The sequence below is a fragment of the Mycobacterium nebraskense genome (genome assembly GCF_002102255.1).
GTDB lineage: Bacteria > Actinomycetota > Actinomycetes > Mycobacteriales > Mycobacteriaceae > Mycobacterium > Mycobacterium nebraskense.
In genome coordinates, this window is the sequence record NZ_LQPH01000008.1 from 1 (window position 1) to 57,671 (window position 57,671).

46 protein-coding genes, 1 tRNA gene and 2 pseudogenes (1 of these 49 running past the window's edge) are annotated in these 57,671 nt (G+C 67.7%); 14 read left to right on the plus strand and 35 right to left on the minus strand.

Features of this window, described 5'->3' with window-relative positions:
• The 6 genes from AWC17_RS00755 to AWC17_RS00780 form a co-directional block, all read right to left on the minus strand.
• On the minus strand, nucleotides 1-1,216 hold a 1,216-nt coding region (locus AWC17_RS00755), incomplete at its 3' end, for an MCE family protein (protein ID WP_141224382.1).
• Complete coding sequence (locus AWC17_RS00760; RefSeq protein ID WP_046183073.1) at nucleotides 1,213-2,382, minus strand: MCE family protein; 1,170 nt, start codon at nucleotides 2,380-2,382, stop codon at nucleotides 1,213-1,215. The genes AWC17_RS00755 and AWC17_RS00760, both read right to left, overlap by 4 nt.
• Entirely contained in the window at nucleotides 2,379-3,401 is a 1,023-nt protein-coding gene (locus AWC17_RS00765) for an MCE family protein (RefSeq protein WP_046183064.1), read from the minus strand. The genes AWC17_RS00760 and AWC17_RS00765 overlap by 4 nt, the downstream gene beginning before the upstream one ends.
• Nucleotides 3,402-3,406: 5 nt before the next feature.
• Nucleotides 3,407-4,675 carry an MCE family protein gene (locus AWC17_RS00770; protein ID WP_052742738.1) on the minus strand — a complete coding sequence of 423 codons (1,269 nt, stop codon included), beginning with the start codon at nucleotides 4,673-4,675 and terminating at the stop codon, nucleotides 3,407-3,409.
• A gap of 4 nt (nucleotides 4,676-4,679) precedes the next feature.
• Nucleotides 4,680-5,528, minus strand: a complete 849-nt coding sequence (locus tag AWC17_RS00775; protein ID WP_046183063.1) for an ABC transporter permease — start codon at nucleotides 5,526-5,528, stop codon at nucleotides 4,680-4,682.
• Nucleotides 5,525-6,292, minus strand: a complete 768-nt coding sequence (locus tag AWC17_RS00780) for an MlaE family ABC transporter permease (RefSeq protein ID WP_046183062.1) — start codon at nucleotides 6,290-6,292, stop codon at nucleotides 5,525-5,527. The genes AWC17_RS00775 and AWC17_RS00780 overlap by 4 nt, the downstream gene beginning before the upstream one ends.
• 566 nt (nucleotides 6,293-6,858) lie before the next feature.
• Here AWC17_RS00780 and stf0 point away from each other — a divergent pair.
• The 5 genes from stf0 (at nucleotide 6,859) to AWC17_RS00805 (ending at nucleotide 11,921) form a co-directional block, all read left to right on the plus strand.
• Nucleotides 6,859-7,662, plus strand: a complete 804-nt coding sequence (gene stf0 / locus AWC17_RS00785) for a trehalose 2-sulfotransferase (protein ID WP_046183061.1) — start codon at nucleotides 6,859-6,861, stop codon at nucleotides 7,660-7,662.
• A 461-nt stretch (nucleotides 7,663-8,123) separates the two neighbouring features.
• Nucleotides 8,124-9,056: a cysteine synthase A gene (cysK, locus tag AWC17_RS00790; RefSeq protein WP_046183060.1), complete on the plus strand. Its 933-nt coding sequence runs from the start codon at nucleotides 8,124-8,126 to the stop codon at nucleotides 9,054-9,056.
• A 2-nt stretch (nucleotides 9,057-9,058) separates the two neighbouring features.
• The gene (cysE, locus tag AWC17_RS00795) at nucleotides 9,059-9,742 is read left to right on the plus strand and encodes a serine O-acetyltransferase (RefSeq protein ID WP_046183059.1); all 684 of its coding nucleotides are present in this window, start codon (nucleotides 9,059-9,061) and stop codon (nucleotides 9,740-9,742) included.
• 6 nt (nucleotides 9,743-9,748) lie between these two features.
• Nucleotides 9,749-10,168: a thioredoxin family protein gene (locus tag AWC17_RS00800; RefSeq protein WP_046183058.1), complete on the plus strand. Its 420-nt coding sequence runs from the start codon at nucleotides 9,749-9,751 to the stop codon at nucleotides 10,166-10,168.
• Between the two features lie 97 nt (nucleotides 10,169-10,265).
• Nucleotides 10,266-11,921 (plus strand): NAD-dependent malic enzyme, encoded by a 1,656-nt coding sequence (locus AWC17_RS00805; protein ID WP_046183057.1) that lies wholly within the window; start codon nucleotides 10,266-10,268, stop codon nucleotides 11,919-11,921.
• 23 nt (nucleotides 11,922-11,944) lie between these two features.
• Here AWC17_RS00805 and AWC17_RS00810 read toward each other — a convergent pair.
• Nucleotides 11,945-12,226: pseudogene (locus AWC17_RS00810) on the minus strand (muconolactone Delta-isomerase family protein); the annotation flags it as partial.
• 14 nt (nucleotides 12,227-12,240) lie between these two features.
• Nucleotides 12,241-12,313 (minus strand) — tRNA-Asn (locus AWC17_RS00815).
• A 163-nt stretch (nucleotides 12,314-12,476) separates the two neighbouring features.
• Between AWC17_RS00815 and AWC17_RS00820 the strand changes: the two genes are divergently transcribed.
• Nucleotides 12,477-12,755 carry a hypothetical protein gene (locus tag AWC17_RS00820; RefSeq protein ID WP_046187374.1) on the plus strand — a complete coding sequence of 93 codons (279 nt, stop codon included), beginning with the start codon at nucleotides 12,477-12,479 and terminating at the stop codon, nucleotides 12,753-12,755.
• Here the strand turns inward: AWC17_RS00820 and dnaG are convergent.
• The 3 genes from dnaG to AWC17_RS00835 form a co-directional block, all read right to left on the minus strand.
• Nucleotides 12,730-14,712: a DNA primase gene (gene dnaG / locus AWC17_RS00825; RefSeq protein WP_085164138.1), complete on the minus strand. Its 1,983-nt coding sequence runs from the start codon at nucleotides 14,710-14,712 to the stop codon at nucleotides 12,730-12,732. The genes AWC17_RS00820 and dnaG overlap by 26 nt on opposite strands.
• Nucleotides 14,713-14,742: 30 nt before the next feature.
• A complete protein-coding gene (gene sodC / locus AWC17_RS00830; protein WP_046186799.1) occupies nucleotides 14,743-15,351 on the minus strand; it encodes a superoxide dismutase[Cu-Zn] in 609 nt (202 codons plus the stop codon).
• 64 nt (nucleotides 15,352-15,415) lie between these two features.
• A complete protein-coding gene (locus AWC17_RS00835) occupies nucleotides 15,416-16,696 on the minus strand; it encodes a deoxyguanosinetriphosphate triphosphohydrolase (RefSeq protein WP_046186798.1) in 1,281 nt (426 codons plus the stop codon).
• A 95-nt stretch (nucleotides 16,697-16,791) separates the two neighbouring features.
• Between AWC17_RS00835 and AWC17_RS00840 the strand changes: the two genes are divergently transcribed.
• The gene (locus AWC17_RS00840; protein ID WP_047322349.1) at nucleotides 16,792-18,783 is read left to right on the plus strand and encodes a TPM domain-containing protein; all 1,992 of its coding nucleotides are present in this window, start codon (nucleotides 16,792-16,794) and stop codon (nucleotides 18,781-18,783) included.
• A 24-nt stretch (nucleotides 18,784-18,807) separates the two neighbouring features.
• Here AWC17_RS00840 and AWC17_RS00845 read toward each other — a convergent pair whose 3' ends face one another.
• The 3 genes from AWC17_RS00845 to AWC17_RS00855 form a co-directional block, all read right to left on the minus strand.
• Complete coding sequence (locus tag AWC17_RS00845; protein ID WP_372517423.1) at nucleotides 18,808-19,140, minus strand: hypothetical protein; 333 nt, start codon at nucleotides 19,138-19,140, stop codon at nucleotides 18,808-18,810.
• A gap of 163 nt (nucleotides 19,141-19,303) precedes the next feature.
• Nucleotides 19,304-20,515 carry a PPE family protein gene (locus AWC17_RS00850; protein WP_046185867.1) on the minus strand — a complete coding sequence of 404 codons (1,212 nt, stop codon included), beginning with the start codon at nucleotides 20,513-20,515 and terminating at the stop codon, nucleotides 19,304-19,306.
• A 220-nt stretch (nucleotides 20,516-20,735) separates the two neighbouring features.
• Complete coding sequence (locus tag AWC17_RS00855) at nucleotides 20,736-22,133, minus strand: glycine--tRNA ligase (protein WP_082123147.1); 1,398 nt, start codon at nucleotides 22,131-22,133, stop codon at nucleotides 20,736-20,738.
• 189 nt (nucleotides 22,134-22,322) lie between these two features.
• On the opposite strand from AWC17_RS00855, the gene AWC17_RS00860 reads away from it, so the two are divergent.
• The 3 genes from AWC17_RS00860 (at nucleotide 22,323) to AWC17_RS00870 (ending at nucleotide 24,259) form a co-directional block, all read left to right on the plus strand.
• Nucleotides 22,323-22,733: an ArsR/SmtB family transcription factor gene (locus tag AWC17_RS00860; RefSeq protein WP_046185866.1), complete on the plus strand. Its 411-nt coding sequence runs from the start codon at nucleotides 22,323-22,325 to the stop codon at nucleotides 22,731-22,733.
• Entirely contained in the window at nucleotides 22,730-23,122 is a 393-nt protein-coding gene (locus tag AWC17_RS00865; protein ID WP_046185865.1) for a Fur family transcriptional regulator, read from the plus strand. Before AWC17_RS00860 ends, AWC17_RS00865 begins: the two co-directional genes overlap by 4 nt.
• A 138-nt stretch (nucleotides 23,123-23,260) precedes the next feature.
• Nucleotides 23,261-24,259, plus strand: coding sequence for an alpha/beta fold hydrolase (locus AWC17_RS00870; RefSeq protein WP_046185864.1), 999 nt, complete (start codon nucleotides 23,261-23,263; stop codon nucleotides 24,257-24,259).
• A 4-nt stretch (nucleotides 24,260-24,263) separates the two neighbouring features.
• Here AWC17_RS00870 and AWC17_RS00875 read toward each other — a convergent pair whose 3' ends face one another.
• From AWC17_RS00875 to recO, 3 genes are read right to left on the minus strand one after another with little or no spacing between them, the layout of a single operon-like run.
• Complete coding sequence (locus AWC17_RS00875) at nucleotides 24,264-24,692, minus strand: hypothetical protein (protein WP_046185863.1); 429 nt, start codon at nucleotides 24,690-24,692, stop codon at nucleotides 24,264-24,266.
• On the minus strand, nucleotides 24,692-25,609 hold the full coding sequence (locus tag AWC17_RS00880; protein ID WP_082123146.1) for a decaprenyl diphosphate synthase: 918 nt from the start codon (nucleotides 25,607-25,609) through the stop codon (nucleotides 24,692-24,694). The genes AWC17_RS00875 and AWC17_RS00880 overlap by 1 nt, the downstream gene beginning before the upstream one ends.
• The gene (gene recO / locus AWC17_RS00885) at nucleotides 25,602-26,399 is read right to left on the minus strand and encodes a DNA repair protein RecO (RefSeq protein WP_085164140.1); all 798 of its coding nucleotides are present in this window, start codon (nucleotides 26,397-26,399) and stop codon (nucleotides 25,602-25,604) included. Before recO ends, AWC17_RS00880 begins: the two co-directional genes overlap by 8 nt.
• 62 nt (nucleotides 26,400-26,461) lie before the next feature.
• Between recO and AWC17_RS00890 the strand changes: the two genes are divergently transcribed.
• The gene (locus tag AWC17_RS00890) at nucleotides 26,462-27,958 is read left to right on the plus strand and encodes an amidase (protein WP_047322289.1); all 1,497 of its coding nucleotides are present in this window, start codon (nucleotides 26,462-26,464) and stop codon (nucleotides 27,956-27,958) included.
• Between the two features lie 171 nt (nucleotides 27,959-28,129).
• Here AWC17_RS00890 and era read toward each other — a convergent pair whose 3' ends face one another.
• The 8 genes from era to hrcA form a co-directional block, all read right to left on the minus strand.
• Nucleotides 28,130-29,029: a GTPase Era gene (era, locus tag AWC17_RS00895; RefSeq protein WP_046186167.1), complete on the minus strand. Its 900-nt coding sequence runs from the start codon at nucleotides 29,027-29,029 to the stop codon at nucleotides 28,130-28,132.
• A 37-nt stretch (nucleotides 29,030-29,066) separates the two neighbouring features.
• A complete protein-coding gene (locus tag AWC17_RS00900; protein ID WP_046186168.1) occupies nucleotides 29,067-30,371 on the minus strand; it encodes a hemolysin family protein in 1,305 nt (434 codons plus the stop codon).
• On the minus strand, nucleotides 30,368-31,657 hold the full coding sequence (locus AWC17_RS00905; protein ID WP_046186169.1) for a hypothetical protein: 1,290 nt from the start codon (nucleotides 31,655-31,657) through the stop codon (nucleotides 30,368-30,370). The genes AWC17_RS00900 and AWC17_RS00905 overlap by 4 nt, the downstream gene beginning before the upstream one ends.
• Nucleotides 31,654-32,187: an rRNA maturation RNase YbeY gene (gene ybeY / locus AWC17_RS00910; protein ID WP_046186170.1), complete on the minus strand. Its 534-nt coding sequence runs from the start codon at nucleotides 32,185-32,187 to the stop codon at nucleotides 31,654-31,656. Before ybeY ends, AWC17_RS00905 begins: the two co-directional genes overlap by 4 nt.
• A 17-nt stretch (nucleotides 32,188-32,204) precedes the next feature.
• Nucleotides 32,205-33,263: a PhoH family protein gene (locus AWC17_RS00915; protein ID WP_046186171.1), complete on the minus strand. Its 1,059-nt coding sequence runs from the start codon at nucleotides 33,261-33,263 to the stop codon at nucleotides 32,205-32,207.
• A 184-nt stretch (nucleotides 33,264-33,447) separates the two neighbouring features.
• Nucleotides 33,448-34,209, minus strand: a complete 762-nt coding sequence (locus tag AWC17_RS00920; protein ID WP_047322285.1) for a 16S rRNA (uracil(1498)-N(3))-methyltransferase — start codon at nucleotides 34,207-34,209, stop codon at nucleotides 33,448-33,450.
• Nucleotides 34,210-34,234: 25 nt separating this feature from the next.
• Nucleotides 34,235-35,383 carry a molecular chaperone DnaJ gene (gene dnaJ, locus AWC17_RS00925; RefSeq protein ID WP_046185706.1) on the minus strand — a complete coding sequence of 383 codons (1,149 nt, stop codon included), beginning with the start codon at nucleotides 35,381-35,383 and terminating at the stop codon, nucleotides 34,235-34,237.
• Between the two features lie 58 nt (nucleotides 35,384-35,441).
• Nucleotides 35,442-36,473: a heat-inducible transcriptional repressor HrcA gene (hrcA, locus tag AWC17_RS00930; protein ID WP_046185707.1), complete on the minus strand. Its 1,032-nt coding sequence runs from the start codon at nucleotides 36,471-36,473 to the stop codon at nucleotides 35,442-35,444.
• A 219-nt stretch (nucleotides 36,474-36,692) separates the two neighbouring features.
• On the opposite strand from hrcA, the gene AWC17_RS00935 reads away from it, so the two are divergent.
• The 3 genes from AWC17_RS00935 to AWC17_RS00945 all read left to right on the plus strand — a co-directional run bounded on the left by AWC17_RS00935 (nucleotide 36,693) and on the right by AWC17_RS00945 (nucleotide 38,567).
• A complete protein-coding gene (locus tag AWC17_RS00935; RefSeq protein ID WP_046185708.1) occupies nucleotides 36,693-37,007 on the plus strand; it encodes a type II toxin-antitoxin system VapB family antitoxin in 315 nt (104 codons plus the stop codon).
• Nucleotides 37,008-37,086: 79 nt separating this feature from the next.
• Nucleotides 37,087-37,686 (plus strand): carboxymuconolactone decarboxylase family protein, encoded by a 600-nt coding sequence (locus AWC17_RS00940; protein WP_046185709.1) that lies wholly within the window; start codon nucleotides 37,087-37,089, stop codon nucleotides 37,684-37,686.
• Nucleotides 37,683-38,567, plus strand: a complete 885-nt coding sequence (locus AWC17_RS00945; protein WP_046185710.1) for a sigma-70 family RNA polymerase sigma factor — start codon at nucleotides 37,683-37,685, stop codon at nucleotides 38,565-38,567. The genes AWC17_RS00940 and AWC17_RS00945 overlap by 4 nt, the downstream gene beginning before the upstream one ends.
• Here AWC17_RS00945 and AWC17_RS00950 read toward each other — a convergent pair.
• From AWC17_RS00950 to AWC17_RS00995, 10 genes and pseudogenes are all read right to left on the minus strand, one after another.
• A complete protein-coding gene (locus AWC17_RS00950) occupies nucleotides 38,561-39,064 on the minus strand; it encodes an MTB12 family secreted protein (protein WP_046185714.1) in 504 nt (167 codons plus the stop codon). The two genes, AWC17_RS00945 and AWC17_RS00950, sit on opposite strands and share 7 nt — an antisense overlap.
• A 174-nt stretch (nucleotides 39,065-39,238) precedes the next feature.
• Nucleotides 39,239-39,769 carry an MTB12 family secreted protein gene (locus AWC17_RS00955; RefSeq protein WP_276038903.1) on the minus strand — a complete coding sequence of 177 codons (531 nt, stop codon included), beginning with the start codon at nucleotides 39,767-39,769 and terminating at the stop codon, nucleotides 39,239-39,241.
• A 184-nt stretch (nucleotides 39,770-39,953) separates the two neighbouring features.
• Entirely contained in the window at nucleotides 39,954-40,169 is a 216-nt protein-coding gene (locus tag AWC17_RS00960; protein ID WP_046185711.1) for an MbtH family protein, read from the minus strand.
• On the minus strand, nucleotides 40,147-41,442 hold the full coding sequence (gene mbtG / locus AWC17_RS00965; RefSeq protein ID WP_046185712.1) for an NADPH-dependent L-lysine N(6)-monooxygenase MbtG: 1,296 nt from the start codon (nucleotides 41,440-41,442) through the stop codon (nucleotides 40,147-40,149). Before mbtG ends, AWC17_RS00960 begins: the two co-directional genes overlap by 23 nt.
• Nucleotides 41,439-45,845, minus strand: coding sequence for a non-ribosomal peptide synthetase (locus AWC17_RS00970; protein ID WP_085164148.1), 4,407 nt, complete (start codon nucleotides 45,843-45,845; stop codon nucleotides 41,439-41,441). Before AWC17_RS00970 ends, mbtG begins: the two co-directional genes overlap by 4 nt.
• A complete protein-coding gene (locus AWC17_RS00975) occupies nucleotides 45,842-52,402 on the minus strand; it encodes a non-ribosomal peptide synthetase (protein ID WP_085164142.1) in 6,561 nt (2,186 codons plus the stop codon). The genes AWC17_RS00970 and AWC17_RS00975 overlap by 4 nt, the downstream gene beginning before the upstream one ends.
• Nucleotides 52,362-55,410 (minus strand): annotated as a pseudogene (gene mbtD / locus AWC17_RS00980) (mycobactin polyketide synthase MbtD). The gene AWC17_RS00975 and the pseudogene mbtD overlap by 41 nt, the downstream one beginning before the upstream one ends.
• Complete coding sequence (locus tag AWC17_RS00985) at nucleotides 55,410-56,729, minus strand: beta-ketoacyl [acyl carrier protein] synthase domain-containing protein (protein ID WP_141224384.1); 1,320 nt, start codon at nucleotides 56,727-56,729, stop codon at nucleotides 55,410-55,412. Before AWC17_RS00985 ends, mbtD begins: the two are co-directional and overlap by 1 nt.
• Nucleotides 56,716-57,456 (minus strand): thioesterase II family protein, encoded by a 741-nt coding sequence (locus AWC17_RS00990; RefSeq protein ID WP_372517424.1) that lies wholly within the window; start codon nucleotides 57,454-57,456, stop codon nucleotides 56,716-56,718. Before AWC17_RS00990 ends, AWC17_RS00985 begins: the two co-directional genes overlap by 14 nt.
• Nucleotides 57,457-57,476: 20 nt before the next feature.
• On the minus strand, nucleotides 57,477-57,671 hold the 3' end of the coding sequence (locus AWC17_RS00995; RefSeq protein WP_085164144.1) for a non-ribosomal peptide synthetase. It continues 3,315 nt past the right edge of the window; 195 of the gene's 3,510 nt are visible here — the last part of the coding sequence; its start codon lies beyond the right edge, outside the window; its stop codon occupies nucleotides 57,477-57,479.

The following is a 57,671-nucleotide window of genomic DNA, read 5'->3' on the forward strand; positions in this document are numbered from 1 at the left end:
CGTCGGGCGGGGGCGCGTCGGGCGGTGGCGCCGGAGGCGCATACCCGGGCCGGAGCCAATCCTCGCTGTAGGTGATCTCGCTGGGCCGCGCCTGAGTGCCGACGAATGGGTTGAGGCCCGCCGGGATGTAGTTGTACAAGCGGTTTTTGATGATCGGGTTGATGTACTGCAAGCACAGCTTCGATACCCGGTCCAGGCGGGCCCGCGCTGCCGCCTCGATCGAACTGCAAATCCACTGCGGAATGTCGGCGAAGTTGTTCAGCGCAATGATGCCGGTCATCGCGCTTTGCGCCGGCTGGTAGATGTTCAGGAAGTTCTGCAACACCGTTGGGGCGACGTGCAGGATCTGCTTGATGTCCATGCGGCTGTCGTTCAGAGCAGTCGTGACGGAACTCAGCCGATCGAACGTGACACCCATCGCTTCCCGGTTTTCGGCGAGGAAGTCGCGCAAGTCGGTCAGCGCCCCGTCGAGGCCTTTGACCGCGTTGGCGACTTCGTTGGGGGTGTTCGTCAGCAGCGTCGTTATGCTGGCCAGGTTTTGGTTGAACGAGGCCAGCAGGTCACTACTGGAATACAGCGCAGACACCAGCAACTGCAGATTGCGCACCGTGCTGAAGATGTCGTCGGCGTGATCGCCGAGCGCTGAAATCGCTGCGGACAGCTTGATCACGGTGTCCCGGGCAGTGTCGCCCTGACCGCGTACGTTGTCGGCGGCCGAGTTGATGAACTCGCCGACCGAATTCACCCCGTCCTGGCCGGTGGGCTGTAACGCATCGGTCAACTTTTCCAGCTGCTTGCGGAAGTCGTCCCATTCGACGGGAACCGCGGTGCGGCTGAGCGGAATCGACGCGCCGGGGCTCAACCTAGGGCCGCCCGAGTACGCGGGAACGAGCTGGATGGCCCGTGGGGTCACCAGGGACGGGGACAGGATCGCGGCGCGGGCATTGGCCGGGACCGCGTACTGCTTGTCGACGGAGAAGGTCACCTTGGAACTCGTGGGCTGCGGCTCTATCTTGTCGACCACCCCGACCGCCACGCCGAGGATCCGTATCTCGTCGCCGACGAACAGGCCATTGGCTTCGGTGAAATACGCGGTGTAGGTGTTCTTTTCGGCCTCTTTCCATACCTTCGAACCGACAAGGAACGAAGCCACGGCAAGTGTGGCGACCAGGCTGATGGCGGTCAGTCGTTGCAGCGCGCGCCGGCTTATGTTCACTGTCCCCCCAGTTGGACGTTCGCGGGCGCCGGTTCGGGCTCAGGCGGTGGGCCCGGCGACGGAGGCTGGGACCAAATCGGTTGCGGCGCTTGGTCCGGCGGCACGGGCGGCGTTCCGGTTGGCGGGTCCACCGACTCCGAGGGCAGCTTCTGGTCGGGGTCCAAGAAGCGGTTATACATGCGCGCATCGATCGTCGGACCGCTGAGCTGACCGGGAATAAGGTTGGCCACGTAGGCCTTGAAAAACGGTCCCGAGCCCAGGCATTCGCCGAATGACATGGCATACCGCTTGAACTTGGGCAGCGCCGCCTGGATGTCCTGTTTACGGTTGTCGAGGACCTCGAGTACCCCGTTGAGCTTGTCCAGGGCGGGCTTGAGCTGCGTCCGGTTGTCGTCGACCAGTCCCGACACCTGATGTGACACCGCGGTGAGGTTGTTCATCAGCGCGTCGATGGAATCGCGTTCGTCCAGCAGCGCCGCGAGCAGCGCGTTCGAGTCCGCCACCAGAGCGGCGATCTGTTGGCTGCGCCGGCCCAGTACCCCCGAGACCTTGTTGGCGTTGCCCAGCAGGCTGCGCAGTTGGGCGTCGCGGTTGTTCAGCGTGTCGGAGAAGCGGGCCACGCCTTCCAGCGCGGGCTTGACCTCCGAGGGTGTTTCCTTGAAGGTGTTCGCCAACGTTGATAAAGCCGAGGACAATTGGGCCGTATCCAGCCCGCTGATCTCGGTTGTCAGGTCCCCGAGCGCATCGGGAAGATCGTATGGCGAATGGGTCCGTTCCAGTGGAATGGTGCCCGAAAGCTTCCCCTCGCCGCGCGGGGTGAGCTCGAGCATTTTGGCGCCCAGTATGGTTTCGGTCTTGATCGCGGCTTCGGTTCGGTCGCCCAGTGAGATGAAGTCGCGGACGGTGAAGCCGACGCGAACCTTGGTGCCCTCCAACTTGATGTCGGTGACCCTGCCGATACCCATGCCGGACACCCGGACGGAGTTGCCCTTTCGGATGCCGCCGGCCTCAGAGAAGTAGGCCGCGTAATCGTTGGTGTTCTTGATGAAGGGCAGCCTGTCGTACTTGAAGGCGGCCACGGTTACACAGGCCAAGATGACCAGGCCCATCGCTCCGATCGTCCACGGGCTTCGCCGGCGGCCGGCTTTGATCCGGGGCAGCTTCATTGCGGCGTGCACCGCCCACTCGGCTGGCCGACCAGTTTGACGAAGATCGGGTTTCCCCCTTTTCCGTTGACCTTCAGCAGCACTTCGCAGAAGTAGAAACCGAAGTAGTCGCCGTTCAGGCCTTGTCGGGCCAGCACCTGATAGATGTCGGGAAGCTGCTTGAGCAGGTTGTCGACATAGTCACGGTCGGAGAGCACCTGTGCGGACATGCGATCCGTCTCGTGCACGACCTCCCTGATCGGCTGGCGAGCCTGGACAAGGAGGTTGGTGACCGACCCGGCCGCCGCATCGATGTAGGCCAGCCCGGTGGAGATGTCATCCTTGCGTTGCGCCAACCCATTTACGAACTGCGACAACTTGTCCAAACCGTCGGAAAACTCGCGGTCGCGCGTGGCGAAGGTGTGCAACACGGTGTTCAAGTTCGTGATCAGCTCGCTGATCAACTCGCTGCGTCCGGCCAAAGTCGACGTCAGCACCGAGGTCTGCGCCAGCACCGAGGCGAGGGTGCCGCCCTGTCCCTGGAAGATTCGGAGCAATTGACCGGACAGGGCGTTGACCTGATCGGGGTTCAACGCCCGGAACAACGGCCGAAACCCGCCAATCAGCGCATCGATGTCCAAGGCGGGCGACGTGCGTGCCAACGGAATCGTCGCGCCCGGCGGTAGCCGGCGCGGGGAGCCCGGTCCCTCTTCGAGTGCGAGATAGCGGTCGCCGATTAAATTCTCATAACGCACAACGGCTTTGGTGCCCTCGGTGAGGCGCACACCTTTGTCGACCGAGAAGCCGATGGCGACCGTGCCGTCGCGCTGCAGATGCAGGTCCCCGACCTTGCCGACCTCCACCCCGGCGATACGGACGAAGTTTCCGGACTTCAGGCCGGAAATGTTGGTGAAAACCGCCTGATAGCCGGTGCGGTCCTCGAAGCGAAATTGGCCGAATACGGCGATCAGTGTGAACGTGAACAACGCGCACACCGTCGTGAACAGCACGACCCGCAGGATGATGGCGGACATCTTCATTCTTTTCACGGCGGCGGCTGTCCCCCACGGTAGAAGTAGCGCGGCGGTTCCGGGGGGTTCTTCGTGGTCGGGAACCAGTTGGCCCACCAGGGATTGCCGGTGGCCATGTTGGTGCGAATTTCGTTCGGCGCAGCACCCCAGCCGGTGTCGGTGACCAGCGCACGCACCGGGAAGTTCGCACTCGGGTCGGGCAGGGACCCGCAGCTGGGCCTGCCCCCGGGACCGCCGGTGGCATTGGTCTTCGGCAGGTGTTTCGGGTACCGGTACGGGTCGTCGCCGAAAAGCAGCCCGGCGTCCAGGATCACGGAGTAACCGTTGCCGCCCAACGCGTCTCGGCCCCCATGGTCGACGTACCACTGCGCGCCCTGGAACAAGCAGGTGAACGTCGGCGAGTACTTGTTCAGCAGCGCCGTAGTCGGATCGAGCAGGTTGATGGAACGCACGATGTTGGATTCGTTCCGGCCGATGACGTTGATGCCGGTCTGGCTCAGGCCCACTGCCGACAACAACAGCGTGTCGAGTGATCGCTGGTGGTCGGTGAGCGTGGTGCTGGTGGTCGCCGCGGAGTCGAGGATCGACAAGATGTTCTGGGCGGCATCCGAATAGATCGCCGTCGTCTTGCCGAACAGCCGCCAGTCCTTGTCGATGGTGTCCATGCGGGGGTTGACGGTCAGCAGCAGGTCGTTCGCATCGGTGATCGCTTCGCCGAGCCGTTCCCCCTTGCCGCGCAGCGATTCCGAGAAGGCTGACAAGATCGCGTTCAGCTTCGCCGGGTCAATCGCATGGACCACGGATTGGAGGTTCTCGAAAACGGTGTTGACCTCAACCGTGACGTTGCGGGAGTGCAGCACCGCGCCGGGCTTCAGCGGCGTCGGGCTGGGGTGTTCCGGCACGATCAGGTCGACGTACTTGGACCCGAAGGCGGTTGTCGATTTGATCTCGGCCTCGAGGTTGCTCGGCAGGTATTTGAACGGGCCCGGTTGCATCTTGAGCTGCAGCTGCGCCGCTTTCACGTCGGTGCCGATCGAACCGACCTGGCCGACCTGCACGCCGCGCAGCTTGACCTTGGCGCCCTGCTCCATCACCAGCCCCGCCCGGTCCGAGACCAGCGTGATCGGGATGGTCTCCTGGAACTTGCCCGAGAACGCGCCCGCGGTCAATGCGATGATCCCCGCGACGAGGATGAAGAGAGTCGGCGCCCACCAGATTGGGTCGACTCTGCTGCGGCGGGCCCGATTCCTGTTGCGTGTCCCGCTGTCCCTGTGGTTGCTCATCCGGTCATCCCGACAGGTTGAAGTTGCCGGACTGCCCATAGACGGACAGCGAAATCGCCAGGCAGACAAACGCCGTGACGATCATCGATGACCGCACTGACCGACCGACAGCCTCCCCCACACCGGCGGGACCGCCTGTCGCGGTGAAGCCGTAGTAGGTGTGCACGACCATCACGCCCGTCGCCATCGCCAACGCCGCCAAGAACGACCAGAAGAGGTCGGTGGGACGCAGGAACGTGGAGAAGTAATGTTCGTACACGCCGCGTGACTGGCCGTAGATGTAGATGGTGCCGAACTTCGCGGCGATGAACGACATCAGCACCGCAACCGCGTACAGCGGGATGACGACCAGGATGCCGGCGATGATCCGTGTCGACGACAGATAGGTGATCGCGCGGATGCCCATCACTTCCAGTGCGTCGATTTCCTCGTTGATCCGCATGGCGCCCAGCTGCGCCGTGGTACCGGCGCCGATGGTGGCGGCCAGGGCTACCCCGGCCGTGCAAGGCGCGATCATCCGGACGTTGAAGAACGCCGACAGGAAGCCGGTCAACGCCTCCACCCCGATGTTCGACAAGGTGTCGTAACCCTGCACCGCGACAAGCGCTCCGGTGGTCAGCGTCAGAAAGCCGATGATGCCGACCGTTCCCCCGATCACCGCCAAAGCCCCAGTGCCCAAGCCCATCTCGGCGATGAGTCGCAGCAGCTCATTGGGGTAGCGACGTACCGCGTCGACCGTCGACGCCAGAGATTTCCCGTAGAACTCGGTCTGCTCACCCAGCTTGCGGGCGTAATCGGTCACCCTCGGGCCAAGGGTGACGAACCGCGAGGGTTCCCGCGCCGCGTCGGTCATTTGGCGGTCACCTTCACTCCGAGCGCGGTGAGCACGATGTTGATGAAGAACAAGGCCATGAAGGAGAACACCACGGTCTCGTTCACGGCATTGCCGACGCCGGTGGGGCCGCCGCCGACCGACAGGCCCTTGTAGCAGGCGATCAGACCGGCGGACAACCCGAACAACGTTGCCTTGATGAGCGAAATGACGACCTGCGGTAGCCCGGTAACCAATGTCATGCCGGTGATGAAAGCGCCCGGAGTGACGTGCTGAACGAAGACCACGAAGATGTAGCTACCGGTCAACCCGGTGACCGCGACGACCGAATAAAGCAGCATCGCAACGAAAGTGGCCGCGATGATGCGCGGGACCACCAGAGCCTGAATGGGATTGACGCCGATCACCTTCATCGCGTCGATCTCTTCCCGGATGGTGCGGGCGCCCAGATCGGCGCACATCGCGGTCGATCCGGCACCGGCAACCGCCATCGCGGTCACGACCGGCCCGACTTGGCCCACCGAAGCCAACGCCGCACCCGCACCGGACAAGTCACCGGCACCAATCTCGACGAGCAAGATGTTGAGGACGAACACGATCAGCACCGTGTACGGAATCGACAGCATGATCGTCGGGAATATCGAAACCCGGGCGACGAACCAGATCTGCTCGAGCAACTCTCGCCACGCCCACGGTCCTCTCACCGCGGCAATCAGGGCTTCGGCGCTGAGCAGGAAAAATTCGCCCAACGCGTTCATGGGCTTCGCGACGGTCGTGCCGTTCATAGGGCTCGCTCGGCCCGAACGCCGTCCATATGACTCAACCCCGTTTTTCCATTCTCTTAACGCAATTAATCTGCTCGTAATTAGCTGGCTCAAGCAGCTTTTCTCACACGCCGAACCGCAATGTCACGTTGTGCGCATAGACCACGCGAGGAATTTACGGGCAAGACTATGACCGCGTCAGGGTTGCAATCACCAAGAAGAAATTGGGCCAGCGGCGGCTAGGACTCAAGCCGCGTGCATGCCTCTGCGCGCACCCGGCACGCGATAGCGCGCATAAGACCTGGATATGGCCGCCGCGCAACGGTCGTGCGGCGACCGCGTTCAGACCATGGGGGGCTCCGCCGGTGGGGCGCGGGGACCACCGAGACCGCGCGGAGTAGGAACTCGTCGCTCGATGAGTTTCCCTCTTCTAACAATTTCGTTGAGCACCCACGGCCACCGTCCCGGACGGCTATCGCCGCCCAACGACACCGTTCGGAGAATTGTTGTTCACAGCAATGGTTACATTCAGTGTGAGCGTAAACGCACCACCTGCGCGAACAATTTCGTGCGGATAGGCTGGCACGGTGACAGACACCCCGTCCTCCTACTTGGTGCTGGCATCCCAACGGAGCGGCAGCACACTGCTGGTGGAGTCGCTACGAGCTACCGGTGTTGCCGGTGAGCCGCAGGAGTTCTTCCAATACCTGCCGGCCACCAGCCAGGCGCCACAGCCCCGCGAGTGGTTCGGCGGCGTGGAGGACGAGTCGATCCTGCGCCTGCTTGACCCGCTTGATGTCGGGACGCCGGACCTCGCTCGGCCCGAGATCTGGCGTGACTACATCCGCACGGTCGGGAGGACGCCGAACGGGATCTGGGGCGGCAAGCTGATGTGGAACCAGACCCCGCTGTTATTGCACCGCGCGAAGAATCTGCCTAATCGCAGCGGGGACGGTCTGCTGGCCGCGATCACCGACGTGGTGGGTGAGGAGCCACTTTTCATCTATGTTCACCGGCCCGACGTGATTTCGCAGGCGGTGTCGTTCTGGCGGGCGGTGCAAACGCGGGTGTGGCGAGGCCGGCCCGAACCCGCTCGCGATGCGCGCGCCACCTATCACGCCGGCGCGATCGCGCACGTCGTCACGATGCTGCGCGCGCAGAATGAGGGCTGGCGGAATTGGTTCGCCGACGAAGACGTCAAGCCCATGGAGGTTCCGTATCCGGTGTTGTGGCGCAAACTGACTCAGGTGGTGGCCTCCATCCTGGAGTCGCTTGGGCTCGACCCACACCTGGCGCCCGAGCCGGTGTTGGAACGTCAGGCCGACCAGCGCTCCGATGAGTGGGTGGACCGGTACCGTGCGGATGCTGAGAAGTACGGCCTGCCAACCTGACCGTGAACCGCGACAGGTTTTTCTGCGCCCCGAGCCAACTGCGGTTTTGGTCGCGATCCGCTCTGATTGACCGCGGTTCACCCGGGGCAGAGGCGGTCCAGTGTGTGACAGCCGAAGGGGAACTCGGCAAAAGATGAGCTCAACCAGCGAAATCCTTGGATGTCCTATAGTGGGCCTTATGCAACAGGCCACGCAGCCGTGCCTCGTCCTTACGTGCCGCCCCGCCGCGCACTGTTGTTGTCGTTGTTGTTGATTCTCTGACGCCGCAGAACCTCGCGCTTCCCCGGTTTGCGGGCGCTGGCAGAGATAACACCCAGTGGCCGCGTCCACGCGTTAGTCAATCTTGGAGAAAGATCAACCCGCCGATGACCACATTTTCCATACGCACCCGCGTCGCCATCGAATTCGACATCACCTGGGAGGCCGAGAAAGCTTGTACCGACATCGCCTGAGGAAGACAGATGAGCATCGCAGATAACGTCACACAACTGATCGGGAACACTCCGCTGGTCCGGCTGAACCGCGTCACCGACGGGGCGGTCGCCGAGGTCGTCGCCAAGCTGGAGTTCTTCAACCCGGGGAACAGCGTGAAGGACCGCATCGGGGTCGCGATGATCGATGCGGCCGAGCAGGCGGGCCTGATCAAGCCGGACACGATCATCCTCGAGCCCACGAGCGGGAACACGGGCATCGCCCTGGCGCTGGTGGCCGCGGCGCGCGGCTACCGCTGCGTGTTGACCATGCCGGAGACGATGAGCATGGAGCGGCGGATGCTACTGCGCGCCTTGGGCGCCGAGATCGTCCTGACGCCGGGCTCCGAGGGGATGCAGGGCGCGATCGCGAAGGCCGAGGAACTGGCCAAGAGCGACCAGCGGTACTGGGTACCCCAGCAATTCGAGAACCCGGCGAACCCGGAGATTCACCGCAAGACCACCGCCGAGGAGGTCTGGCGCGACACCGACGGCAAGGTCGACATCTTCGTCGCCGGGGTGGGCACCGGCGGCACCATCACCGGTGTCGCCGAGGTCATCAAGGAGCGCAAGCCGTCCGCGCAGTTCGTCGCCGTGGAGCCCGCCGGGTCGCCGGTGCTCTCGGGCGGCCAAAAGGGTCCCCACCCGATCCAGGGCCTCGGCGCCGGATTCGTCCCGCCGGTGCTCGAGATGGACCTGGTCGACGAGGTCATCACCGTCGGCAACGAGGAGTCGCTGGAATTGGCCCGTCGGCTGGCCCGAGAGGAGGGCCTGCTGGTCGGCATCTCGTCGGGAGCGGCGGTGGTCGCCGCGCTGCAGGTGGCCCGCCGGCCGGAGAACGCCGGGAAGCTTGTCGTCGTCGTGCTGCCCGATTTCGGCGAGCGGTATCTGAGCACGCCGCTGTTCGCCGATCTGGCCGGTTAGCCATGCTCGACGCCATACGCCGGGATATACGGGCCGCCAGGGAGCGCGATCCCGCCGCCCCGACCACGCTGCAGGTGATCTTCGCCTACCCGGGCGTGCACGCAATTTGGGGTCACCGGATCAGCCACTGGTTGTGGAACCGCGGCGCCCGGCTGGCCGCCCGGATACTCAACGAAGTCACCCGCATCCTGACCGGAGTCGACATCCACCCGGGTGCCGTGCTCGGCCCCGGCCTCTTCATCGACCACGCGACCGGGGTGGTGATCGGCGAGACGGCGGAAGTGGGCGAGGACGTGACGCTCTACCATGGCGTCACGCTCGGCGGCAGCGGACGGGACACCGGGAAACGCCACCCGACCATCGGTGACCGGGTGACCATCGGCGCCGGCGCGAAGGTGCTCGGTGCGATCAAGATCGGTGACGACAGCCGGATCGGCGCCAACGCTGTCGTAGTCAAAGAGGTGCCCTCGAGCGCCGTGGTCATCGGTGTTCCCGGGCAGGTCATCAGTCGCCACGGTCGAAGCAGCCCAGACGACTCGATGATGCCCGACCTGGTGGGCGTCAGCCTCCAATCCCTCCTCACCCGGGTCGCCAAGCTGGAGGCTTCCAACGACGGGCAGCAATCCGGGCGTGTCATCCGGCCACCGGAAGCCGGGGTGTGGCACGGCGAAGATTTCTCGATCTGAGGACCAATGAGCACTGTTGTCATCGCGGGAACGGCGCTGATCGCGGCACTGGGTGCCGCCACTGCCGCAGGCGCGCTGGTCAATCGACGGTCGGGGGTACTGCGCGAAACGAACCCCGGACTCCGGCAGGACGCAGCGGACCTCGGTTTGTCCGAGATGGGGCCGACGGTCGTCCATTTCACCGCGGCGTGGTGTGGCCCGTGCGCTTCGGTGCGTCGCGTGGTCGCGCAAGTGTGCAGCGATCTCGCCGACGTGTCGCATGTCGAGATCGACATTGACGCCAATCCTGCCGCCGCCAAGCGGCTTTCGGTGTTGTCACTGCCAACTACGTTCATCTTCGACGCCGACGGTCGGCAGCGGTACCGCAGCGCGGGCGTGCCGAAGGCTGCTGACCTGCGACAGGCACTGCAACCGCTGTTGGCTTGACCGGCCCCGTGCCGGCGCTTCAAACGCTCTTCAAGATGCGTTCACCGCAATCGACGCTACGGTGGCCTAAGTTGCCACGTCACGGACGGAGGTTGCGATGTACGACGCGCACGCGCCGCGGATCCCGCCGGCACTGTCCGCGCCGAGCCTGAACCGCGGAGTCGGCTTCACGCACGAGCAACGGCGGCAGCTGGGGCTGACCGGGCGGCTTCCGTCGGCGGTGCTCACGCTCGACGAACAGGCCGACCGGGTGTGGCATCAATTACAAAGCCTGGCAACGGATCTGGGTCGCAACCTGCTGCTGGAGCAGTTGCATTACCGCCACGAGCTGCTCTACTACAAAGTGCTGGAAGACCATCTGCCCGAACTGATGCCGGTGGTCTACACACCCACCGTCGGAGAGGCCATTCAACGGTTCTCCGACGAATACCGCGGGCAGCGGGGGCTCTTCCTGAGCATCGACGAGCCTGACGAGATCGAGGCGGCCTTCGCAACTTTCGCGTTGGAACCAGACGACGTCGACCTGATCGTGTGCACCGACGCCGAAGCGATCCTGGGCATCGGCGACTGGGGCGTCGGCGGCATCCAGATCGCGGTGGGCAAGTTGGCGCTGTACACCGCCGGCGCCGGCATCGATCCCCGCCGCTGCATCGCGGTCTCCCTTGACGTGGGCACCAATAACGAACAACTGCTTCAGGATCCGTTCTACTTGGGTAACCGTCACGCCCGGCGCTGCGGCGAGGAATACGAGGAATTCGTCAATCGCTACATCGAAACCGCTCACCGGCTGTTTCCGAAGGCGATCCTGCATTTCGAGGACTTCGGGCCCCTGAACGCCCGGCGGATCCTGCGCACATACGGCGAGAAGTACTGCGTATTCAACGACGACATCCAGGGAACCGGCGCCGTGGTCGTCGCGGCCGTGTACGGCGGATGCCACCTCACCGGTGTGCCGATGCGCGACCAAAGGGTGGTCGTCTTCGGGGCCGGGACCGCCGGGATCGGCGTGGCCGATCAGATTCGCGACGCAATGATGTCCGACGGCGCCACCATCGAGCAGGCCACGGAGCAGATCTGGCCGATCGACAAGCAGGGCCTGCTGTTCGACGACATGGAGGACCTTCGCGATTTCCAGGTGCCCTACGCCAAGAACCGCGCCCGACTGGGCTTGGGAGTGGGAACAGCCGCCGATCGGGTGGGGTTGGTGGACGCCATCAAGCTCGCCTCCCCCACCATTCTGCTGGGCTCCTCGGCCGTGTTCGGCGCCTTCACCGAGAAGGTCGTGCAGGCCATGACCGCCTCGTGCGAGCGGCCGATGATCTTCCCGCTGTCCAACCCGACCTCGCGCATGGAAGCCATGCCGGACGACGTGCTGCAGTGGTCCGACGGCAAGGCGCTGATCACCACCGGCACCCCCGTCGCCCCAATCGAATACGACGGCACGACCTACACCATCGGCCAGGCCAACAACGTGCTGGTGTTCCCCGGAATCGGGCTGGGCATCATCGTCGCCGGGGCTCGGCTACTGACTAGCGGAATGCTGCAGGCGGCCGCGAAAGCCGTTGTGCGACAGGCTAGCCCGTCAGTTACCGGAGATTCGCTGCTACCCGATGTCAAGGAGTTGCGCGCCATCTCGACGGCGGTTGCCGAAGCCGTCTACCATGCCGCCGTCGCCGATGGGGTGGCCACGCGGACGCATGCCGACCCGCGGCAAGCCGTCCTCGACACCGTGTGGACCCCGGCGTACGACTAACGGGTTTCCGATGAGGCCGCCGCCGGGTCGTTGGGGTGCGGCGCCAGCGGCGTCACCTCGTCGGTACGCCACACGCGCAGCGGCATCGAGGCCAGCACCTCCTCGAGTCGGTCCGCGTCGGCAGCGGCGAACAGGCCGAGCGTGCGCCATTCGCCCGGCTGCAGCGGCGGCCGCCACAAGCGCAGCAGGTGCCCCTGCGCGGCGAGCTCGCTGGAATGGGCGGCCTCCCGGGCCCGGACGTCGTCGACCGCCTCCGGCGGGGTGCCAGCCGGAACGTGCGTCGTCATCGTGACCAGGAACTCCATGAGTCTCAACCTTGCTCCCCCGCCTGGACTCGAACCAGGAACCTATCGGTTAACAGCCGAACGCTCTGCCAATTGAGCTACAGGGGATCAACACGATCGCGGGACGACTCTAGCGTACTGGCATAACCGCACCCAACTGCACAGGGACCGGCCCCGCCACGCCTCCGGCTCGCGGACCGGAACCCATCGGGCGCGCACGCACCGGGCCGGGTGAGGCAGGATGGAACGGTCGATAGTCGGGAGGAACGCTTTGATCCGGTATGTCGTGGTGCTGGGACTGGGTTACGTGCTGGGCTCAAAGGCCGGGCGTCGCCGATACGAGCAGATCGTCGGCACCTATCGCGCGCTGACCAGCAGTCCCGTGGCCAAGTCGGTGATCGAAGGGGGGCGCCGCAAGATCGCGAATCGGATCTCCCCGGACGCCGGATTCGTGACCGTCGCCGAGATCGACGATCAGACGGCCATCATGGAGCGCGGTGCCGAGCGACCGGCCGATGAGGCCCTCACATCGTCAGATCGTCGCCGCTAGCCTGCTCAAGGAGGCTGCGCCGGTAGGCCTCCATCGCGACCAGGTCACCGAATAACGCGTGGTACTCGTCGCCCTGGTCGATCGGCGACATGCGCTGCAGCTTGGACTTCACCTCGGCGATCTGCCGGCCCATCCACACTTCCTGCAGCCGGGCCAGCACGCCGGCGATGTAGCGCGGCAGCCTTTCGTCGTCCACCTGGACGGCCTCCACGCCGAGCTCATTGACCAGCCCCGCGGTCAGGTCCGACCCGGCCCGCTGGCGCACCGCATCGATCCACTGCCCCCCGGTGACGCCACCTGACGTACCGCCCGCGGCCTCGATGGCCCCGCGCACGGCTGCGTAACCGGGATGGGTGAAGCTTTCGACCGTCAGCGTGTCGAATACCGGTCCGGCCAGCGCCGGGTACTGCAATGCCGACTTGAGCGCCTCGCGCTGGGGCCACAGCGTCGGATCGCGCGGGTCTGGGCGCGCGGCCGCGGGATGGGCCGGAGCCGCGGCGCGGGGCTCCTGCGCGGCGCGGCGGGGGGAGTTCGCACTGGAACGCGCCGGGGCCGGCGACTTCTTCGCCTGGCTGCGCACCCGGTCGATGACCTGCGCCACGTCGTCCCAGCCGACCCAGCCGGCGAGCTGGCGGGCGTACTCGTCGCGCAGCGTGGGGTCTTTGATCTGGCCCACCATGGGCACGCAGCGACGCAGCGCCGCGACCCTGCCCTCGGCGCTGTCCAGGTCCATCTCCGCAATAGCCGTGCGAATCGCGAACTCGAACAACGGGGTGCGCCGCGCCACCAGGTCGCGCAGCGCGCCGTCGCCGGACCGCAAGCGTAGGTCGCACGGATCCATGCCGTCCGGGGCCACCGCGACGAAGGACTGGCCCGCCAGATTCTGCTCGCCGCCGAAGGCCTTGAGCGCGGCCGCGCGCCCGGCCGCATCACCGTCGAAAACGTAGATCAGCTCGCCGCGGAAGAAACTGTCGTCCATCATCAGTCGGCGCAGCATCGACAGGTGTTCGTCGCCGAACGCTGTGCCGCACGACGCCACGGCGGTGTTGACACCGGCCAGATGCATCGCCATCACGTCGGTGTAGCCCTCGACGACGACCGCCTGGTGCCCCTTGGCGATGTCGCGTTTGGCCAGATCGATGCCAAACATCACCGACGACTTCTTGTACAGCAGCGTCTCGGGCGTATTGATGTACTTGGCTTCCATCGGATCGTCGTCGAACAGCCGGCGGGCGCCGAACCCGATCACCTCGCCGGCCGCGGTGCGGATGGGCCACAGCAGCCGCCGGTGAAAGCGGTCGATCGGCCCGCGACGCCCCTGCCGCGACAGGCCGGCCGCTTCCAGCTCCTTGAACTCGAAACCCTTGCGCGCCAAATGTTTTGTCAATGAATCCCACCCGGACGGCGCGAACCCACAACCGAAACGACGGGCCGCCTCGGCGTCGAAATTCCGTTCCGTCAGGTACTCGCGGGCCGGTGCGGCCTCGTCGGATTCCAGCGCCGCCGCGTAGAACTCCGCCGCGGCGGCGTTGGCCGCGACGAGCCGGCTGCGACTGCCGCGGTCGCGCTGCACGCTGGTCGCCGGGCCGGTGTAGCTGATGGTGTGGCCGATCCGGTCGGCGAGCAGCTCGACGGCCTCGACGAAGGTGACGTGCTCGATCTTCTGGATGAACGCGTAGACGTCGCCGCCTTCCCCGCAGCCGAAGCAGTGGAAGTGGCCGTGGTTGGGACGAACGTGAAATGACGGCGACTTCTCGTCGTGAAACGGGCACAGCCCCTTGAGGGAATCGGCTCCGGCGCGCCGCAATTGGACGTAATCGCCGACGACCTCTTCGATGCGGACCCGCTCACGGATTGCGGCGATATCACGGTCGGGAATCCGGCCCCGGCCCTTGGGCCGGGCGTCATCCTCCCCCGCGCGCGGGCGGTGCCCCCACGAACCTGCCGGGCTGGACATCGGCTCAGTCTAGAGCGCCGAACCGGCCGGCTATCCCGTTCCGATGACGCCGCATGCCACCCGATCCATCGCTTGGTCGCTGCCTTCGGCGCCGTGCAGCATCAATGCTTTCCCGTCGCCCGCCACCAGCTCGTTCCTGTTGAACGCGTCGGTGGTGGTGACCAGGTAGGCCGAGCCATCCGAACGCACCTCGAGCGACGTCAGGTCGCCGCTTTCGGGTTTCCCGGTGTGGCCGGGCGCCTGATAGTGGCCGCCGGCGGACAGGAAGTCTCCAGGCGGACCGCCCGTCGGGGCGACGGAGTTGGGCTCGCACTTGCCGACTTGGTGGACGTGCATCCCGTGGAAGCCCGGTGACAGGATGCCGCTGGCCACCGTCTTCACGGTGACGGTCACGTACCCGCCGGTGAAGTCGAACGTCGCCGTGGCGACGGACCGCCCGTCGGGCGTCTTCAGTTGCGCGCTGAGCGATTCGCCATTGGGCGCTGGGGTCGTCGTCTCACCCGGCGACGCCGGTGGGGCGCTCTTCACCGCAGGGGTGGTGCCGGGCTGGGTGCTTGCATGTTGAGGTGAGCTGCAGGCGGTCATGGCGACGACGGGAAGCCCCACCGCGAGGGTGGCGATACCGCAGAATTTGGTCATGTCGGGCAGCCTAGCCCGCGACGGCGACGGCACTGCCGTGGGATGACCCGCGCCCAAATAGCTGCTAACCGGTGGCCTGGCGCGCGTCGACACGCTCCAGCCGACCCTCGGTATACGAGGCGATCTGATCGACGATGACCCGTAACCGGGCGCGGACGTCGGCCGCGGTGGTGAACGCCGCGGCGAAGACCGGGTCAAGCGTCTGGGGCGCCCCGGCATACAGCCACTGGGCCACCCGGTGGATCCGCTCGCGCTGCAGGGCTTGAGTGTTGAGATGCCGCGGATCCGACATGATGAACTGCAGCGCCAGGATTTTCAGCAGGGCGACCTCGGCCCGCACCAGATCCGGTACCAGCAAGTCGGCCCGATAGCGCACCAGCGGCCCGGGACCGGCCGCGGCGCGCGTGGTGGCGATGGCGGCCGAGGCGAATCGGCCGACCAGTTCACTGGTCAGTCGCTTGAGCGCGACCGACGCCGCCAGCGTGGCGTCGTACTTGCCGACCGCGGCGACCACCGGCAGCCCCGAGAGCCGCGCCGCGGCCGCCATGAAGTCGTCGGCGCTGACCCGGGAGAATTCGCTCTCGCCCAGTTTCGCCAGCGCGGCCGCCTCGTCGTCGTCGGCGAGCACGCGCAGGTCGATGCGCTGGGAGACGACGCCGTCCTCGACGTCGTGGACGGAATAGGCGATATCGTCGGCCCAGTCCATCACCTGCGCTTCCAGGCACATCCTGCCCTCCGGCGCGCGGGCGCGAACCCAGGCCGCCGGCTCGCGGTCCTCCTCGTAGAACCCGAACTTCCTTCTTCCTTCTGCAAGCCCGCTGCCGCGGTACCACGGATACTTGGTGACCGCGTCCAGGGATGCGCGGGTCAGGTTCAGCCCCGCGCTATTGCCTTGGTCGTCAAGCACTTTGGGCTCGAGGCTGGTCAGGATGCGGAAGTTCTGCGCATTCCCTTCGAAACCGCCGTAGTCGGCCGCGACCTCATCCAGGGCGCGCTCGCCGTTGTGCCCATAAGGCGGGTGGCCGATGTCGTGGGCCAGGCCGGCCAGCTCGACCAGGTCGAGGTCGCAGCCCAAGCCGACCGCCATCCCCCGCCCGATCTGGGCGACCTCCAGCGAGTGCGTCAGTCGGGTGCGCGGTGTGTCACCTTCGCGAGGCCCGACAACCTGGGTCTTGTCGGCCAGGCGGCGCAGCGCGGCGCTATGCAATACCCGGGCCCGGTCGCGGGCGAAGTCGGTGCGGTGCTGGCCTTCCGCCGTACCCGGCAGACCCGCAGTCTTCGGCGCTTCGGATACCCGTCGTTGACGGTCGAAGTCGTCGTAGGGATCGTGCCGATTCGTTGTCACCGACGCACAGTCTGCCAGGGAATGCCGGACGGGGGACCGCCCCGCCGCACGGCTATTTGCCCGCATCGTCGCCGGGCTAAATTGGCGTAATGCGCATGCGCTGTGCTCGCCTGCTGAGTGTGATCGGGACGATCCTCGCGGTCGGTTTCGGCGGCGGGCTGCTCGTGGCACCCGCGGCCGGCGCGCAACCCCCGTTCCGGCTGGCCGAATACGTCACCGACAACGCGGGCGTCCTGTCGGACTCCGGCCGCGCGGCGGTCACGTCGGCGGTAAGCAAGCTGTACACGGATCGGCACATCCGGCTGTGGGTGGTCTACGTCGACACCTTCTCCGGCCAGAGCGCGGTGAACTGGGCACAGGGCACGATGCGTTCCAGCGATTTGGGCGACTATGACGCCCTGTTGGCCGTCGCCACCAACAGCCGCGCGTACGCCTTCCTGGTGCCATTGACCGTCAAGAGCGTCAACGCGCGCCAGGTCGATGACTTGCGGCACAACAAAATCGAACCCGCCTTGCACAACGGCGACTGGAGCGGCGCCGCGGTTGCGGCGGCCAGCGGGCTCAACACGTCGCCGGGTTCGTCGGGCCGGGTCGTCCTGTTGGTCACGCTGGCGATCATTCTCGTCGCGGTGGCGGCCCTGCTGTTGATCATGCGCTATCGCGGCCGGCGGCGGCGTGCGGCGGAATTCGCCGCGGCCCGGCGGATCGACCCCAGCGACGTCAATGCGCTTGCAGCCGTGCCGCTGCAAGCCCTCGACGATCTATCCCGCGCGCTGGTGGTGGACGTCGACAACGCCGTGCGAACCAGCTCCAACGAACTCGACCTGGCGATCGCCGAGTTCGGCGAAGAGCGGACCCAACCGTTCACCCAGGCCGTGAACACCGCCAAAGCCGCTCTGTCCCAAGCGTTCACGGTGCGACAGCAGCTGGACGACAACACACCCGAGACGCCCGAGCAGCGCCGCGAGCTGCTCACCCGGGTAGTCGTGTCGGCGGCGCGCGCCGACCGCGAACTGGAGTCGCAGACCGAGGCCTTCGAGAACCTGCGCGATCTGGTGATCAACGCCCCGTCGCGGCTGGACGCGCTGACCCAGCAGTACGTTGAGCTCACCACCCGCATAGCCCCGTCAGAACAGCGACTGGCTGAGCTGCACGACCAATTCGACGCTGCCGCACTGACTTCGGTGTCCGGCAATGTCGCGGCCGCCAAGGAGCGTCTGGTGTTCGCCGACCGCAACATCGGCACCGCACGGGGTTTGGCCACCGAAGCTGTCAGCGGCCGGCAGGCCGGTCTGGTGGATGCCGTGCGTGCCGCGGAGTCCGCGCTCGGGCAGGCGCGTGCGCTACTCGACTCGGTGGACAACGCGGCCACCGACATCCAGCACGCCATCGACCAGCTGCCGTCGGCCATGGCCGACATTCAGGCGGACATCAAGCGCGCGGGCGAGCTGCTGCAGAAAGCGCAGACGACCAAGTCTGCTCACACCGGCGATCTGATCGCGGCCCGCGATGCGGCCGCGCGGGCCGTCGACGGCGCGCGCGCCGGAGCCTCGACCGATCCGCTGGGCGCATTCGCGCAGTTAGCCAAGGCGGATGCCGATCTCAACGGGCTGCTGGTCACCCTGGCCCAGGAGCAGGCGACCGCTGAGCAGCTCAACCGGTCATTCGAGCAGGCATTGTTCACCGCCGAGTCCCGGGTGCGAGCGGTCTCCGACTACATCGACACGCGCCGCGGCAGCATTGGTCCGGAGGCCCGCACCCGGCTCGCCGAGGCCAGACGGCACGTGCAAGCCGCCCGGGACAAGAGGGCGACGAACCCGACGGAAGCGATCTCCCACGCCAACGCGGCGTCGACGCTGGCCGCCCAGGCGCAATCGTCGGCCAATGCCGATGTGCAATCGGCTCAGCGCGCCTATGCCCGAGGCGGGGGCAGCGACATGGGCGCAATGCTGGGCGGAATCATCATCGGCAACTTACTCAGTGGGGGCATGCGGGGCGGATTCGGCGGCTGGAGTCCGACATCATTCGGCGGCTCGTCGGGTGGCTCTTCCGGCGGCGGCTTCATGGGTGGCGGCGGCCGATTCTGAGCCATTCGCCCTAAGAACCGGCAGTCAACCGGCGGCCGGTGAATGCGGTATCACGCCTCCGCTGCGCGGCATTTCGAAATGGGGTTCGGTTTCGCCGTCCCACCGCTTCCATTCGTTCCACTCATCGAATTGTTTGGCGTCCGCGACCACGGCCGGGGCCGGGGCGTCGGCCGCCGCGTCGCCGGAGTCGGCGGAGTCGGCGCTCACTTCTGGCTTCGGGGCCCAATGGTCATAGTCATCCGGCGGCACGGCCACACCCCATTTGAGCGGAACCGAGAGGCCGCCGAGCATCCCCGACTCACCCCGAACCGCCGATACCGAGTCATCTGGTAACGGCGGAGCAAGAGGCAAAAGCATGTTGCCCCCTTCCACAGCCGATCTTCGGACGCTGTGGCCGAACCTAATAACAGCAAGCAGGCACATCGTAAGCCAAACTTCAGACAAAATACCCGAAAAACGTGGATTTGCTTTTGCAGAGAGTGCGCCCGCGGCCTTACCTGGGTTCAGCGCCTGTGAGCGCCTATCCGCCTTTGGTCCGCGGCACCACCTTGGGCCGAGTCTGCACCACGTGCGGGTTCTCCCCTCCGCGGCGCCCCCTCCGGTCGGTCTTGTCGTCCTCGGCGTCCCGACCGTCCATCGCCATGGCCATCGCCGGCGTTGAACCGGCGGGTGCGGACGACGATCCCCCGGTCGCGATCGGCGTCGGGAGTTGGGCGCCCAACGCCGGCACCGCCAGACTCGTCAGGACTGCCGGCACCGGCATCGACCCCTCCCAGGTCGGTGGCACCGTAATCGCTCCCACGAACCGCGCGGTGCCCAACCCGGCCGTTGCGACGCCCAGCCCGCCCAGCGATTGCGGCCCGGGGACGCCGCCGCCGGCGGCGTGCGGGACCTCGGCAGACACGGTGGTGACGCCGGTCGCGGCGGGTGCCACAGGCCCTGTGCTATGGGCGAGCACCATCATCGGCGACATCAGCGCGGTCGCGGGATACATACCAAGCGGCGCAACGGCGGTCAGCGTGGTCACCGGCATCGACGAAAGTAACGACGTCACCGACGAGAGCGCGGGCGAGAACACCCCAAACGAGACCCCGAACACCGACTGCAGTTCCGAAAAGAATGAGGCCCCTACCGACGAGACCGCTCCGAGCGCCTGGGACGCCAGGTTCAGGGGCGCTGTCACCACCCCCGCCAATCCACTCAGACCGGCCGGCGGGGCGCTGAACGCCGGCAGCGTCGACGCCACCGTCTGCGCCCCGGCGTGATAGCCCACCATCGCGGCCACATCCTGGGCCCACATCTCCATGTACTCGAGTTCGGTCATCGCTATCGCCGGGCTGTTCTGACCGAAGAAGTTCGTCGCGATCAGCGCGAGCAACCGGATGCGGTTCGCAAGCACCGCCGGGGTGGGCACCGTCGCCATGAACGCCGCCTCGTACGCCGTCGCCGCCGCCGTCGCCTGGGCGGCCGCCATCTCGGCTTGTCCCGCGGCCGAGATCAACCACTGCAGATATGGCGTTGCCGCCGCCACCATCGCCTCCGACGACGGCCCGGTCCACGGACCAGCGGCCACTCCCGTCACAACCGATTCAAACGATGCCGCAGCGGCGGCCAAATCCGCCGCAAGTGCCTCCCAGGCCGAGGCCGCCGTCAACAACGGGCCGGGCCCGGCGCCGCCATACATCAGCGCAGAGTTGATCTCGGGGGGGAAGAAAATAAAAGCTGGAATCATCACATCCCCAACCCACCGACCGCGTCAACGGCTCCTACATCCTCACGAAGCGACAGCTACCCCCGGCGACTAGACACGTGAGCAACATCGCTTAAAGAGCCTAGGCCAAACGGCTACCCAGGAACGGATTTTTACGAAACGTTTAATTACGTGGCGGCGGGGTGTCGACGCCGATCAACGGGCAAGTCGGGACGTCCGGACAGGGCGGTGCCGGTGCCGGTCAGCAACCCTTGAGCCGCGCGGCCAGGTAGTCGGCCACGGCGTTCATCGCGACGCGCTCCTGCGTCATGTCATCGCGCTGGCGCACCGTGACGGCGTTGTCTTCGAGTGAATCGAAATCCACCGTCACACAGAACGGCGTCCCCACCTCGTCCTGGCGCCGGTAGCGTCGCCCGATCGCTCCGGCATCGTCGAACTCGATGTTCCACCAGGTGCGCAGCTCGGCGGCCAAGTCGCGAGCCTTGGGACTCAAGTCGGCGTGCCGGGACAGCGGCAGCACCGCGGCCTTGACCGGCGCCAAGCGCGGGTCCAGCCGCAGCAGCGTGCGCTTTTCCATCACACCCTTGGCGTTGGGGGCCTGGTCCTCGGTGTAGGCGTCGATCAGAAACGCCATGAACGAGCGTGTCAGACCGGCTGCCGGTTCGATGACGTACGGCGTGTACCGTGTGTCGGTGACTTGGTCGTAGTACGACAGGTCGGCACCGGAATGTTTTGCGTGGGTGGATAAGTCGAAATCGGTTCGGTTGGCGACGCCTTCCAGTTCGCCCCACGGGTTGCCGGCGAAGCCGAACTTGTACTCGATGTCGACAGTGCGGTCGGAGTAGTGCGAAAGCTTCTCGGCGGGGTGCTCGAATAACCGCAGATTCTCCGGGTTGATACCCAGCTCGACATACCATTGCAGCCGGGTGTCAATCCAATACTGGTGCCATTCCTTCGCGGTCGACGGCTCCACGAAGAACTCCATTTCCATTTGCTCGAACTCGCGGGTTCGGAAAATGAAGTTGCCCGGCGTGATCTCGTTGCGGAAACTCTTGCCGATCTGGCCGATACCGAACGGCGGCTTCTTGCGGGCGGTCGTGACCACGTTGGCGAAGTTGACGAAGATGCCCTGCGCGGTCTCCGGACGCAGATAGTGCAAGCCCTCCTCGGTCTCGATCGGCCCGAGGTAGGTCTTGAGCATCATGTTGAACTCGCGCGGCTCCGTCCACTGCCCCTTGGTGCCGCAATCCGGGCAGACGATCTCGGTCATCGGCACCGAGTCGGGGTCGTCGATCCCCTTCTTGGCCGCGTAGGCCTCCTGCATGTGGTCTTGACGATGCCGGTGGTGGCAGTTCAGGCACTCGACCAGGGGGTCGTGGAAGACCTCGACGTGGCCGGAGGCCACCCAGACCTGGCGCGGCAGGATGATCGATGAATCGATTCCCACGACGTCGTCGCGCCCTATGACCACCGAGCGCCACCACTGCCGTTTGATGTTCTCCTTGAGTTCCACACCCAGCGGGCCGTAGTCCCACGCCGACCGGGTGCCGCCATAAATCTCACCCGAGGGAAAGACAAAGCCGCGCCGTTTGGCCAGGTTGACTACGGTGTCGATGACGGACGCCACGGGGTGGTGCACTCCCTTTCCGGGTTTGACGGGCACGTGCGGTGCTCGACCGCGGTGCGCAGAGCATCAGTCATGGTAACGATCAGTGCCGCGGTCTTTGACATGCGTCATCATGCATGTGACAGTGGAAGTCGACCGCTCGCTCTCCTCGCGGCGGGTTTCCCCACTGCCTGGCACTTCTCGAGGTGATGACTCTCTCCCATGGCGATGTCCCCCGCAACCGCCGATAGCGACATGGGATCGGCCATGAGCGTGGTTGCCCACGAGCACGACGAAGCCGGGTCCGGCGGGCACCCCGCGCTGGCGGATTACCCCGTTCCACCGCAGCGGGAGATTCTCGACGCGGCCGGCGAGCTGCTGCGAGCGCTCGCCGCTCCCGTGCGGATCGCCATTGTGTTGCAGCTGCGTGAATCCCACCGCTGCGTGCACGAGCTGGTCGACGCGCTCGGCGTGCCGCAGCCCCTGGTCAGCCAGCATCTGAAGATCCTCAAGGCCGCCGGCGTCGTCACCGGGGAGCGCTCCGGCCGCGAGGTGCTGTACCGGCTTGCCGACCATCACCTGGCGCACATCGTCGTGGACGCCGTCGCCCACGCCAGCGAGGACACCGCATGACAGGCGCGAGCGTCCGGTCGACCCGTCAGCGGGCGGCGATTTCCACCCTGATGGACACGCTCGACGACTTCCGCTCGGCGCAAGAGTTGCACGACGAGCTGCGCCGCCGCGGCGAGAACATCGGGCTGACCACCGTCTACCGAACACTGCAATCGATGGCGGCGGCGGGAATGGTCGACACGCTGCGCACCGACACCGGCGAGTCGGTCTACCGCAGGTGCTCCGAGCACCATCATCACCACCTGGTCTGTCGCAGCTGTGGTTCCACCATCGAAGTCGGCGACCACGAGGTCGAAGAGTGGGCGGCGCAAGTCGCGGCCAAGCACGGCTATTCCGACGTCAGCCACACCATCGAGATCTTCGGCAGGTGTTCACAGTGCGGGTCCTAGATTGACCCGAGCCGGCCGAACGCGGCACGGCGGAAAAAAGTTCTGAAAAAAGTGTCCGACACGCGCCCGCCGCGTGCTCCTACCCATGAGTGGCCCACGGGCCGAGACCAGCAGGAACTCTAGGGAAGTGAGAGCACCATGCGGAACCACCGATCGCCCCATCTGCGGCCCGTACGCAAAGACGAGGCTCCGTCACTGCAATTTCGCACCATCCATGGCTACCGGCGTGCGTTCCGGGTCGCCGGGTCGGGCCCGGCTCTGCTGCTGATCCACGGCGTCGGCGACAAGTCCACGGCATGGGAACCTGTCCACGCCAAACTTGCGCGGCGGTTCACCGTCATCGCGCCGGATCTGCTGGGCCACGGGGAGTCGGAGAAACCACGTGCCGACTACTCATTGGCGGCCTTCGCGAACGGCATGCGCGACCTGCTTGCCGCGCTTGACATTGACCGTGTCACCCTGGTCGGGCATTCGTTCGGTGGCGGTGTCGCAATGCAATTCGCCTATCAGTACCCCCAGCTGGTAGAGCGCATCGTGCTGGTCAGCAGCGGCGGCGTGGCCCAAGAGGTAAGCATGGCCCTGCGGTTAGCGGCGATGCCGTTGGGCAGCGAGACCTTGGCCATGCTGCGCATGCCGGGCGTGATGCCGGCGATCCGACTGTTCGGGCGGGCCATGGCTAACGTGCTGGGCCCCAGCAACCTCGGGCACGACGTCGCCGATGTGATAAATCTGCTCGAGGGCTTCCGGGACGCGCGCGCATTGTCGGCGTTCGCGCGCACCTTGCGTTCGGTGGTGGACAGGCGCGGCCAATTCGTCACGATGCTGGACCGAAGCTATCTCGCGCAACCCATTCCGGTGCAAGTGATCTGGGGCGAGGACGACTTCGTGATCCCGGTAGACCATGCCCGGATAGCCCACGAGGCGCTGCCCGGGTCACGCTTAGAGATCTTCGAAAACTCCGGGCACATGCCGTTCAAAGACGACCCGGATCGCTTCGTCGAAGTCATCGAGCGGTTCGTCGGCTCGACGCGACCGGCTCAGCACGACCAAGACCTCCTACACTCGTTGCTGCAGACCCGCGTCGGGGAAAACGGCCGATCGGTAGCCGTCGCGCCGACCGAAGCGGCGGTGTCCTAGAGCCCTACCCCGTCAACGTGCGACGTATCGCTGCGCCGGTATCCAGCACCAGCAGAATCAGGGTGCGCAGGGCGTCGTCGGTCAGGCCACCGCCGGGAAAGTTGTAGCGCAGCATCACGTCAGCGCTTTTGGCCGCGCCCTTGCCCGAGTTGCGTTGCACGGCTTTCTCATTGATCTTCTCGAGGAGCGTGACGCTGCCGAAGTTGCTGTCGCGGGCCTGCTTGGCGACCTGATCGCTGACCTTCTTGGTCAGCGGCAGATCCCACGCCAAGACTTGGGTGAGCGAGACCAGATCGAGGCCGTCGGCGATGTTCACCACCCGCAACGACGCGATGGTCCCGGCATGGCGCACCGTCAGCGCCCCGTCGGACTCCTCCTCGACCGGAAGGACTTCTCCGAGTACCGACGCCAGACGCTCCTGCAGTGATGGCATTAGGCGCTCCCGAATCTTCTATTGCGCGAAGCGTATTCCTCGCAGGCCGCCCACAAGTCGCGGCGGTCGTAGTCGGGCCACAGTTTGTCCTGGAAGATGTACTCCGCGTACGCCGCCTGCCACAGCATGAAATTGCTGGACCGCTGCTCCCCCGAAGTCCGCAGGAAAAGGTCGACGTCGGGGATGTCGGGCCGTTGCAGGTGCCGGGCGATCGTCGACTCGGTGATGCGGTCCGGGCTGAGCTTGCCCGCCGCGACCAGATGAGCGATTTCCCTTGTGGCTTCCGCTATTTCGGCGCGACCACCGTAATTCACGCAGTAATTGACGGTGATGACGTCGTTGCCCTGGGTCATGGCCTCCGCGACGGCCAGTTCATTGATGACGCTGCGCCACAAGCGGGGCCGCGAGCCCACCCACCGGATCTTGACCCCCATCGCCTTGAGGTTTTCGCGGCGCCGCCGCACCACATCGCGGTTGAATCCCATCAGGAAGCGGACTTCCTCGGGGGAGCGCTTCCAGTTCTCCGTGGAGAAGGCGTAGAGACTCAGCCATTTGATTCCGAGTTCGATTGCGCCACAGACGATGTCGATCACCACCGCCTCGCCCATCTTGTGGCCTTCCACCCGGGGCAGTCCGCGTTGGGTGGCCCAGCGACCGTTGCCGTCCATCACGATGGCGACGTGACCCGGCAGGCGGTCGGCCGGGATCCGGGGGGCGGCGGCCTTCGAGATGTGCTGCGGGGGGCGGCACGGGCCGCCGTCTACGGACGGTGGCAGCTCGGGAAAGACGACCGGCCAGGTCGTCCGGTCGGGAAAGACCGGATAGTCGTCGGGCGCGGGGGGCAGCTGAGCGAAGACGGCCGGCTTCGGGGCGCGCTCGGCCTTCCGGCCAGAGCCGCCGACCCGGACCCTAGCCACAGTCGAGATCCTGCTGGACCAGCGCTGCGCGCCGTTCGGCGATGGTGCGGTCGACGTGATATGTCCGTTCCACCAGTGGCAACGTTTTGAGCTGCCGTTCCAGGTGCCATTGCAGGTGCGCGGCCACCAGTCCGCTGACGTAGCTGCGGTGCGATTGCTGGGCCTGTTCGGCGAATTCCCAATCGCCGTCGTGCAGCGCGGACATCAGGTCCAGCACGCCCGGCGGCGGTGTCGTCGAACCGGCCGGACGGCAGTGGGTGCAGACGCTGCCCCCGGCGCCGACATGAAACGCCCGATGCGGCCCGGGTGTGGCGCACCGGGCGCACTCGGTCAGCGCCGGCGCCCATCCGGCGATGCCCATGGCGCGCAGCAGGTAGGCGTCCAGCAACAGGTCCCGGGACCGGCGGCCGTCGGCCACCGCCCGCAACGCGCCCACCGTGAGCCGGTGCAGGGCCGGGGCGGGGGCCCGCTCCTCACCGGCGAGGCGTTCGGCGGTTTCCAGCATCGCGCACCCGCAGGTGTAGCGGCCGTAGTCGCTGACGATGTCGGTGGCGAACGCGTCAATCGAGACCACCTGGGTGACGATGTCGAGATTGCGGCCGGGATGCAGTTGCGCGTCGATGTGCGCGAACGGTTCCAGCCGCGCGCCGAATTTGCTGCGGGTGCGACGGACCCCCTTCGCCACCGCCCGAACCAGCCCGTGATCGCGGGTTAGCAGGGTGACGATCCGGTCGGCTTCGCCGAGCTTGTGCTGGCGCAACACCACAGCCCGGTCTCGATACAGCCGCATCACAATAGTTTTGCACCCCGCCGCGACAATGCTGGTATCCGCGCCGGTTAGTCTCGTACCCCGTGATTGGCGCTTCCGAGTCAGGTCCTGGGTCCGTTTTCGGATCCGGTGGCCAGCGCCTGCCCACACTGACTGACCTGCTCTATCAGCTGGCCAGTCGTTCCGTGACTTCCGTCACACTGGTGCGCCGGTCCCTGCACGCCATCCACGCGAGCCAGCCGACGTTGAACACCTTCCGCGTCGTGCTCACCGAGTCGGCGCTGGCCGACGCGGCGGCGGCCGATCGGCGCCGGGCGGCCGGAGACACGGCGCCGTTGCTGGGCATCCCGATCGCCGTCAAAGACGACGTCGACGTTGCTGGAGTGCCGACCGCCTTTGGCACCGAGGGATATGTAGCGCCCGCCGCCCACGACGCCGAGGTGGTTCGCCGCCTGAAGGCCGCGGGCGCGGTGATCGTCGGCAAGACCAACACCTGCGAACTCGGTCAGTGGCCCTTCACCAGCGGACCCGGGTTCGGACATACCCGCAATCCCTGGTCGCGCCGGCACACCCCGGGCGGCTCGTCGGGGGGCAGCGCGGCCGCGGTGGCCGCGGGACTGGTCACCGCCGCAATCGGCTCCGACGGCGCGGGCAGCGTCCGCATCCCCGCCGCGTGGACGCACCTGGTGGGCATCAAGCCGCAGCGCGGCCGCATCTCCACCTGGCCACTGCCCGAGGCCTTCAACGGCATCACGGTCAACGGCGTGCTGGCCCGCACGGTTGCCGACGCCGCGTTGGTGCTCGACGCCGCGTCGGGCAACGTCGAGGGCGACCGGCACAAGCCGCCCCCGATCACGGCGTCCGACTATGTCGGTATCGCGCCCGGTCCCCTGAATATCGCGCTGTCAACCCGGCTCCCCTACACCGGTTTTCGGCCCAAACTGCATCCCGAGATCCTGGCCGCGACGCGAGCCGTGGCCAGGCAGCTCGAGCTGCTCGGCCACACCGTGGTGCCGGGCAATCCCGACTACGGCCTGCGGCTGTCGTGGGACTTCCTCGCCCGGTCCACCGCCGGCCTGCGGGATTGGGAGGAGCGGCTGGGCGACGGGGTGATCCTCGACCCCCGCACGCTGTCCAACCTGCGCGTCGGCCACGTGCTGGGTCAGGCGATCCTGCGCACCGCGCGCCGGCACGAAACCGCCGCCCAGCGGCGGGTGGGCTCGATCTTCGACATCGTGGATGTCGTCCTGGCCCCGACCACCGCCCAACCGCCACCGCTGGCGCGCGCCTTCGACCGGTTGAGCAGCTTCGGCACCGATCGCGCGATGGTCACCGCGTGCCCGCTGACCTTCCCGTGGAACCTCCTGGGCTGGCCGTCGATCAACGTGCCGGCCGGGTTCACCTCCGAGGGGTTGCCGATCGGGGTGCAGCTGATGGGGCCGCCCAACAGCGAGGGCATGCTGATCTCGCTGGCCGCCGAGCTGGAGGCCGTGTGCGGGTGGTCGACCAAGCAGCCGACGATGTGGTGGAACGCCGAAACGGGCACGCCGCCGGTGGCCGGCACCCCGCCGCGACGGTGAAACCCCAAGCGGCACACTGCGAGACGTCGACTTCGCTTGAGCGACTTCGGGTTTCTCGATGCCCACACCGGGCAATCGAGCGAGTCACGGCCGGTGACCAACGGTAGCCATGCTTGGGTCATACGCGACGGCTAACCGTCGCCGATGCCATCAAACCCGTGCGCCTGCGCTTCAGAAGCCAAGCCGGCCAAGCTGTTTGGGGTCACTCTGCCAGTTCTTGGCGACCTTGACGCGCAGGTCGAGGTAAACCTTGGTGCCGAGCAACTTTTCGATCTGGCCGCGCGCCGCGGTGCCCACCTTTCGCAGTCGGGCGCCACCCTTGCCGATGATGATTCCCTTCTGGCTGTCGCGCTCGACGAAGAGCAGCGCGTGCACGTCGATCAGGTCGTCGCGGTCCTCCCGGGGGCTGACTTCGTCGATGACCACCGCCAACGAATGCGGCAGCTCGTCGCGAATCCCCTCCAGGGCGGCCTCGCGGATGAGCTCCGCCATCAGGACTTCCTCGGGTTCGTCGGTCAGCTCGCCGTCGGGGTAGTACGCCGGCCCGACGGGCAGCGCCGCCGCCAGCACGTCGGTCAACACGTCCACCTGGGCCCCGGTGGCCGCCGACACCGGGACGATCTCGGCCGAGTCGCCGACCAGTTCACTGACCGCGACCAACTGCGCGGCCACGCGGTCCCTGGGCACCTTGTCGATCTTGGTGACGATGGCCACCAGCGCCGTCTTCGGTGCGGTTGAACGGATCTGGTCGACGATCCACCTGTCCCCCGGACCGATCGCCTCGTCGGCCGGGATGCACAACCCGATGACGTCGACTTCGGCGTAGGTGTCGCGCACCAAGTCGTTGAGCCGCTTGCCAAGGAGGGTGCGCGGCCGGTGCAGGCCCGGCGTGTCCACAAGGATGATCTGAAAGTTCTCCCGGTGCACGATGCCGCGAATGGTGTGGCGGGTGGTCTGCGGCCGCGTCGAGGTGATCGCCACCTTGGTGCCGACGAGCGCGTTGGTCAGCGTCGACTTGCCGGTGTTCGGCCGGCCGACCAAACACACGAAGCCGGAATGGAATTCGGTCATGTCGCCGAACGTGTTCGCGGTGGGCGCGGCCTCGGTGTCATAGCGGTTTCCCTCCGTCGGAGCCGTTGGACTCGGGCTCGACCGGACTGAGCAGAACAGTGCCGATCCGTACCCGCCCCCGGTGGTCGGTACCGCCTTCGGCTTTCAGCCGCAAGCCATGCGAGACCACCTCGGCACCGGGCAGCGGAACCCGGCCCAGTTCCAGGGCGAGCAGGCCGCCCACGGTGTCGACGTCGAGATCGTCGTCGAACTGCACGTCGTACAGCTCGCCGAGGTCTTCGATCGGCAACCGCGCCGAGACGCGGAACCGCTTGTCACCCAAGTCTTCTATCGGCGCCGTCTCCGCCTGGTCGTACTCATCGGCGATCTCCCCGACGATTTCCTCCAGCACGTCTTCGATGCTCACCAGGCCGGCTATCGCGCCGTACTCGTCGACGAGAAGAGCCATGTGGTTGCGGTCGCGCTGCATCTCGCGCAGCAGCGTATCCAGTGGCTTGGAGTCCGGCACGAACACCGCCGGACGCATGACCTGTGCCACGGTGATGCCCCGCCCACCGTCACCCGACAGAAAGCTCTGCTGCACAAGGTCTTTCAGGTAGACGACACCGACGATGTCGTCGACATTCTCCCCGATCACCGGGAGGCGGGAATGCCCACTGCGCACCGCCAGGTTCAACGCTTGACTGGCAAGCTTGTCACTTTCGATCCAGATCATCTCGGTGCGCGGCACCATTACCTCGCGGGCCGGGGTGTCACCGAGCTCGAAGACGGACTCGATCATCCGGCGTTCGTCGGCGGCGACCACGCCGCGCTGCTGGGCCAGGTCGACGACTTCGCGTAGCTCGATCTCGGATGCGAACGGTCCGTTGCGCAAGCCGCGGCCGGGTGTCAGTGCATTACCCAGGACCACCAGCAACCGGCTGAGCGGCATCAACAACCACGAGATGAGCCGCAGCGGAACGGCGGTCGTCAACGAGATGGAATACGCGTGCTGGCGCCCGAGGGTGCGCGGACCGACCCCGATGACGACGAAACTCATGACCACCATGGTCGCCGCGGCGCCGAACAACGCCCAGCTCAAACCGAAGTTGTCGTACAGGAACAACACCAGCAGCACGGTCGCGGTGATTTCGCAGGTGATCCGCAGCAGCACGACCAGGTTGATGTAGCGCGGCCGCTCGGCCATCACCTCGGACAGCGATACGGCGCCGGGCCGCTCCTCCCGCACCAGCTCCTGGACCCGGGCCAGCGACACCGTGCTCATGGCGGCGTCGATGGCCGCGAACAGCCCGCCGATGGCGATCAGCGCCATCGCGCCGAGCAGCCAAGACAGGCCGGTCAATTGCCGGAAGACCTTGACGTGGTGACGGGCTCCGCAACGTCGTCGTCACTCCGTTTTCGGTTGAGGGCCCAGGCCGTCAGGCCCACCACTACCCCCAACGCCCCGTAACCCAGCGCCGAGGGCCACCAGGGCTGGGCGGGTTGGGTGGGCTCCTCGTGGGGGCGAACGGCCAGCACCACCAAGAAGCTGCCATCGTCGGTCGGCCCGGCGTGCGGCAGCGACTGGGTCTTGGTCACTTTGATCTGGGCGCTGCTGCTGATGGAGTCGTTGACCTGACCCCAGGCCATCGTGGAGTCGTCGAGCAGGAAGGTGTCCTGGCTGCCCCCGGGCTGGCTTTCGTCCCGGCCCACCACCGCGACCTGACCGACTTCCAACGTCTGGTCGACGGCGGGGACAGAGACCAAGACGTTCTGGTACAGCTTCGGGGGGGCCGGCGCCTTGTAGTCCGGCGGCGGGGGGCCGTTGAAGCCATCCGGCGGTATCGAGCCGCCGCCATAGAAGCTGCCAGAGGCCACCCAGCTGTCGCCGACCGCGGTGAACGGGACCACGCCGACGGTGGCGGCATCGAGCACGATCCGGGCACCGGCCGGCAGGTACGCCTCCCGGTCGGCGCCGTTGTAGGAGTAGCGGAACGTCATCGCCTGGTTCATCGGGTTGAAGAGGGCCGGGCGGCGGTAGGCGTCGTCGTAGTCGACGTACTCCCAGTGACGGGGCCGGACCAGCCGCTGATTGTCGACCTTCAGGACGTCGACGTTCTCCCGGTGGGCGCTGACGACGTTCTGCACCCGCTGGTTGAAGTCGACCTGCTTCGGCGGCTTCGGAGGGTCGGCGGGATTGACCCGCGTCGCCGGTGCCGCCTTGGCCGCCGCGACCGCCTGCGGCGGAACGTCGAGCCCCCTCGGGGGTGCCACCACCGAGACGTTTCTTGACGCGTCGGGACCCGGCGGATGGATCGTGGCAACGGGGTTGGTGGGCGGCAGATTTGGCGGAATGAGCGGTGTGGCCTGCACCGGCACCGGGCTTGGGGGCACGTACGGGGGAAGCTCCGGAACCTGCACCGGGGTCGGGGACGGCTGAGCCCGGCGGGGCGGCGCGTCCTGGGAGCACACGTTGGAGGTGTGATACTGCGCCACCAGATATTGGCACCACTGGCAGCTGGTGGGGTTAGAGCCGGCGCCGGCGCACGGGGCCGCCTCTGCCACACCGATCGTGGTGGCCACCACCGAGAACGGTGCCAAGGCTATGGCGGCCGCGGCCGCGATCCCGAGTGCTTTTCGTCGGCTCAATTGTCGAAATACCTTGACTTGTCCAGCAATCGGCGATCCCGTTCCTGCTGGCGGTCCTGGTGATAGGCCTGGACTTGCTCGGCGACCCACTCCTCGAGCAACCGGTCCTGAAGGGCGAACATCTCTTTTTCCTCGTCCGGCTCGCCGTGGTCGTAGCCCAGCAGATGGAGCACGCCGTGGATGGTCAGCAACGCCAATTCGTGGCCCAGGCTGTGCCCCGCCGCGTCGGCCTGCCCGGCCGCGAATTCCGGGCACAGCACGATGTCGCCCAGCATCGAGGGTCCCGGCTCGGGCGCGTCGGGCCGGCCACCCGGCTCGAGCTCGTCCATCGGGAAACTCATCACGTCCGTCGGCCCGGGCAGGTCCATCCAGCGCATGTGCAGGTCGGCCATCGCCGCGGTGTCCAGCAGCACCATGGACAGCTCGGCGGCCGGGTTGACGTCCATCTTGGAGATGACGAACCGTGCGACGCTGATCAACTCGGCTTCGGAGACGTCGATGCCCGATTCGTTGGATACCTCAATACTCATCGATGCTCACGGCCCCATCACCGGCGCCCGCGGGAGCCCGACGCCCGCCGAGCCGCGCGGTTCATCGCCAGCCCGGGCTCTTCGAACTTGGCGTATGCGTCGACGATTTCGGAGACCAGCCGGTGGCGCACCACGTCCACACTGGTCAGCTCGGAGATATGGATGTCCTCGACGCTGTCCAGGATCTCGATCGCCGACCGCAGGCCCGACTTGGCGCCACCGGGAAGGTCCACCTGGGTGATGTCCCCGGTGATGACCATCTTCGATCCGAAGCCGAGCCGGGTGAGGAACATCTTCATCTGCTCGGCGGTGGTGTTCTGCGCCTCGTCGAGGACGATGAAGGCCGAATTGAGAGTGCGGCCACGCATATACGCCAGCGGCGCCACCTCGATGACCCCGGCCGACATCAGCTTCGGGATCAGCTCGGGATCCATCATGTCGTACAGCGCGTCATACAGCGGCCGCAGATACGGGTCGATCTTTTCGCTCAGTGTGCCCGGCAAAAAGCCAAGGCGCTCACCGGCTTCCACCGCCGGCCGGGTGAGGATGATGCGGTTTACCTGCTTGGTCTGCAGCGCGCTGACCGCCTTGGCCATCGCCAGATACGTCTTCCCGGTGCCGGCCGGGCCGACCCCGAAAACGATGGTGTTGGCGTCGATCGCGTCGACGTAACGCTTTTGGTTGAGCGTCTTGGGCCGGATCGTCTTTCCGCGCCGCGACAGGATGTCCAGGGTGAGCACTTCGGCCGGCGACTCGTTGTCGGTGCCGGCCAGCATGGCCACGCTGTGGCGGACCACCTCCGGCGTCAACGGCTGACCGTTGGCGACGATCGCGACCAGCTCGGAAATCGCCCGCTCGGCGAGCGCGACGTCGGCCGGCTCGCCCGAGACGGTCACGGCATTGCCACGCACGTGCAGATCGGCGTTCAGGCTGCGTTCCAATGCGCGAAGGTTTTCATCTGCCGAGCCCAACAAGCCGACGACGACATCGGGCGGAACATCGATGCTGCTGCGTACTTGGGCGTTGGCCTGGAGGCCTCCGGCTGCGTCAACAGCGCTGGTCTCGCGGGGCGTCACGTGGCTCTCGATGCCTGCTTTCTCGGCTTGTCGGTGGTGTGTTCGGCTGCCTAAGTCTACGCCGGGGCCCTCGGTTGGTCAGCCTTCAGCCGCGTATTGCCCGGGGTCAGGCCCCTGTCGCGCACGTTGCCGGCCTGCGCCAGCCCACCCGGGACCAGCGGCGACGCGACGGGATACCGGCGCTCTACAAGGTGGACGCGTGATCCCACCGTGGGGTGAGCACGCCGAGCGCGCCCAGCGCCACGGCCGCGGCGGTCGACGTGCGCAGCACCTGGGGGCCCAGCCGCACCGGCACCGCTCCCGCCTCGGTCAGCGCGGCGATCTCTTCGGGCGCGATGCCGCCTTCGGGGCCCACCACGAGAAGCAACGAATCCGCGCCAGCGACATCGATATTCGTCAGCGGGTCGGTGGCCGACTCGTGCAGCGCCAGCACCACCGCTCCGGCGGCCACTTCGTCGCGGATCCGCTGGGTCAGCGCCGCGGTGGACAGCACGCCGTCGACGGGCGGGATATGCGCCCGGCGGGATTGCCGGGCCGCCGCACGGGCGACGGCACGCCACCGCCGCAGGCCCTTGTCCATGCGGGCGCCCTGCCAACTGGCCACACACCGGGCCGCCTGCCAGGCCAGGAACGCATCGGCGCCGGCTTCGGTGGCCAATTCGATGGCCAACTCCGAACGCTCCGACTTCGGCAGCGCCTGCACCACCGTCACCGGCGGCCGCCCGGCCGCGACGCTCCAGCGCTTCAGCACCCGGGCGCGCAACCCGTCCCGGCCGGCGTGCTCGACCTCGCAGTGCGCCAGGCCGCCGGCGCCGTCACCGAGGACCAGTTGCTCGCCGGGACGGATCCGCCGCACGGTCGCGGCGTGAAACCCCTCGTCGCCGTCGAGGACGGCCAGCGAGCCGATATCGGGCAGTGCGTCGACGTAGAAGAGGGTCGCGACCATGTGCGCGCCTTTTCCGGACTCGCGGCTAGCGCCCGGTGAAGGTTTCGCGCAGCCGGCTGAACAACCCGCCGCCCGCGTGGGTCGAGCGGACCTCGGGCACGTCGCGGCTGCGCCGGGTCTTCAACTCGCGCAGCAGTTCGGTGTCGTGGTGGTCCAGCCGGCTGGGCACCACCACCTCGACGTGGACGTGTAGATCGCCGCGGGTGCCCGAACGCAGGTGCGGCATCCCGTGGCCGCGCAGCGTGATGACCGAATTCGGTTGCGTGCCGGCCGGAATGGTGACCTCGCTGATGCCGTCCAGGATGGCGTCGATGGTGATCGTGGCGCCCAGCGCCGCGTCGACCATGGGGACCGACACCGTGCAGTGCAGGTCGTCACCTTCGCGCACGAAAACGTCGTGGGCCTGCTCGTGAACCTCGACGTACAGGTCACCGGCCGGCCCTCCCCCGGGTCCGACCTCGCCCTGGGCGGCGAGCCGCACCCGCATGCCGTCGCCGACCCCGGCGGGGATCTTGACGCTGATCTCGCGGCGGGCCCGGACCCGGCCGTCGCCCATGCACTGATGGCAGGGATCGGGGATGACGACGCCGACGCCGCGGCAGGTGGGACACGGCCGCGAGGTCATCACCTGGCCCAGCAGCGACCGCTGCACCGTCTGGACCTCGCCGCGGCCACCGCACGTGTCGCACGGGATCGGCACGGAATCACCATTGGTGCCCTTACCCTGGCAGCGGTCACACAACACCGCGGTGTCGACGGTGACCTGCTTGGTCACACCGGTCGCGCACTCTTCGAGGTCGAGCCGCATCCGCAGCAGCGAGTCCGAGCCCGGCCGCACCCGGCCGATGGGACCGCGTGAGGTCGCGCCGCCGCTGAAGCCGCCGCCGAAGAACGCCTCGAACACGTCGCCCAGGCCGCCGAAACCGCCACCGAAACCGCCACCCGCCGCGGCGGCGCTTTCCATCGGATCGCCACCCAGGTCGACGACGCGTCGTTTCTCGGGGTCGCTGAGCACCTCGTAGGCGACGCTGATCTCCTTGAATTTCGCCTGCGCGCCCTCATCCGGGTTGACGTCGGGATGCAGTTCGCGCGCCATCTTGCGGTACGCGCGCTTGATCTCCGCGTCGCTGGCGTTTCTGCTCACGCCGAGCAGCCCGTAATAGTCGCGTGCCACGCCTGACTCTCCTAAACCTGGTCCTTAACCCGCGCCTGCGAATACTGCGGGTGCGCGTTCATCGAGCACCCAGGACTTCGCCGATATATAGGGCAACCGCGGCAACGCTGGCGATAGTTCCCGGATAGTCCATCCGGGTGGGCCCCAGCACACCCATTCCGCCGAACACGGTGTCGGAGGTGCCGTAGGCGGTGGTCACCATCGAGGTGCCCGCCATTTGCTCGGCGGCCGTCTCATGGCCGATGCGCACAGTCACCTTACCGGCTTCCTGCTGGGCCGCCAGCAACCGCAGCACCACCACCTGCTCCTCGAGCGCCTCCAGAATCGAGCGCAGCGAGCCGCCGAAGTCGGCTGCGTTGCGCGTCAGGTTGGCGGTCCCGCCCATCAGCAGGCGTTCTTCGGTGTGTTCGACCAACGACTCCAGCAACACCGTCGCCGAGCGGCCGACGGCGTCGCCCAATCCGTCGGGGGCGCGAAGTTGTCCGGCCAGGTCGGCCACCGCGATCGAGGCCGCCGAGAGCTTCTTGCCGACCAACGCCTGGCCCAGCATCTCGCGGAGCTGGGACAGCTGGTGGTCGTCGATGACGTCGCCGAGTTCGACGACGCGCTGATCGACGCGACCCGTGTCGGTGATGACCACCATCAGCAGCCGGGCCGGGGTCAGCGCGATCACTTCCAGGTGCCGCACGGTGGACGACGTCAGGGTCGGGTACTGCACCACGGCCACCTGGCGGGTCAGCTGGGCCAGGAGCCGTACCGCCCGGCGCAGCACGTCGTCGAGGTCGACACCGGACTCCAGGAAGCTCAGGATCGCGCTCCGCTCGGCCGAGGACAAGGGCTTGACGTCGTGGAGCCGGTCGACGAACTCGCGGTAGCCCTTCTCCGTGGGCACCCGCCCGGAGCTGGTGTGCGGCTGGGTGATGTAGCCCTCGGCCTCCAGCACTGCCATGTCGTTGCGCACGGTCGCGGACGAGACGCCCAAGTTATGACGCTCCACCAGGGTCTTCGAACCGATGGGCTCCTTGGTGGCGACGAAATCGGCGACGATGGCACGCAGCACCTCGAAACGACGATCGTCGGCACTTGCCACTCGTTGTCACCTCCCTGCACCGCGCTGACCGGGTTCATTTTACGGGTCTCAAGCGGTGCCAACCGTTACCAGCAGCCGCTTGCCGGGGCCGGCGGCGGCGGACACTCGCCAGCGGCCGTCGCGATTACGGGCGGCATCGACGCTGACGACAGTTCTTCCGACTAGCCTGTCCAGCATGAACCGGTCGGGTCATGGCAACGCATCGGGGAAGATCGGGCAATGATTTTCAAGGGCGTGCGTGACGGCAAGCCGTATCCCGAGCACGGGCTGTCCTACCGGGACTGGTCCCAGATTCCGCCACAGCAGATTCGGCTCGACGAACTGGTCACCACAACGACGGTGCTCGCGCTGGACCGTCTGCTGTCGGAGGACTCCACCTTCTACGGCGACCTCTTCCCGCACGCGGTGCGGTGGAAGGGCGTCACCTATCTCGAAGACGGCCTGCACCGGGCGGTCCGTGCGGCGCTGCGGAATCGCACCGTGCTGCACGCCCGGGTGTTCGACATGGACATGGCGCCGGGGCCGCCGAGGTAAGGCGGTCACGTTTGCGCGGCGCCGGGTGTCGACTTAGTGAGGACGTTGGTTCACACCGCAACTTGCTAGGAGGATCGCCATGTCCCGGTTGCAAGGGGTCTCCGACCGCGACGCCGGCCTGGGCGCCAAGATCGCCTTCTTCTTCACCAAGCGCAAACTGGCGCAGATGACCGGCCTGCAAACGGCCGGGATGCTGGAACCGCTGCGGATGTACGCGCACATCCCCCGGCTGCTCAACGCCTACGGCAAGCTCGAGCAGGCCGAGTCGAAGCTGGACATCCTCAGCACCCGCCACCGCGCGCTCGCGGAGCTGAAGTCGGCGACGACGGTGCGCTGCGAGTACTGCATCGACCTCGGTTCACAGATCGCCCGCCAGTGGGGCATCACCGACGAGGAACTTCTCGCCCTGGCCGACTATCGAAACGCCGCATGCTTCTCCACCGTCGACAAATTGATACTCGAGTACGCCACGGCGATCAGCCGCACCCCTGTCGAGGTCAGCGATGAGCTTTTCGATGCGCTGCGCGCGCATTTCGACACCGCCCAACTCGTCGGGCTCACCCACGTCATAACGTTGGGCAACCTGCGCGCCCGCTTCAACCTCGCGCTCGGGATCGGCTCGTCCGGCTTTTCCGGCAACCGGGTCTGCGCCCTGCCCGAGAGCCACGGCGGCACGTGACCGTGGATCCGTCCGTGACGGCGCGTTTCGAGGCGGCGCGGCCACAGCTCGGCGCCATCGCCTACCGCATGCTGGGCTCGATCGACGACGCCCAAGACGCCGTGCAGGAAGCGTCGCTGCGGCTGAACCGTAATGGCGGCGACGGCATTGCCAACCTGGACGCCTGGCTGACCACCGCGATGGCCCGGATCTGCTTGAACATGCTGCGCGACCGGCACGCCCGTGGCCGGGAGGTACCTACCGTCGTCCTGCCGGATCCGATTGTCGAAGCCGAAGGCGAGTTCGACCCCGAACACCGCGCGATGCTGGCCGACGCGGTCGGGCTGGCGTTGTTCGTGGTGCTGGACACCTTGCCGCCGGAGCAGCGCCTGGCGTTCGTGCTGCACGACGTCTTCGCCGTGCCGTTCGACCAGATCGCACCCATCGTCGGCCGGACGCCGGAGACCACCCGCAAGCTGGCCAGCCGGGCGCGCCGACGCATCGAAGAGGCCGATCCGGCTCCCGACGGCGACCTGGTCGCCCAGCGGGAGGCCGTCGGCGCCTTCTTCGCGGCGGGCCGAAGCGGGGACTTCGACCGCCTGGTGGCGGTGCTGCATCCCGACGTGGTGCTGCGCGGCGACTTCGGCCACGGCACCGCCGGTTTCCGCACCGAGGGTGCGTCCACCGTGGCGAAGCTGGCCCGCGCGTATGCGGGTCCGGACCGCGAGGTGCGCGCCGCGACCGTCAACGGGGCGGCCGGCGCGGTGATCTTCGTCGCCGGGCAGGCGACGGCGATCATGGGATTCGTGGTGCGCGACGGCCTGGTCACCTCGATCGACGTGCTGGCCGACCCCGTCCGCGTCGCCAAATCAGACCTGCGCGCGCTGCGCGCCGATCACTGACCGGCGGCCTGCAGCAACTCCATCGCCGACGCCCGCGACAGCACCCAGCCGCCCTGGTTGACGAACGTGACGCTCTGGGTGACCGGCGACGTCAGCTTCGGACCGGAGACGGCGACGTCAGCGGTGGCTGAACCGGCCGCGGTCGGCTGGATGTTCGTGACGTCGAACGACAGGGGCAGGTCGCCATTTTTGGCCGCCTTCTGCAGCTTCTTGTCGGCGACGTGCGCCTCGATCCCGCTGATGCCGCCCTGAACCAGGTTGCTCTTGCTGGCGAACGAGACACTCGGGTCGGCCAGGTTGTTCAGCACGCCGGTCAGCTGGTCGGCGGTCGGGACGTCGGCGGCTGCGGCCGGAACCGGGTCCTGCGGCAGAGGCGCGCCGATCGCGGCGAGCTGCACCTGGTCCATCGGCGCGGCGATGGAGGCCGCACCGGCGGCCGCGCCCCCGATGACGGCGAAGGCTGCCACGCTGGTGGCGAGCAATTTAACGGTTTTCATGGTTCCCCCTTCGACGGGCACGAATTTCGACGGATCCACACATTTGGTGTGATGTCGGCGTGCCTGCTACCTATGTTGTTTCGGGTCTCGGCACGGCCACGTTACGGCCGCGCCATATGAAGACAACATGCACAACCTGTGCGCCCGCTGTGTGGCCGCCCAGAGTCTAGCCGCCTAGTTCGTGGCCGTCGCGGCCTGGATCAGGGCGATGGCAGCGTCGTGCTGCAGGACCCAGTTCCCGCCTTGGTTGACGAACACCAAGTGCTTTTGCACCGGCCCGGCGAACTTCGGACCCGAGATGGCCACGTCGGCCTGGGCCATATTCGGGCCCGCCGGCGCAATGTTCGTCACGGCGAACGTCTCCGGAAAGTTCCCGTTGCGGTAGGCCTTTCGCAGATCGTGGTCGGCAACGTGGCCCTCCTCGGGGCTGATGCCGTTTTCGACCAAATTGTTCTTGGTCGTGTACGAGACGCCCGGATCGGTGGCCTGGTTGCACAGGGTCGACAACTGTTCGGCGGTCGGCAAGGCTCCCGGGGCCGGCGGCGGCGGTGGCGGGTCCTGCGGTTGGGCGTACCACCCGCCTGCGGGGAACGGCGCGTCGACCGCGGCCAGCTGCACCTGATCCATCGGCGGTGCGACGAAAGCGCCACCGGCGGCTCCCCCTACGACGGCGAACGCCGCCACGCCGATGGCAAGAGTTTTCATGCTTTTCACGGTTCCCCCTTCGCTTCGCATGAACCGTGGCGGGATCTGGCCGATCCTGCGCCCAACACGGTTATGCATCCCCACGGTTAGTAGGTGTAAGTGTGCCTTCTGGCACCGGCGATTGTGTCTCGGGCCGGTCACGGTACGGCGACGCTACGGCGGCGCGCACTGCGGCCGCTTCGCATCAGCGTCGCTTGATCGATTCCTGCAAACTCTTCGGCCGGATGTCGGTCCAGTTCTGTTCGACATACTCCAGGCACTCCGCGCGGCTTGCTTCGCCGTAGACCGCGCGCCACCCCGCCGGTTTGTCGGCGAAGCTCGGCCACAGGCTGTGCTGGTCCTCGTCGTTGACCAGAACAACGAAAGTGCCGTTGTCGTCATCGAAGGGGTTGATGCTCATCGGTTCTCCTTGTCGTGTGCATGGACGGGCCCACTAAGCCCCCCGTGGATCCCAATACCCGATCAGACAACAATCCCAGGCAGCTCAGGTTGGGAAATCCGGGCCCCTGCGTCAGTCCGGACAGGTTGGGCAGGAACAACTTGGGGGTGACGTCGGCGACGGCCAGGTCGTAGCCGATCGCTTCCTGCAGGCTGTCGGCGGTCAGCGGTCCGCCCAGGCCGAGCTCCAGCAGGTCCAGCACGTCCTGGCCGAACAACGAAGTGAACCACAGTGAGTCGGCGCCGGAACCGTCGATAACGAGGTCGAAACCGTGCACCGTCTCGAGGTTCTCGCTGCCCCGGTTGGTGGACAGGGTCAACCGGATCTGCCCGTCGCGGCCCACCGCATGGGCCACCCGGCCCCGCAAGTGGCGGATGCGGTCGTCGGCCAGCAGGGCCTCCTGCACGTTCGCCGAGAACACCCCGCGGTCGGTGCGGGCCAGCGCGTCGCGGCGTTCGGCCAGCGTCAGGGCGCTCCAGTCGGTGGGGTCGGAAAACAGCGAGTTCTCGAAGAAGCTCTCCCCGCGGGTGAACAGCGTCACCTGCGGAGCGATGACGGTGATGGTCGAAACCCGGTGCCGGAACAGCTCATTGAGCATCGACGCCGCCGTCTCACCACCGCCGATGACCGCCACCCGCTCGGCGCTGATCCGGTCCTGGCCCGCGGCGCGGTCCCAGAACTGGGCGATCGACAGCATCCGCGGGTTACCCGGCAGCAGGGATTTTTCGGCCTGGCCGGGCCCGGTGATCATCAAGGCGTCGGCGTGCACCGTGGTCTCGTGGGTGTGCAGCGTCCATTGGTCGCCGTTGACGGCCAGCCGCTCCACCTCGCCGTGCACCACGTTGAGGCCGACCTGGTCGGCTACCCAACCCAGGTACTGGCTCCACTTGCGATGGGTCGGCGCCGGGCGGCCCCGGTCGATCCATTCGGCGAACGACGCCGTGGCGATCAAGTAGGACTGCCAGCTATAGCGGGTCATCCGCTCGTCGAGTTCGGCGTTGCGGCGGGGCACCAGCGCGGAGCGGTACGGGAACCCGACATCCTTTTCCGGGCTGGTGCCCAGCCGATGTGCGCCGTCGGTCCAACCGCCGCTGGCTTGCCAGTTGGCCGCCACGCCGATGCGTTCGACCGCGATCACCTCGGGGGCATCGACGCCTATGTCGCGCAGCACCGATGCCTTGGCCGCGACGGCGACCGCCTTGGCCCCCGCGCCCAGGATCGCAAGTGTGCTCATGTCACCATCTCCCGCAGCGATTCGATCCAAAGCCGTTGCAGCTCAGCCACATCACCGTCGCCGAGAATGTCGGGCAGCGTGCGCCACTGCGCGGCAAGCACGCGCTGCCCGTCGAACGTCAGCATGGCGGCCACGATGGTGAGCTCGTGGCGCACCGCCAGATCCGGTTCCGGCTGCGGCGACACCCCGGCAAGGAGCTCGCGCTCCAGCGTCAGCCCGGTGCCGCCGCCGGAATGCGCGGCACCCAGATAGTTCAGCAGCAGTTGCGGCCGGGGCAACGGGGCGAGGCGTTCTGCGGTGTCGGCGCGCAGGTACCGCAGCAGCCCATAGTCCAGGCCGTCGCCCGGGATGGCCGCCAGCTGCTCCCCCACGGCTCGCGGATCGGCCGACTTCACCCGGATCGGGTAGATGGAACTCAGCAGTCCGACGGTGTCGCCGGTGTCGATGGTGTGCGCGCCCGGCGCGTCGACGAGACCGTCCGCGCGCCCGTGTGTTTCGAGCGCCAGCAGGGGCGGCGGCGTGGCCTGATTGCGCGACCGCCGCCACCGCGTCACCGTCGCCGCGGTGGCGGCGATCAACAGGTTTGGCAACGGCAGGCCCGAATCCAGCAGCCGGCGCGTGGTGTCCGCATCGGTGGCGATCATGCGGACGTCCAGATCGCGGGCCCGGTCGCGGCCCGGATCCAGCCGCCGGGCACCGAGGTCGGGATCGTCGCCGTCGGACACTGCGGCCCAGAAGTGCACGGTGTCCAGCCGGTGAGCGCGCTCAACGAGCGCGCCGGCCCAGCGCCGGTAGCTGGTGTACTCCCGGATCGGTGCGGGCGAGTGACCCGTGGCCAAAGCCCTTAGGGCGGTGCCTAATTCGCCCAGAACCACTCGCCACGACGCCGGGTCCATCGCGAGTACGTGGGCGGCCAGCAGTAGGACGCTTTGCCCGGCCGGGGGGCGAAGCCACACCGCGGCCAGCAGCGCGCCCCGCTCGGGATCGAGGCGGTCGACGGCCCGTGCGACGTGTTCGGCGACCACGGCCTGTAGATCGTCGGCCACCTCCACCTCGGTGAGGAGCTCGGTGCTCTGCGCCGGAACCAGCGTCATGGTGGCCCGGTCCAGGCGAGACCGCAGCACCTCATGCCCGTCCACGATGCTCGCCAACGCCGCGTCCAGTTGCTCGCGGGTGACGTCGCCGGGCAGCCGGATGGCTTCGGTCTGCGCCAGCCGGCGCGGATCGCCGCATTCGTAAAGCCAGCGGCCGTTGGGCAGCACCGGCATGGGTTCGGTGTCGACCTCGATATCGCTTGTGTCGGACACGGTTTCGGAGTCGATCGCCTGCGCCAGCTCGCGGACATTCGCGCACTCGAGGATGAGCCTGGCGCGCAGCGCAATCCCCCGCGCCCGGGCCGCCTGCACCACCGACAGGGCCATGATGCTGTCCAGGCCCAGCTGCAGGAAATCCGCGGCGACGTCGACTCGTGGCTGGTGCAGCAGTTGGGAAAGCAGTTCCGCCAGTGCGGCTTCGGTAGGAGTTTCGGGTTCGGCTGCGGCGCAAACCGCCTCGGCGGCGTCGACGGCGCTCAACGCGGCCTCGTCCAGCTTGCCGTTGACCGTCAGCGGAATTTCGTCGACCGTGACGATCCGCTGCGGAATCATGTAGCGCGGCAGCCGGGAGCCGAGCATGCCGCGCAGCTCGGCCGCCGACGGTGACCGAGCTGCGCCGCCGGAAATGACCACGTAGGCGGTCAGCAGCGCGACTCCTTGCCGCCGGCGCACCAGCACGCCCGCGTGCTGGACCGCGGGATGCGTTTCGAGTGCGGCCGCGATCTCGCCCGGCTCGACGCGGTAGCCGCGGATCTTCACCTGCGCGTCGGCGCGGCCCACGTACTGCAGCGAGCCGTCGGAACCCCGACGCACCAAATCACCGCTGCGGTACATGCGTTCGCCCATCGCGAACGGATCGGCGACGAACCGCTGGCTGGTTTCCGCCGCGCGGCCGAGGTACCCGCGGGCCAGCTGGTCGCCGGCCAGATACAGCTGGCCGGTGGCCCCGCACGGCACCGGACGCAGCGCGGAGTCCAGCACGTAGCCGCGGGTGTGCAGGGTGGGCCGTCCGATCGACGGCTCGTCGTGCTCCGCGATGGCGGCCACCACCGCCTCGACGGTGGTTTCGGTGGGGCCGTAGCAGTTGTAGGCCGCCATCCCCGTGCGCGCGCACTCGGCGCGGATGAGGGTCCAGGCGGGTTTGCCAAGCGCTTCCCCGCCCAGCGCCAACACCGCCAGCGGAACCGTCGTCAGCAAACCGCATGCCGCGAGTTGGGCAAACATCGACGGGGTGGTGTCGATCATGTCGATGCCGTGTTCGGCGATCGCGGCGACCAGCGCCTCGGCGTCGGTCTGGGTGTGCTCGTCCACGACGTGCACACCATGGCCGTCGAGCAGCGCGACCAACGGCTGCCACGCGGCGTCGAACGCGAACGACCACGCGTGCGCGATGCGCAGCGGCCGGCCCAGTCGGGCGGCCGCCGGCCGCAACACGTTGTCCAGGTGATCGTCGGCGTAGGCGCGCACCGCCGCGTGAGTTCCGATGACACCCTTGGGTTCTCCGGTCGTACCCGACGTGAAGACGACGTACGCGGCCTGCCCGGGTGGCACGTCGACCGCGTGGAAGCCGCCGCCGGGAGGTTGGCCGGCCGCCACCGCGTCCTGGTCGATCACGATGGAAGCGCCGGATTGGCGCAGGATCGACTCCACCCGTTCCGGTGGCGTCCCCGGCTCCATCGGCACGCACACGCCGCCGGCTTTGAGCACCGCGAGCATGGCGACGATGTAGTGGGGGCCGCGGGAAAGCCGGATGGCGACCGGGGTTTCGGGCTGCACTCCGCGGTCCGCGAGCCGGGCGGCCAGGCCGTTGGCGAGGGCGTCCAGTTCGCGGTAGGTCAGCGTGCCGCCCGCCCAGCTGACCGCGAGGTTCTCTGGCGTCCTACCAACGACTTCGGCGAATCGCGTGTGGATGCCAATGACCGGCGGGGCGGGCGCGGCAGCGGCGCGCGGCGGGACGGCCTCGTCGTCGATGAGGACGCTGACCCGGCGCAGCGGCCGCTCCCAGTCCCGCAGCAGCCGCTCGGCGGTGATGAGGACCCGCCGGCCGACGGTCGCGGCGGGGATGGCGCCCAGCGCCCCGTCGATCACTTCGACCAGCATCACCAGTTCGCCGCCCTCCATGTGGGCAGCGACGGTGATCGGAAAATGCGACAAGGTTTGCAGGGCGGACGGCCGGAATGTCGCACCGGCAGCGGTTAATTCGGTGCCGGCGGTCAACCCGTCCAAGGGAAAGTTCTCGTAGACCAGCAGGGTGTCGAACATCTCCCCGACCCCGCCGAGCGTCCGCAGTTGGGCATGCCCGAGATAACTGTGCTCACGCAGCACCGCGGCGTTGCGCTGCACTGTGCGGCATTGCTCGCCGACGCTCGCGGCCGGGTCGAACCGCACCCGCATGGGAACGGTGTTGATGAACAGACCGATCATGGTCTCCACGCCGGTCAGTTCGGGCGGCCTGCCGGACACCGTGACCCCGAAAACCACGTCGTGGGTATCGGTCAGCCGGGACAACACCAGCGCCCACGCCATTTGCATCAGCGTGTTGACGGTGATGCCGCGGGACCGGGTCTCCTCGATCAGTCGCGCGGTGGCCTCGGCCGGCATCCGCAGTTCGGTGGCACGGGGCAGCCCGCTCCGCTGGCTCTCGGCGGAGCCCAGCGCAGCCGACAGCAGGGTGGGGCCCGCAAGACCCGCCAGGTACCGGCGCCAGACCCGTTGGCTGGCTTCCGGATCGCGACTCGCGAGCCAGCCGATGTAATCGCGGTACGGCCGCGGGGTGACGGGCAGCGCCGACAGATCGCCACCGGCCCGATACAGGGTCATCATCTCGTTGACGAAAACCGGCAAGGACCAGCCGTCGATCACGATGTGGTGGGCGGTGAGTACCAATCGCCAACGCGCACTTGGTAATTCGATGAGCAGGAAGCGGATTGCCGGCCCGTGTTCCAAGTCGAACGGTCGGCGACGTTCGCCGACCTCCAGAGCCTGCACTTCCTCGGGTGCGGCGGCGACGGTGCGCCACGGCAGGTCGACCCGGGACGGCACGATCTGCACCGGACGCGCAATGCCCCGGCTGAAGAAGCTGGCCCGCAGGTTGGGGTGTCGTCCCAACATCTTTTTCGCGCAATCACGTAACAACGCGACGTCGAGGGCACCGGAGATGTCGGCGGCCATGCCGATCACATACGGATCGTCGGCCTCGCCGTCGGCGAATTCGGCGAGCGTGGTCAGCGAATACAAGCCCTCTTGCAGCGGGCTCAGCGCCATCACGTCCTCGATGTCGGGCACGACATCGGTTTTGGTGGCCGTCATGGCGTACCGTCGCGCGACGACGACCAAAGCTGCGTCACGGCAGCCAGATCCTCGGCCGACAGCCCGGAGGTGCTCATGGGCTCGAACCGGGTGTCGAGCGGCTCCTCGAACTGCTCGGCGGCGTCCCGCCCCAACGCATCCAGAGCCGCGGCCAGCTGCTGCACCGTCGGGTTCTCGAAGATCATCCGCGGGCTGACCGCCAGGCCGGCGGCCCGCGCCCGCGAGGCCAGCTGAACCGACAATATGCTGTCGCCGCCCAGGGCGAAGAAGTCGTCGAACCGGCCGACCTCGGGCGTCGAGAGCAGCTCGGCGAACACCTTGGCCAGCGCCCGTTCGGTGTCGGTGCGCGACGGTTCGGTCCGTGCGCTGGTGCTGATCGCCGGCCGCGGCAGCCCGGGCCGGTTCAGCTTGCCCGATTCGGTTTTGGGAAGCGCGTCGAGGACGGTCAACGACGAGGGCATCATGTAGCCGGGCAGCGTCGTGCCGATCGCGGCGCGCACCTCCGATGCGAACAAAGCCTTCGCGGCGTCGTCGGTGATCGGCTGATGCGGCACAACGTATCCGGCCAGCGAGGTGCCGCCGCGCACCTCCCAGGTGCGAGCCGCCGCGGCGGCGACACCGTCGACGCCGGCAAGCTCCGCCTCGACCTCGGCCAGCTCGACCCGGAAACCGCGCACCTGGACCTGGTGGTCGGATCGACCGACGAATTCCAGTCGGCCGTCGTCGGTCCAGCGGGCGAGATCGCCACTGCGGTACAGACGCGAACCGGGTTCGAGGGCAAAGGGATTGGCCACGAACCGGGTGGCGGTCAGCCCGGGCCGCTTCCAGTAGCCACGGGCCAGCTGGTCGCCCGCGTAATACAGCTCGCCCACCACCCCGACCGGCACCGGCCGCAGGCCGTCGTCGAGCAGGAAGGCGTCCGCCCCCGGAACCGGCTTGCCCACCAGCGGATTCGGCGGCTCCAGCCGCCCGCGGGACACCGCGCCGGAGGTCTCGGTGGAACCGATGTTGTTCAAGAGTTCGGTGTCTGCGCCGGCGCACACCGACACCAAACGCTGCAGCAGCGCGCTGCTCACCGGCTCTCCGCCACACACCAGCCGGGACAGTGCTCGCACCGCGTCTGGTCTGCTGTCGACCAGGGCGGAGACCAGGCTCGGCACCGCGGTCACCTGGGCGACGGCATACCGGTTCATCAACTCCCCGAGCGCTTCCGGGTCGCGGTGCTCGGCATCGTCGGCGAGGATCATGGTGGCTCCCGCCGCGAGGCCGGCCAGCATCTCCATGCCGCCCTCGAGGAACGTGATCGAGGCCTGCGCGAGCCGAACGTCGTCCGTCCTCGGCGGGTAATGCCGCAGCTGCCAGTCCAGCCGGGCCGCCATCGAACGATGGGTGCCCAGCGCGCCTTTCGGCTTGCCCGTGGATCCGGACGTGAAGACCAGATACATCGGGTCGTCCGGGTGCGGTAAGGGCAGTTCCCGCCGACCGACCTCCGCGTTCTCCACCGCGGCGCGCACCTGCGGGTCGTCCAGCGAAATCACCGTGACCTCAGGAACTTCGGGCATGCTGTCCGCCGCTTCGGCCGTGGCCACCACGACCGGCGGTTGGACATCGTCGAGCATGAACTGCTTGCGCGCCAGCGGGTAGCCGGGATCGATCGGGAAGTAACCGCCGCCGGCCTTCATGATGGCCACCAGCGCCACCACCAAATCGATGCTGCGCCGCGTCGAGAGCCCCACCAGCGATCCCGGCCCCACCCCGCGCCCTGCGAGCAGTGCCGCCAGGTTGTCCGAACGGCGGTGCAGCGCAGGGTAATCAATCTGCTCGTCGCGGCAGCGCACCGCGATCCGATCGGGTCCCCAGCTTCGGCTCGGCTCCAGCAATTCCGGAATGGTGCGCGGTCGGTCGTGCGGCCGCCGCTGGCCCCGGCTCCAGTGCTCCAGCATGCGGCGCCGCTCTTCGGCGTCGGTCAACTGCACGTCGCGCAAAGTCTGATCGACGTCATCGGCAAACTCGGTGACCACCCGGGTCAGCCAGCCCGCCAACCGCTCGATGGTGGCCCTGGTGTACAGCTCGGTGCGGAAGATCAGGTTGCAGTCGTACCCGATGTCTCCCGAGCCGTCGGTGCCGAAGAAGTTGACGCTGAGGTCGGCGTGCGCCATGTCGAAGACGGGCTCCAGCGAGGTGCACACCGTGTCCTGCCCGTCGCCCTCGGGGGCCTGCTCGATCACTCGCGTGGCGGGCAGGTGGTCACGCACGTGTACGACGACCTGGAACAGCGGGTTGCGTGACAGCGAGCGCACCGGGCTGACGCTGTCGACCACCCGGTCGAACGGCAGGTCCTGGTGGGCGTAGGCGGTCAGCGCGGTCTCCCGGGCGCGAGTCAGCAGCTCACGCAGCGTCGGGTTGCCGGTCAGGTCATTGCGCAGCACCAGGATGTTGACGAAAAAGCCGATCAGTTGGTCTAATTCGGCATCGGTGCGCCCGGCGACCGGCGTGCCCAGCGGGATGTCCAGGCCGCCGCCCGCCTTGTGCAGCACCACGGCGACAGCCGTTTGCAGCAGCATGAATTCGGTGATGCCCAACTCGCGAGACAACTCGGCGAGCTTGGCGCGCGTGGCCGCGTCGATGCGGAACTCGACGGATTCGCCCTCACCGCTGGGTACCGGCTGGCGCGGGAAGTCGGGCCGCAGCCCGGTGTCCTCCGGCAACCCGGCCAGCTGCCGGTTCCAGTACTCCCGCTGCGCGGCGGCAACCGGGGACTCCTGGCCGCTCGCGTCACCCAGGAACTCCCCCTGCCACGCCGCGTAGTCGGCGTACTGCACCCGCAGCGGCGCCCAGGCCGGGGCCTCCCCGGCGCGCCGGGCCCGGTACGCGGTCATCACGTCGGCGAACAGCACTCCCGCCGACCAGTGGTCGGAGGCGATGTGGTGGACCACCAGCGACAGCACGTGCTCGGCGACGTTGTCGGCGGTGTGCAGCAGCGCGACCCGTACCGGCAGCTCGCGGTCCAGCTCGAAGCGGTGCCGGCGCTCGGCGTCCAGTTGCCGCTGCAGCCACCCTTCATCGGGCCCGGTGGCGCGGCTTACGGAAACCTCCCCCGCCGGCCCGACCATCTGGTAGGGCACGCCGTCCAACTCGACGTACGACGTGCGCAGGATCTCGTGCCGCGCGACGACATCGCCGACGGCGACGATCAACGCCTCGATGTCCCACGGCCCAGTCAGTTTCGCGGCAAAGGGAATGTTGTTGACCCAGCTGGGACCGTCGACGCGGTAGGCGAACCAGCTGCGCAGCTGCGAGGCCGACAGCGGCATGGGCTCGTCGTGAGCGGTCGCGATGAGCTTCGGCCGCGACTGCCTGAGTTCGCCGACGCTCAGCTGGTCGACCCGCTCCGCCAACAGGCTCACCGTCGCGAGTTCGAAGACGTCGCGGATGCCGAGCTCCACCCCGCACTCCGAGCGAATCGCGGTGACCAGTTTGGTGGCGACCAGCGAGTGGCCGCCCAGGTCGAAGAACGAGTCGTCGACCCCCACCCGGTCGTGGCCGAGCAGCGCGGAGAACAGTGCGGCGATGCGACGTTCGGTGGGAGTCGCCGGGTCGCGGTACTCGCCGGCCGCCGCGATCTGCGGTTGCGGCAGCGCGGCGCGGTCGATCTTGCCGTGCGCCGTGATGGGGATTTCGTCGAGCGCGACGTAGGCCGCGGGAGTCATGTAGTCCGGCAGTGCGGCGGCCACCCGGGCGCGAATGCGTTCGACCTCAACGGTTTCCGGGCTGCCGCCCTGGACCGGCGTGACGTATCCGACCAGGCTCTTGCCCAATCGGGGCAGGTCCATGGCCAGCACCACCGCTTGCCCGACGCTGGGGTCGACCGAGATGGCGGCGGCGACCTCGCCCAACTCGATGCGGAAACCCCGGATCTTCACCTGCTCGTCGGCGCGGCCGACGAACTCGATATCCCCGTCGGCGTTGCGGCGAGCCAGGTCGCCCGAGCGGTACAACCGGCCACCCGGGGTGAACGGGTCGGCGACGAAACGTTCGGCCGTCAGGCCCGGTCTGCGGTGGTATCCGTGCGCCACATGGGTTCCGCCGATGTAGATCTCGCCGATCGCACCCACGGGGACCGGCCGCAGCGCGTTGTCGAGCAGGTGCACCTGGGTGTTGATCTTGGGACGGCCGATGGGCACCACCCGGGTGCCCTGGGCCCCTTCCACCGGATAGCTGGTGCAGTTGACGACGGTCTCGGTCGGCCCGTAGAAGTTGTACAGCAGCGCATCGAAGGTGGCATGGAACTTGTCGGCGATCTCGCCCGGTAAGGCCTCCCCGCCGATGGGTACGCGCCGCAGGGTGCGCCACTGGCTCACGCCGGGTAACGACAGGAACAGCCCGAGCAGCGACGGCACGAAATGCATCGAGGTGATGCCTTCGCGGCTGAGCAGTTCCGTCAGGTAGCCGATGTCGCGCAGGCCGTCGGGCCGCGGAATGACCAGTCGGGCGCCCATGATCAACGTGCCGAAGATCTCGCCCATGGAGACGTCGAAGCTGGGCGACGCGACCTGTAGCAGCCGGTCGGTCTCGTCGACGCGGTACTCCTCACCGAACCAGACGAAGTACTCGGCGATCGGCGCATGGGGCACCGGCACGCCCTTGGGCAGCCCGGTCGAACCCGACGTGTAGATCAGGTAGGCGGTGTTATGCGGGGCCAGCGGCCGGACCAACTCGGTGGGTGCGGTGGCCGGGTACCGCGACAGCCCGGTAACCGGCTCGCGCAGTACGAGTTTGGCGTCGGCATCCCCCAGGATGAAGGTCAGCCGATCCGCGGGATAGGTGGGATCCACTGGCAGGTAGACCGCGCCGGCCTTCAGCACGCCCAGCGCGGTGATGACCAATTCGGGTGACTTGTCCAGCAACACCGCGACGCGGTCCTCGGTGCCGATGCCCTGCTCGATCAGCCAGTGCGCCAAGCGGTTCGACTCTTCGTCGATCTCACGGTAGCTGTATTCACGGCTCTCGTAGACGACGGCGACGGCATCGGGCGACAGCGCCGCTCGGCGGGTGACCAGCGCGGGCAAGGTGGCGGGCGGGGTCTCGAACTCCGCGCCGGTCGAGGCCCAACGCAACCACTCGGCATCGTCGGCGCCCATCAGCCCGCACGCCGACAGCGCCGAGTCGGGGTTGGCCAGAACGTTGTCCAGCAATACGGCGTAGTGCCGCAGCAGCTGATCCACCAGCTGCTGGTCCAGCACCTCGACCAGGTACTCGGCTTCGGCCAGGCCGCCGCTCGAGCCATCCGCTTTTCGGTCCAGCTCGATCATGAAACTCAGCGGTAGCTGGTTGAAATGACCGCGCAGTTCCCCGCGCTCGCAGCGCACCCCGGGCGGGCAGAAGCCGGCGCCATCGGGCTCTCGCTGTCCGAAGCTCACCCGGGTCATCCGGTCGGCACCATGCCGGCGATCGGGATTGGCCTCGCGCACCAGCCAGTCCAAGTCGGCGCGCGAATGGGCGAAGGCACCCACCGCGCCATCCCGGGTCTGGGCCAGCAGCTCTCGGAAAGTCTGGTGCGGCTCCGGCCGCAGCCGGATCACCACGGTGTTGCCGTAGTAACCGATGGCGGATTCGGTCCCGATGCCGCGGTTGAGCACCGGGGCGGCGATCAGGAAGTCCGTTGACTGGGTGTAGCGGTGCACCAGCGCGGCGAAGGCGGCCATCAGCACCATGTACGGGGTGGCGCCGGTCTCCCGCGCCAGCGTCGCCGCCCGATCGACGGTGCCAGCCGACAACCGCGTCGTCGCGCGTTGCGCACGCCAGGTGCTTGGCACCACCGAGCCGTTGGGCCCCGGAAGCTCAAGCGGCTCGGGCAGATTCGCCATCAGGGGTCGCCAGTATTCGGCGTCCGCGGCGGGATCCGCGGCGTCGTCCGGCGGGGCTGCCGCTACCGCGGGTACCCGGCCGAAACCGTCCGGATCGGTGTACGCGCGGGTCAGGTCGGCGAAAAACGGTGTCCACGAAGCATCGTCCCAGGCGACGTGGTGGGCGGTGATCAACAGCATCAGTTCGTCGGCGGACAATCGCGCCACCGTGACACGCAGGGGCGAATCCTTGGCCAGGTCGAATGGCCGGCGGAAATCCCGCTGCGCCAGCACATCCAGCCGCAACCGCCGGGCCTGATCGGTCAGCCCGGACAGGTCGTGTTCGGCCCACTCGGGCCGTAGTCCCTCGCGGATGAACGGATACGGGTCGCCGTCCGCGCCGGTGTCATACGTCGTGTGCAATACGGGGTGCCGCGCGGCCACGGCATCGACCGCGTGTCGCAATCGGTCAATGTCGACCGTGCCGGTCACGCGATAGGAGACACAGACGTTGAGCAGTGCGCTGTCGGGGTCCACCGACTGCACGAACCACATCCGGTGCTGGCCGACGGACATGCGCGGCTCTTCGTGGGTCGCGACAGGCGCCTCGTTTTCGGCGGTCCTGGCCAGGCCACGTTCGGCGATCTTGCGGCGCAACAATTCCAGGCGCTCATCGTCGAGACGGGCGCTGGTCCCGGTGATTTCCGTCACGCTGGGAGTCCAACCTTTCTAGCTTCGCGAGCGTCGAGCGTCGCGTCCGGTCCAGCCCCGCCGGTTGAGCCGGCACGCAACGCGTCGACCAATTCGTTGAGGGTGATCCCACCGAGCATGCGGCCCACCGGGACCGAGCTTCCGACCGTCCGCCGCAGCCGCTTACGCAGATCGAGTGCGAGCAACGAGTCCACCCCAAGGTCGATGAGCGGTGCGCTCGGATCGATCGAGACCGAGTCACCCAGGTGCAGGGTTGCGGCGAGTTCGGCGCGCACCACCTCGGCGAGCGGCTTGGCGGCGGAGTCGTCCGCGGCCAAGCCGCCTTGGGGGGCGTTGAACGGCATTGGCATGCCCTGGCTTTCGAAGAACACCCCCAGCCGGTCGAAGTCCGCGTCGAAGATCAGCGGATCTCCGTCGTAGCGGTACAGGGCCGCCTCGATCGCCAGTTCCGGAACCATCGCGATGAGACCGGAGCGCTCGGTGCGGGTGATCTCGTCGGCTGTCACCACGCCGGCGGCCTGCCACAGTCCCCACCGAACCGCCACGCAGTCGCGGCCGTGGCTGCGTAGCTGGGCGACCAACGCGTCGAGCATCCGGTTGGAGGCGGCGTAAGCCGCGTGGCTATAGCCGCCCCATACCCCGAACACCGACGAGCAGGCCAGGATTCGGCAATCCGACCGCAGCGGCCACACGTCGGCCAGCAGCGCCAGGCCCCGCACCTTGGCGGCACACACCGCCGCCACGTCGGCGCCGGTCAGACCGGAACGGGAGCAGGCCTCGGCGATGCCCGCGGTATGGATCAGCAGTGACGCGCCGGGGCCGGCGTGCCGGGCGGCGACGGCTGCCAGGGCGGCCGGGTCAGTGATATCGCACCGCGGGGCGTGCACCTCGGTGTCGTGGCTCTCGGCGAGCCTCCGCAGCGAGTCCTGATCGATACCGTTGCGGCTCAACAGCGTAACCGTCCGCGCCCCGCGCTCGATGCAGTACCGCGCATACTGCAGGCCGATGGCACCGCTGCCGCCGGTGATCACCACGTTGTCCAGCGCGGCGGCGTCCAACGGCCGTTTGGTCGCCGAATCGCGGCAGTCCCGGAAGGTTCGCGCGTAGGGTCGCGGGGTTTGGTCGCCCCGCAGCGCCACCTCGGCCGCCTCGCCGAGCAGCACCTCGACGACGGCGCGCGCAGACTGGGCATCGACGTCTCGGCCCGACAGGTCGAGATGCCCGAAGGTCTGGTCGGTGAATTCGAAGCCGACGCTGCGATGCATCGCGGCCAGCGCCGCCTGCCCCGGAGAGACCTTCGAGTCATCCCGGTCGATGGCTTCGGCGCCGGCGGTCAGCAGCCAGACGGCCCGGCATCGCGCGCCGATCAGGGCGGCGTAGTCGGGGAGGCCCGCGTCCGGGCGGCCGGCGATCTGCTCGAGCGCGGCGGTGGCGTCCAGCTCGTCGAGCTCGGGGGCGATCACCGCGAGGATTTCCGCGTCGTTCGGCGGCACCACCCGGCAACCTCCGTGCGCCCCAACGGCATCGATCAACCGCTCCGTCAAAGCGCTTTCCATACCGGCCGCTGCGAAGATGCCGATGTCGGCGCTCGCCGCGGGCGCCGGCGTCGCTTCCTCCCAATCTTCGATGGCGACGGTGAGCGCCGGGGCCGGCGCTGTCTCGAGCACGGGTTCGGGCGTCGCCCAAAGGTGTATCGACCGCATGGGCGCGTTCGGGAATCCGCGAAGCGGCGGCCGGATACCACCGGGGATGGTGTTGGCCCATTGGCAGCAAGGGTCGGCGGTCGCCACGGTGGCGATGTTCGCCGCAAGCGTGTCGGTGATGGCCCCTTCACGATGCCCCGAGCCGACGACGACGGTCGTCTGCTCATCGATCAGGTCTGCGAGCGGATACAGCAGCGCGGGATGCGCGGACAACTCGACGAACGTGGTGGCACCGAGCTTTTTGGCCGCCGCCACCGCGTGATCGAAACGCACGGTATCGCAGAGGTTTTCATACCAGTACTGGGAAAACTTCACATCGGTGCCTACCTCTGCACCGAAGGTCGAGCCCACGAATCGCACCGGACTGTCCCGGAACGCCGAGCGGGGAACCAGCTCGGCCAGCTGGGTGCGCAACTGCCGCAGAAGGCTGGTGTGCCCCGGGTAGTCGACCGAGAGCTGGTGGGTGAACATGCCCCGTTGCCGGGCCAGCCGCACGGCGTCCGCCACGGCGTCGTGGTCTCCGGACACCACGGTCGCCGAGGGGCCGTTCACCGCCGAAACTTCCAGCCAGCCAGTCGCTTCGCCGATCAGGGCCTCGGCCTCGTCGACGCCGGCGCCGAGCACCGCCATGGCGTAGTGACCCGCCAATTGGTCGACGATGGTGGCACGGGCTCCGACCAGCGCGACCGCGTCGGGCAGCGAAATCGTTCCGGCCACGTACGCCGCCGCGACCTCACCGAGGCTGTGGCCGACGGCGATCGCGGGGAGCACCCCGTGGAACCGCCATTCGTGGGCCAGGCTGACCGCGTGGGTGAACTGCGCTCCCTGAATTTCGGTCCGCGACCAGTTCTGGTCGGGTTCCCCGGTCAGGTAGGGCAACGGTGAGGGCAGCCCCGCGGTGCGGAAGGCCTGGGCGCATCGGTCGGCCTCGGCCCGGTAAGCCGGCAGTCGTTGATATGCCTCGGCGCCCATCGATTGCCATTGGTTGCCCTGGCCGGGAAACACGAAGGCGATGCACGGCGCGGCGCCGATGGACGATTGGGTGACCAGCGGGTGCTCTTCGCCGCGGGCCAGCGCGGACAGCGCCGAGGTCAGCTCGGCGGCATCGACCGCCCGCACGACCGCGCGGTGCCGCCGCACCCGTCGAAGCCGCAGCAGCGTGGACGCTACCGCTGCGGTGTTCGGGTCCGCGCCGGTCCGGCCCAGATAATCCAGGATCGCCCGGGCGTCCTGACTGATCAACCCGTCGTCGTGCGCCGACAGCAGCACGGGTACGCGGCCGTCGGGCAGCGGGGACGTCAGCATCATGCGACCTCGGGCAGGGAGACGATGACGTGCGCGTTGGTGCCGGCGATGCCGAACGCCGACGCCGCCGCGATCCGTCGCCCGCCGACCGCGGGCCACGGGGAGAGCGTCTTCGCCAGGCGCAAACCCTGGCTGTCCCAGTCGATTTCCGGGCTGGGATCCGCCGCGTGCAGGGTCGGTGGGATAGCCCCATGCTCGGCGGCCACCATCACCTTGGCCAGCCCGAGCGCACCGCTGGCGGCCAAGGCGTGCCCCACGTTGGATTTCACCGAGCCCAGCAGCGCGCCGCTACCGGGTGCCGTATCGCCATAGGTTTGTGCCAGGGAGCGAAGCTCGGTGCGATCGCCGAGCCGGGTGCCGGTGCCGTGGCCCTCGATCATGCCGACCTCGTCGGGCCGAATCCCGGCCTGCGTCATGGCACGCCGGAACAGGCGGACCTGCGCATCACCGCTGGGGGCGCTCAGCCCGGCGCTGCGGCCGTCCTGGTTGACGGCGGTGGCGCGGACCTCGGCGACGACCTGGCGGCCGGCGCGCAGCGCGGCCGATTTGCGTTGCAGCACAAACATCGCCGCTCCCTCGGCCCACACCGTCCCGCTGGCCTGCGCACTGTAGGGGCGGCAGTGACCGTCGTCGGAGAGGGCGTGCTGCTTGGAGAACTCGACGAAGAATCCGGGCGACCCCAGCACGTTGACCCCGCCGGCCAGCGCCAGGTCGCAGTCGCCGTTCTGGACCGACCGCACGGCAACGTGGAATGCCGCCAGCGCGGACGCACACGACGAATCCACCGTCAGTGCCGGGCCGGCCAACCCCAGCGTGTAGGCGACCCGGCCGGAGATCACGCTCAGGGCGGTCCCGGCGAGCAGGTGGCCGCTGTGCTGGGAGAAGCTGGCCATCTGCGGCCCATATCCGGTGGCCGAGGCACCGACGAAGCACCCCGCGTCATGGCCGGCCAGGTCGTCGGGGTTGATGCCGCTGTTTTCCAGCGCGCGCCAGGACACCCGAAGCACGACGCGTTGCTGGGGATCCATGGCGACCGCCTCTCGCGGCGAGATGCCGAAGAACTCCGGGTCGAACGTCGTTGCGGCCGAGAGAAATCCACCGCGATCGTGGATCTCCTTGAAACCGCTGCGCCGCGATCCCGCGAGCAGCTCGCGGACCCGCCAACCCCGGTCGGTGGGGAACGGCCCAAGCGCCTCACGGCCGTGCGACAACAGCTCCCAGTACTTCTCGGCGGTGTCGATGCCGCCGGGTGCTTCGACGGCCATGCCGACGATCACGACCGGATCGGCCGCGCCATTAAAGTTGTCAGACATCGGCATTCACCCGTTCGGCTACCGCATCGATGTGCTCGTCGAGGTAGAAATGTCCGCCGTCGTACAAGTACAACTCGAAGGCGCCCGCGGTGTGGTCCTCCCAGAGCCGTAACGCGGCCGGATCGACGCGGTGGTCGTCGCGCGCCCCTAACACGCGGATGGCGGCGCGAATGCGGACGCCGGGAGCACATTCGTAGCGGTTGACCGCCTGATAGTCGGCCCGCACCGCGGTGGTCAGCAGCGCGGCGAATTCTTCGTCGGCGAGTAGTTCGGGATCGGTGCCGCCGAGATCGGCGATGTCGGCGAGCAATGCGTCGTCGGTGGTGGGGAGCTCCGGCATGGCGGCAACCGCGGACGGTGCCGGACCGGCCGACACCCAGAGGCGCTGCACGGCGGCGTCGTGGGATTCGGCGATCCTGGCGAACTCGAAAGCGACGACGGCACCCATGCTGTGGCCGAACAGCCGCAGCGGCGCGACGCGACTCCACGGTCCGGCGTCGAACAGGTCCTGGGCAAGGTCGTGCACGGTGTCCTGGGCCGGGTGACTCAGCCGATCCGCGCGCTGCGGGTACTGCACGATGTAGGTGTCGCCGCCCGCGGCCAGAGCGGCCGCCAGGGCACGGTAGCTTGCCGCGGCGGCCCCGGCGTGCGGAAACACGACAGTCACACCGGCGAACCGGCTCCCGTTCCTACTGGGCACCCGCTTGATCCAGGATGCGAACTCGGTTGGCATACTCAGCACGGAGTCGGATGTCATTGCGCCGTCCCGGATTTCCCGGCCTGGCGAGAAGCCGATAGCACCGTGTCGGCGTCCATGTGAATGACTTCGAGGTACAGCTCGGCCACCCGGTCCAACCGCGCGCCGTCCCGCTCGCGGGCGGCGAGCGAATCGGCAAGCGCCGCAACGGTTCTGGTGGCGAATATGTCGGCGACGATCATGTGGGGCGT

Excerpts from the sequence above, each read along its gene's own strand:
- cysK (WP_046183060.1), top strand. The coding sequence starts at position 8,124 with ATGAGCATCGCAGATAACGTCACACAACTGATCGGGAACACTCCGCTG.
- AWC17_RS00950 (WP_046185714.1), bottom strand. The coding sequence starts at position 39,064 with ATGAAAACCGTTAAATTGCTCGCCACCAGCGTGGCAGCCTTCGCCGTC.
- AWC17_RS00775 (WP_046183063.1), bottom strand. The coding sequence starts at position 5,528 with ATGACCGACGCGGCGCGGGAACCCTCGCGGTTCGTCACCCTTGGCCCG.
- AWC17_RS00935 (WP_046185708.1), top strand. The coding sequence starts at position 36,693 with ATGATTTTCAAGGGCGTGCGTGACGGCAAGCCGTATCCCGAGCACGGG.
- ybeY (WP_046186170.1), bottom strand. The coding sequence starts at position 32,187 with ATGAGTATTGAGGTATCCAACGAATCGGGCATCGACGTCTCCGAAGCC.
- AWC17_RS00875 (WP_046185863.1), bottom strand. The coding sequence starts at position 24,692 with ATGCCATCACTGCAGGAGCGTCTGGCGTCGGTACTCGGAGAAGTCCTT.
- AWC17_RS00970 (WP_085164148.1), bottom strand. The coding sequence starts at position 45,845 with ATGACGGCCACCAAAACCGATGTCGTGCCCGACATCGAGGACGTGATG.
- AWC17_RS00845 (WP_372517423.1), bottom strand. The coding sequence starts at position 19,140 with ATGCTTTTGCCTCTTGCTCCGCCGTTACCAGATGACTCGGTATCGGCG.
- AWC17_RS00850 (WP_046185867.1), bottom strand. The coding sequence starts at position 20,515 with ATGATTCCAGCTTTTATTTTCTTCCCCCCCGAGATCAACTCTGCGCTG.
- AWC17_RS00760 (WP_046183073.1), bottom strand. The coding sequence starts at position 2,382 with ATGAAGCTGCCCCGGATCAAAGCCGGCCGCCGGCGAAGCCCGTGGACG.
- AWC17_RS00765 (WP_046183064.1), bottom strand. The coding sequence starts at position 3,401 with ATGAAGATGTCCGCCATCATCCTGCGGGTCGTGCTGTTCACGACGGTG.
- AWC17_RS00805 (WP_046183057.1), top strand. The coding sequence starts at position 10,266 with ATGTACGACGCGCACGCGCCGCGGATCCCGCCGGCACTGTCCGCGCCG.
- AWC17_RS00940 (WP_046185709.1), top strand. The coding sequence starts at position 37,087 with ATGTCCCGGTTGCAAGGGGTCTCCGACCGCGACGCCGGCCTGGGCGCC.
- AWC17_RS00920 (WP_047322285.1), bottom strand. The coding sequence starts at position 34,209 with ATGGTCGCGACCCTCTTCTACGTCGACGCACTGCCCGATATCGGCTCG.
- AWC17_RS00990 (WP_372517424.1), bottom strand. The coding sequence starts at position 57,456 with ATGCCAACCGAGTTCGCATCCTGGATCAAGCGGGTGCCCAGTAGGAAC.
- mbtG (WP_046185712.1), bottom strand. The coding sequence starts at position 41,442 with ATGAGCACACTTGCGATCCTGGGCGCGGGGGCCAAGGCGGTCGCCGTC.
- AWC17_RS00840 (WP_047322349.1), top strand. The coding sequence starts at position 16,792 with ATGCGCTGTGCTCGCCTGCTGAGTGTGATCGGGACGATCCTCGCGGTC.
- recO (WP_085164140.1), bottom strand. The coding sequence starts at position 26,399 with ATGCGGCTGTATCGAGACCGGGCTGTGGTGTTGCGCCAGCACAAGCTC.
- AWC17_RS00780 (WP_046183062.1), bottom strand. The coding sequence starts at position 6,292 with ATGAACGGCACGACCGTCGCGAAGCCCATGAACGCGTTGGGCGAATTT.
- AWC17_RS00865 (WP_046185865.1), top strand. The coding sequence starts at position 22,730 with ATGACAGGCGCGAGCGTCCGGTCGACCCGTCAGCGGGCGGCGATTTCC.
- AWC17_RS00955 (WP_276038903.1), bottom strand. The coding sequence starts at position 39,769 with ATGAAAACTCTTGCCATCGGCGTGGCGGCGTTCGCCGTCGTAGGGGGA.
- AWC17_RS00800 (WP_046183058.1), top strand. The coding sequence starts at position 9,749 with ATGAGCACTGTTGTCATCGCGGGAACGGCGCTGATCGCGGCACTGGGT.
- AWC17_RS00860 (WP_046185866.1), top strand. The coding sequence starts at position 22,323 with ATGGCGATGTCCCCCGCAACCGCCGATAGCGACATGGGATCGGCCATG.
- AWC17_RS00985 (WP_141224384.1), bottom strand. The coding sequence starts at position 56,729 with ATGCCGATGTCTGACAACTTTAATGGCGCGGCCGATCCGGTCGTGATC.
- sodC (WP_046186799.1), bottom strand. The coding sequence starts at position 15,351 with ATGACCAAATTCTGCGGTATCGCCACCCTCGCGGTGGGGCTTCCCGTC.
- AWC17_RS00960 (WP_046185711.1), bottom strand. The coding sequence starts at position 40,169 with ATGAGCATCAACCCCTTCGATGACGACAACGGCACTTTCGTTGTTCTG.
- cysE (WP_046183059.1), top strand. The coding sequence starts at position 9,059 with ATGCTCGACGCCATACGCCGGGATATACGGGCCGCCAGGGAGCGCGAT.
- dnaG (WP_085164138.1), bottom strand. The coding sequence starts at position 14,712 with ATGTCCAGCCCGGCAGGTTCGTGGGGGCACCGCCCGCGCGCGGGGGAG.
- AWC17_RS00870 (WP_046185864.1), top strand. The coding sequence starts at position 23,261 with ATGCGGAACCACCGATCGCCCCATCTGCGGCCCGTACGCAAAGACGAG.
- era (WP_046186167.1), bottom strand. The coding sequence starts at position 29,029 with ATGACCGAATTCCATTCCGGCTTCGTGTGTTTGGTCGGCCGGCCGAAC.
- AWC17_RS00770 (WP_052742738.1), bottom strand. The coding sequence starts at position 4,675 with ATGAGCAACCACAGGGACAGCGGGACACGCAACAGGAATCGGGCCCGC.